This window comes from Mesorhizobium loti CJ3sym, from assembly GCF_000472785.1.
Lineage (GTDB): Bacteria > Pseudomonadota > Alphaproteobacteria > Rhizobiales > Rhizobiaceae > Mesorhizobium > Mesorhizobium loti_E.
On record NZ_AXAL01000009.1, the window covers coordinates 168,188 to 222,809 of the forward strand.

General features: G+C 63.1%; 62 protein-coding genes (2 of these 62 cut by a window edge). 45 read left to right on the forward strand and 17 right to left on the reverse strand.

All coding sequences use genetic code 11. From position 1 onward, the window contains the following. Positions 1–170 carry the 3' portion of a ceramidase domain-containing protein gene (locus A3A9_RS0114240; RefSeq protein WP_027059374.1) on the forward strand. Its footprint begins 517 nt before the window's first position, so only the last 170 of its 687 coding nucleotides appear in the window; the start codon falls outside the window, past its left edge; it ends in the stop codon at positions 168–170. 41 nt (positions 171–211) lie between these two features. On the opposite strand, the gene acnA is transcribed toward A3A9_RS0114240, so the two are convergent. Continuing rightward, entirely contained in the window at positions 212–2,902 is a 2,691-nt protein-coding gene (gene acnA / locus A3A9_RS0114245) for an aconitate hydratase AcnA (protein ID WP_027059375.1), read from the reverse strand. A 285-nt stretch (positions 2,903–3,187) separates the two neighbouring features. Between acnA and ccmA the strand changes: the two genes are divergently transcribed. The 4 genes from ccmA (at position 3,188) to A3A9_RS0114265 (ending at position 5,514) form a co-directional block, all read left to right on the forward strand. Beyond that, positions 3,188–3,787, forward strand: coding sequence for a heme ABC exporter ATP-binding protein CcmA (ccmA, locus tag A3A9_RS0114250; RefSeq protein ID WP_027059376.1), 600 nt, complete (start codon positions 3,188–3,190; stop codon positions 3,785–3,787). A 193-nt stretch (positions 3,788–3,980) separates the two neighbouring features. After that, positions 3,981–4,646, forward strand: coding sequence for a heme exporter protein CcmB (ccmB, locus tag A3A9_RS0114255; protein ID WP_027059377.1), 666 nt, complete (start codon positions 3,981–3,983; stop codon positions 4,644–4,646). Between the two features lie 125 nt (positions 4,647–4,771). Next, positions 4,772–4,939, forward strand: coding sequence for a heme exporter protein CcmD (gene ccmD, locus A3A9_RS0114260; protein ID WP_027059378.1), 168 nt, complete (start codon positions 4,772–4,774; stop codon positions 4,937–4,939). Further along, complete coding sequence (locus A3A9_RS0114265) at positions 4,936–5,514, forward strand: DsbE family thiol:disulfide interchange protein (RefSeq protein WP_027059379.1); 579 nt, start codon at positions 4,936–4,938, stop codon at positions 5,512–5,514. The genes ccmD and A3A9_RS0114265 overlap by 4 nt, the downstream gene beginning before the upstream one ends. A 195-nt stretch (positions 5,515–5,709) precedes the next feature. Here A3A9_RS0114265 and A3A9_RS45195 read toward each other — a convergent pair whose 3' ends face one another. Further along, positions 5,710–5,874 (reverse strand): hypothetical protein, encoded by a 165-nt coding sequence (locus tag A3A9_RS45195; RefSeq protein ID WP_082222078.1) that lies wholly within the window; start codon positions 5,872–5,874, stop codon positions 5,710–5,712. Positions 5,875–6,172: 298 nt separating this feature from the next. Between A3A9_RS45195 and A3A9_RS0114275 the strand changes: the two genes are divergently transcribed. Both A3A9_RS0114275 and A3A9_RS0114280 read left to right on the forward strand, forming a co-directional pair. Continuing rightward, a complete protein-coding gene (locus A3A9_RS0114275; RefSeq protein WP_027059380.1) occupies positions 6,173–7,093 on the forward strand; it encodes an SMP-30/gluconolactonase/LRE family protein in 921 nt (306 codons plus the stop codon). A 203-nt stretch (positions 7,094–7,296) separates the two neighbouring features. Next, the gene (locus A3A9_RS0114280; protein ID WP_010912352.1) at positions 7,297–7,503 is read left to right on the forward strand and encodes a tautomerase family protein; all 207 of its coding nucleotides are present in this window, start codon (positions 7,297–7,299) and stop codon (positions 7,501–7,503) included. A gap of 69 nt (positions 7,504–7,572) precedes the next feature. Here the strand turns inward: A3A9_RS0114280 and A3A9_RS0114285 are convergent, their stop codons facing one another. The 9 genes from A3A9_RS0114285 to A3A9_RS0114325 all read right to left on the reverse strand — a co-directional run bounded on the left by A3A9_RS0114285 (position 7,573) and on the right by A3A9_RS0114325 (position 15,746). Then, positions 7,573–8,103 (reverse strand): NADPH-dependent FMN reductase, encoded by a 531-nt coding sequence (locus tag A3A9_RS0114285; protein ID WP_027059381.1) that lies wholly within the window; start codon positions 8,101–8,103, stop codon positions 7,573–7,575. A 39-nt stretch (positions 8,104–8,142) separates the two neighbouring features. Beyond that, positions 8,143–8,763 carry a pyridoxamine 5'-phosphate oxidase family protein gene (locus tag A3A9_RS0114290; RefSeq protein ID WP_027059382.1) on the reverse strand — a complete coding sequence of 207 codons (621 nt, stop codon included), beginning with the start codon at positions 8,761–8,763 and terminating at the stop codon, positions 8,143–8,145. 68 nt (positions 8,764–8,831) lie between these two features. Beyond that, a complete protein-coding gene (locus A3A9_RS0114295; RefSeq protein ID WP_027059383.1) occupies positions 8,832–9,506 on the reverse strand; it encodes a septation protein A in 675 nt (224 codons plus the stop codon). Between the two features lie 44 nt (positions 9,507–9,550). Further along, positions 9,551–11,383, reverse strand: a complete 1,833-nt coding sequence (gene ftsY / locus A3A9_RS0114300; RefSeq protein WP_027059384.1) for a signal recognition particle-docking protein FtsY — start codon at positions 11,381–11,383, stop codon at positions 9,551–9,553. A gap of 12 nt (positions 11,384–11,395) precedes the next feature. Beyond that, positions 11,396–12,733: a tRNA (N(6)-L-threonylcarbamoyladenosine(37)-C(2))-methylthiotransferase MtaB gene (mtaB, locus tag A3A9_RS0114305; RefSeq protein ID WP_027059385.1), complete on the reverse strand. Its 1,338-nt coding sequence runs from the start codon at positions 12,731–12,733 to the stop codon at positions 11,396–11,398. Further along, positions 12,733–13,617 (reverse strand): diaminopimelate epimerase, encoded by an 885-nt coding sequence (dapF, locus tag A3A9_RS0114310; RefSeq protein WP_027059386.1) that lies wholly within the window; start codon positions 13,615–13,617, stop codon positions 12,733–12,735. Before dapF ends, mtaB begins: the two co-directional genes overlap by 1 nt. A gap of 218 nt (positions 13,618–13,835) precedes the next feature. Beyond that, a complete protein-coding gene (locus A3A9_RS42570; protein ID WP_027059387.1) occupies positions 13,836–13,997 on the reverse strand; it encodes a DUF1328 family protein in 162 nt (53 codons plus the stop codon). A 93-nt stretch (positions 13,998–14,090) separates the two neighbouring features. Next, positions 14,091–14,660, reverse strand: a complete 570-nt coding sequence (locus A3A9_RS0114320) for a hypothetical protein (RefSeq protein WP_027059388.1) — start codon at positions 14,658–14,660, stop codon at positions 14,091–14,093. A gap of 66 nt (positions 14,661–14,726) precedes the next feature. After that, on the reverse strand, positions 14,727–15,746 hold the full coding sequence (locus A3A9_RS0114325; RefSeq protein ID WP_027059389.1) for an MBL fold metallo-hydrolase: 1,020 nt from the start codon (positions 15,744–15,746) through the stop codon (positions 14,727–14,729). A gap of 280 nt (positions 15,747–16,026) precedes the next feature. On the opposite strand from A3A9_RS0114325, the gene A3A9_RS0114330 reads away from it, so the two are divergent. The 15 genes from A3A9_RS0114330 to A3A9_RS44810 all read left to right on the forward strand — a co-directional run bounded on the left by A3A9_RS0114330 (position 16,027) and on the right by A3A9_RS44810 (position 30,395). Beyond that, complete coding sequence (locus A3A9_RS0114330; protein ID WP_027059390.1) at positions 16,027–16,566, forward strand: protease inhibitor Inh/omp19 family protein; 540 nt, start codon at positions 16,027–16,029, stop codon at positions 16,564–16,566. Positions 16,567–16,595: 29 nt separating this feature from the next. Continuing rightward, the gene (gene zapE, locus A3A9_RS0114335) at positions 16,596–17,792 is read left to right on the forward strand and encodes a cell division protein ZapE (protein ID WP_027059391.1); all 1,197 of its coding nucleotides are present in this window, start codon (positions 16,596–16,598) and stop codon (positions 17,790–17,792) included. Between the two features lie 360 nt (positions 17,793–18,152). Beyond that, positions 18,153–19,121: a malate dehydrogenase gene (mdh, locus tag A3A9_RS0114340; RefSeq protein WP_027059392.1), complete on the forward strand. Its 969-nt coding sequence runs from the start codon at positions 18,153–18,155 to the stop codon at positions 19,119–19,121. Positions 19,122–19,151: 30 nt separating this feature from the next. Next, on the forward strand, positions 19,152–20,345 hold the full coding sequence (sucC, locus tag A3A9_RS0114345) for an ADP-forming succinate--CoA ligase subunit beta (RefSeq protein ID WP_027059393.1): 1,194 nt from the start codon (positions 19,152–19,154) through the stop codon (positions 20,343–20,345). Between the two features lie 4 nt (positions 20,346–20,349). Next, on the forward strand, positions 20,350–20,721 hold the full coding sequence (locus A3A9_RS0114350; RefSeq protein ID WP_027059394.1) for a cupin domain-containing protein: 372 nt from the start codon (positions 20,350–20,352) through the stop codon (positions 20,719–20,721). A 3-nt stretch (positions 20,722–20,724) separates the two neighbouring features. Next, positions 20,725–21,222 (forward strand): DUF1579 family protein, encoded by a 498-nt coding sequence (locus tag A3A9_RS0114355; RefSeq protein WP_027059395.1) that lies wholly within the window; start codon positions 20,725–20,727, stop codon positions 21,220–21,222. A gap of 83 nt (positions 21,223–21,305) precedes the next feature. Then, the gene (locus A3A9_RS43975) at positions 21,306–21,611 is read left to right on the forward strand and encodes a hypothetical protein (protein WP_023784120.1); all 306 of its coding nucleotides are present in this window, start codon (positions 21,306–21,308) and stop codon (positions 21,609–21,611) included. Next, positions 21,538–21,954, forward strand: coding sequence for a PIN domain-containing protein (locus A3A9_RS38800; RefSeq protein ID WP_033838548.1), 417 nt, complete (start codon positions 21,538–21,540; stop codon positions 21,952–21,954). Before A3A9_RS43975 ends, A3A9_RS38800 begins: the two co-directional genes overlap by 74 nt. A gap of 27 nt (positions 21,955–21,981) precedes the next feature. Continuing rightward, positions 21,982–22,884, forward strand: coding sequence for a succinate--CoA ligase subunit alpha (gene sucD, locus A3A9_RS0114365; protein WP_027059396.1), 903 nt, complete (start codon positions 21,982–21,984; stop codon positions 22,882–22,884). A gap of 122 nt (positions 22,885–23,006) precedes the next feature. Next, the gene (locus A3A9_RS0114370) at positions 23,007–25,994 is read left to right on the forward strand and encodes a 2-oxoglutarate dehydrogenase E1 component (RefSeq protein ID WP_027059397.1); all 2,988 of its coding nucleotides are present in this window, start codon (positions 23,007–23,009) and stop codon (positions 25,992–25,994) included. A 30-nt stretch (positions 25,995–26,024) separates the two neighbouring features. After that, entirely contained in the window at positions 26,025–27,311 is a 1,287-nt protein-coding gene (gene odhB / locus A3A9_RS0114375) for a 2-oxoglutarate dehydrogenase complex dihydrolipoyllysine-residue succinyltransferase (RefSeq protein WP_027059398.1), read from the forward strand. A gap of 39 nt (positions 27,312–27,350) precedes the next feature. After that, on the forward strand, positions 27,351–27,854 hold the full coding sequence (locus A3A9_RS0114380; protein ID WP_161634495.1) for a hypothetical protein: 504 nt from the start codon (positions 27,351–27,353) through the stop codon (positions 27,852–27,854). Continuing rightward, a complete protein-coding gene (locus tag A3A9_RS0114385; RefSeq protein WP_027059400.1) occupies positions 27,851–28,606 on the forward strand; it encodes an SDR family oxidoreductase in 756 nt (251 codons plus the stop codon). Before A3A9_RS0114380 ends, A3A9_RS0114385 begins: the two co-directional genes overlap by 4 nt. 23 nt (positions 28,607–28,629) lie before the next feature. Then, the gene (gene lpdA / locus A3A9_RS0114390) at positions 28,630–30,036 is read left to right on the forward strand and encodes a dihydrolipoyl dehydrogenase (RefSeq protein WP_027059401.1); all 1,407 of its coding nucleotides are present in this window, start codon (positions 28,630–28,632) and stop codon (positions 30,034–30,036) included. A gap of 47 nt (positions 30,037–30,083) precedes the next feature. Beyond that, positions 30,084–30,395: a hypothetical protein gene (locus A3A9_RS44810; RefSeq protein WP_027059402.1), complete on the forward strand. Its 312-nt coding sequence runs from the start codon at positions 30,084–30,086 to the stop codon at positions 30,393–30,395. Between the two features lie 199 nt (positions 30,396–30,594). Here the strand turns inward: A3A9_RS44810 and A3A9_RS0114400 are convergent, their stop codons facing one another. Together A3A9_RS0114400 and A3A9_RS0114405 are read right to left on the reverse strand one after the other, a co-directional pair. Next, positions 30,595–31,662, reverse strand: coding sequence for a TraB/GumN family protein (locus A3A9_RS0114400; protein WP_027059403.1), 1,068 nt, complete (start codon positions 31,660–31,662; stop codon positions 30,595–30,597). Between the two features lie 61 nt (positions 31,663–31,723). Beyond that, positions 31,724–32,662 carry a tyrosine recombinase XerC gene (locus A3A9_RS0114405; protein WP_027059404.1) on the reverse strand — a complete coding sequence of 313 codons (939 nt, stop codon included), beginning with the start codon at positions 32,660–32,662 and terminating at the stop codon, positions 31,724–31,726. A gap of 122 nt (positions 32,663–32,784) precedes the next feature. Between A3A9_RS0114405 and rimM the strand changes: the two genes are divergently transcribed. Together rimM and trmD are read left to right on the forward strand one after the other, a co-directional pair. Then, complete coding sequence (rimM, locus tag A3A9_RS0114410; protein ID WP_027059405.1) at positions 32,785–33,384, forward strand: ribosome maturation factor RimM; 600 nt, start codon at positions 32,785–32,787, stop codon at positions 33,382–33,384. Beyond that, a complete protein-coding gene (gene trmD, locus A3A9_RS0114415) occupies positions 33,381–34,079 on the forward strand; it encodes a tRNA (guanosine(37)-N1)-methyltransferase TrmD (RefSeq protein ID WP_027059406.1) in 699 nt (232 codons plus the stop codon). The genes rimM and trmD overlap by 4 nt, the downstream gene beginning before the upstream one ends. On the opposite strand, the gene A3A9_RS0114420 is transcribed toward trmD, so the two are convergent. Further along, positions 34,061–34,813, reverse strand: a complete 753-nt coding sequence (locus A3A9_RS0114420; RefSeq protein ID WP_027059407.1) for a sulfite exporter TauE/SafE family protein — start codon at positions 34,811–34,813, stop codon at positions 34,061–34,063. The genes trmD and A3A9_RS0114420 overlap by 19 nt on opposite strands. 313 nt (positions 34,814–35,126) lie before the next feature. Here A3A9_RS0114420 and rplS point away from each other — a divergent pair, with 313 nt between their 5' ends. The 9 genes from rplS (at position 35,127) to A3A9_RS0114475 (ending at position 43,801) form a co-directional block, all read left to right on the forward strand. Beyond that, a complete protein-coding gene (rplS, locus tag A3A9_RS0114430) occupies positions 35,127–35,678 on the forward strand; it encodes a 50S ribosomal protein L19 (RefSeq protein ID WP_027031900.1) in 552 nt (183 codons plus the stop codon). A 154-nt stretch (positions 35,679–35,832) separates the two neighbouring features. After that, positions 35,833–36,246 carry an organic hydroperoxide resistance protein gene (locus tag A3A9_RS0114435; RefSeq protein WP_027059409.1) on the forward strand — a complete coding sequence of 138 codons (414 nt, stop codon included), beginning with the start codon at positions 35,833–35,835 and terminating at the stop codon, positions 36,244–36,246. Beyond that, entirely contained in the window at positions 36,243–36,740 is a 498-nt protein-coding gene (locus A3A9_RS0114440; protein WP_027059410.1) for a MarR family winged helix-turn-helix transcriptional regulator, read from the forward strand. Before A3A9_RS0114435 ends, A3A9_RS0114440 begins: the two co-directional genes overlap by 4 nt. 236 nt (positions 36,741–36,976) lie before the next feature. Next, positions 36,977–37,777: a transporter substrate-binding domain-containing protein gene (locus tag A3A9_RS0114445; protein WP_027059411.1), complete on the forward strand. Its 801-nt coding sequence runs from the start codon at positions 36,977–36,979 to the stop codon at positions 37,775–37,777. A gap of 56 nt (positions 37,778–37,833) precedes the next feature. Then, on the forward strand, positions 37,834–38,640 hold the full coding sequence (locus A3A9_RS0114450) for an amino acid ABC transporter permease (protein ID WP_027059412.1): 807 nt from the start codon (positions 37,834–37,836) through the stop codon (positions 38,638–38,640). A 54-nt stretch (positions 38,641–38,694) separates the two neighbouring features. Beyond that, entirely contained in the window at positions 38,695–39,330 is a 636-nt protein-coding gene (locus A3A9_RS0114455) for a class I SAM-dependent DNA methyltransferase (RefSeq protein WP_027059413.1), read from the forward strand. A gap of 416 nt (positions 39,331–39,746) precedes the next feature. Then, positions 39,747–41,156: a 3-isopropylmalate dehydratase large subunit gene (gene leuC, locus A3A9_RS0114465; RefSeq protein WP_027059414.1), complete on the forward strand. Its 1,410-nt coding sequence runs from the start codon at positions 39,747–39,749 to the stop codon at positions 41,154–41,156. Between the two features lie 162 nt (positions 41,157–41,318). Beyond that, on the forward strand, positions 41,319–42,515 hold the full coding sequence (locus A3A9_RS0114470) for a GGDEF domain-containing protein (RefSeq protein ID WP_027059415.1): 1,197 nt from the start codon (positions 41,319–41,321) through the stop codon (positions 42,513–42,515). A 71-nt stretch (positions 42,516–42,586) separates the two neighbouring features. Then, entirely contained in the window at positions 42,587–43,801 is a 1,215-nt protein-coding gene (locus A3A9_RS0114475) for a GGDEF domain-containing protein (RefSeq protein ID WP_027059416.1), read from the forward strand. Here A3A9_RS0114475 and A3A9_RS0114480 read toward each other — a convergent pair. Beyond that, positions 43,785–44,147 (reverse strand): hypothetical protein, encoded by a 363-nt coding sequence (locus tag A3A9_RS0114480; RefSeq protein ID WP_027059417.1) that lies wholly within the window; start codon positions 44,145–44,147, stop codon positions 43,785–43,787. The two genes, A3A9_RS0114475 and A3A9_RS0114480, sit on opposite strands and share 17 nt — an antisense overlap. 254 nt (positions 44,148–44,401) lie before the next feature. On the opposite strand from A3A9_RS0114480, the gene A3A9_RS0114485 reads away from it, so the two are divergent. The 9 genes from A3A9_RS0114485 (at position 44,402) to A3A9_RS0114525 (ending at position 52,515) form a co-directional block, all read left to right on the forward strand. After that, complete coding sequence (locus A3A9_RS0114485) at positions 44,402–44,842, forward strand: hypothetical protein (protein ID WP_027059418.1); 441 nt, start codon at positions 44,402–44,404, stop codon at positions 44,840–44,842. Positions 44,843–45,099: 257 nt separating this feature from the next. Next, positions 45,100–45,519 (forward strand): succinate dehydrogenase, cytochrome b556 subunit, encoded by a 420-nt coding sequence (gene sdhC, locus A3A9_RS0114490; protein ID WP_027059419.1) that lies wholly within the window; start codon positions 45,100–45,102, stop codon positions 45,517–45,519. 2 nt (positions 45,520–45,521) lie between these two features. Further along, positions 45,522–45,920, forward strand: a complete 399-nt coding sequence (gene sdhD / locus A3A9_RS0114495) for a succinate dehydrogenase, hydrophobic membrane anchor protein (protein WP_027059420.1) — start codon at positions 45,522–45,524, stop codon at positions 45,918–45,920. Position 45,921: 1 nt separating this feature from the next. Further along, positions 45,922–47,757, forward strand: a complete 1,836-nt coding sequence (sdhA, locus tag A3A9_RS0114500) for a succinate dehydrogenase flavoprotein subunit (RefSeq protein WP_027059421.1) — start codon at positions 45,922–45,924, stop codon at positions 47,755–47,757. A 1-nt stretch (position 47,758) separates the two neighbouring features. Continuing rightward, entirely contained in the window at positions 47,759–48,196 is a 438-nt protein-coding gene (locus A3A9_RS0114505; protein ID WP_027059422.1) for a DUF3052 family protein, read from the forward strand. Then, positions 48,196–48,975: a succinate dehydrogenase iron-sulfur subunit gene (locus A3A9_RS0114510; RefSeq protein ID WP_027059423.1), complete on the forward strand. Its 780-nt coding sequence runs from the start codon at positions 48,196–48,198 to the stop codon at positions 48,973–48,975. The genes A3A9_RS0114505 and A3A9_RS0114510 overlap by 1 nt, the downstream gene beginning before the upstream one ends. Positions 48,976–49,143: 168 nt before the next feature. Then, positions 49,144–49,878, forward strand: a complete 735-nt coding sequence (locus tag A3A9_RS41190; protein ID WP_245279036.1) for a nucleotidyltransferase domain-containing protein — start codon at positions 49,144–49,146, stop codon at positions 49,876–49,878. A gap of 282 nt (positions 49,879–50,160) precedes the next feature. Next, positions 50,161–51,744, forward strand: a complete 1,584-nt coding sequence (locus tag A3A9_RS0114520; protein ID WP_245279037.1) for a sulfatase-like hydrolase/transferase — start codon at positions 50,161–50,163, stop codon at positions 51,742–51,744. A 141-nt stretch (positions 51,745–51,885) separates the two neighbouring features. Then, positions 51,886–52,515 carry a YceH family protein gene (locus A3A9_RS0114525; RefSeq protein ID WP_027059425.1) on the forward strand — a complete coding sequence of 210 codons (630 nt, stop codon included), beginning with the start codon at positions 51,886–51,888 and terminating at the stop codon, positions 52,513–52,515. A 63-nt stretch (positions 52,516–52,578) separates the two neighbouring features. Here the strand turns inward: A3A9_RS0114525 and A3A9_RS0114530 are convergent, their stop codons facing one another. Next, positions 52,579–53,004, reverse strand: a complete 426-nt coding sequence (locus tag A3A9_RS0114530) for an OsmC family protein (protein WP_027059426.1) — start codon at positions 53,002–53,004, stop codon at positions 52,579–52,581. Between the two features lie 243 nt (positions 53,005–53,247). On the opposite strand from A3A9_RS0114530, the gene A3A9_RS0114535 reads away from it, so the two are divergent. The 3 genes from A3A9_RS0114535 to A3A9_RS0114545 all read left to right on the forward strand — a co-directional run bounded on the left by A3A9_RS0114535 (position 53,248) and on the right by A3A9_RS0114545 (position 54,524). Then, on the forward strand, positions 53,248–53,475 hold the full coding sequence (locus A3A9_RS0114535; RefSeq protein WP_027059427.1) for a hypothetical protein: 228 nt from the start codon (positions 53,248–53,250) through the stop codon (positions 53,473–53,475). Continuing rightward, on the forward strand, positions 53,472–53,828 hold the full coding sequence (locus tag A3A9_RS0114540) for a YciI family protein (protein WP_027059428.1): 357 nt from the start codon (positions 53,472–53,474) through the stop codon (positions 53,826–53,828). Before A3A9_RS0114535 ends, A3A9_RS0114540 begins: the two co-directional genes overlap by 4 nt. Positions 53,829–53,996: 168 nt before the next feature. Beyond that, positions 53,997–54,524 carry a hypothetical protein gene (locus A3A9_RS0114545; RefSeq protein ID WP_027059429.1) on the forward strand — a complete coding sequence of 176 codons (528 nt, stop codon included), beginning with the start codon at positions 53,997–53,999 and terminating at the stop codon, positions 54,522–54,524. 14 nt (positions 54,525–54,538) lie between these two features. Here the strand turns inward: A3A9_RS0114545 and A3A9_RS0114550 are convergent, their stop codons facing one another. After that, on the reverse strand, positions 54,539–54,622 hold the 3' end of the coding sequence (locus A3A9_RS0114550; RefSeq protein WP_027059430.1) for a ubiquinone biosynthesis hydroxylase. The gene runs 1,173 nt beyond the window's last position; the window shows 84 of its 1,257 coding nt (coding positions 1,174–1,257); the start codon falls outside the window, past its right edge; its stop codon occupies positions 54,539–54,541.

Sequence of the window (54,622 nt, forward strand, 5' to 3'; positions counted from 1 at the left end):
TCGTCGTGTCCGTCATCTGCCGCATGATCGACCCGATGGTCTGCGCCAGCTTTCCGCTCGGCACGCATTTCCTCTGGCACATCTTCAACGGGCTGATGCTGGGTGTGCTGCTGGCGGCGACGGCGCGGTATGGGGCGACGAAGGTTAGGGCAGTAGGCAGTAGGCAGTAGGTCCCCATTCCCTACCGCCTAAGCCCCATTCCCTTGCTGCCTCAGGCAGCCAGATCGCGCAGCACGTATTGCAAGATGCCGCCGTTCTTGAAGTAGTCGAGCTCGTCCAGCGTATCGATGCGGCAGATGATCGGCACGTTCTTCACCGTGCCGTCGCCATAGGTGATCTTGGCGGTCATCGTCTGGCGCGGCTTGATGGTGCTCAGGCCATCGATCTCGACCAGCTCATCGCCCTTGAGGTTGAGCGAGGCCCAGGAGGTGCCGTCCTCGAAGACGAAGGGGATGACGCCCATGCCGACCAGGTTCGAGCGATGGATGCGCTCGAAGGACTGGGCGATGACGGCGCGGACACCAAGCAGATTGGTGCCCTTGGCCGCCCAGTCGCGCGACGAGCCGTTGCCGTATTCGACACCGGCGAAGATGACCAGCGGCACGCCTTCCTTCTTGTACTCCATCGCCGCGTCGTAGATCGATTCCTCTTCCTTCGACGGATAATGGATGGTGTAGCCGCCCTCGCGGCCGTTCTCGCCCAGCATGTGGTTGCGGATGCGGATGTTGGCGAAGGTGCCGCGCATCATCACCTCATGGTTGCCGCGCCGCGTGCCGTACTGGTTGAAGTCGGCAACGCCGACGCCGTGGTCGGTGAGGTATTTGCCGGCCGGCGAAGCGGCCTTGATCGAACCCGCCGGCGAGATGTGGTCGGTGGTGATCTTGTCGCCGAACAGGCCGAGCACACGGGCGCCCTTGATGTCGCCGATCTTGCCGAAACCAGCAGTCATGCCGGCGAAATAGGGCGGGTTCTGCACATAGGTCGAGTTGTCGTCCCAGGCATAGGTCTGGCCTTCCGGCGCCTGCACCTTCTGCCAGTGCTCGTCACCCTTGAAGACGTCGGCATATTTGCGGGCGAACAGCTCGCGGGTGACGTTCTTCTCGATGAACTCCTGGATCTCGGCAGAGCTCGGCCAGATATCCCTGAGGTAGACCGGATTGCCGTTCTTGTCCTCGCCGAGCGGCTCGGTGGTGAGGTCCTTGGTGACGGTGCCGGCCAGCGCATGCGCCACCACCAGCGGCGGTGAGGCCAGGTAGTTCGCCTGAACATCGGGCGAGACGCGGCCTTCGAAGTTACGGTTGCCGGAAAGCACGGCAGCGGCGATCAGGCCCTTGTCGTTGATGGTCTTGGAGATCGGCGCCGGCAGCGGGCCGGAATTGCCGATGCAGGTGGTGCAGCCGAAGCCGACCAGGTTGAAGCCGATCTGGTCGAGCTCCTTCTGCAGGCCGGATTTCTCCAGATATTCGGCGACGACCTGGCTGCCGGGAGCGAGCGAGGTCTTTACCCATGGCTTCTGCTTGAGGCCAAGGCGGTTGGCGTTGCGGGCCAGCAGGCCGGCGCCGATCAGCACGCTCGGGTTCGAGGTGTTGGTGCACGACGTGATGGCTGCGATGACGACGTCGCCATGGCCGAGGTCATGGTCGGTGCCTTCGACGGCATAACGCTTGTGGATTTCAGCCGCCTTCTTGTACTCGGTCTCCATTGCCTTGGCGAAGCCGGCCGGAATGCCTTCGAGCGGAACGCGGCCTTCGGGGCGCTTGGGGCCGGCCATCGACGGCACGACGCTGCCAAGTTCGAGTTCGAGCAGGTCGGTGAAGACCGGGTCGGCGGAACCCGCCTCGCGCCACATGCCTTGCGCCTTGGAATAAGCCTCGACCAGCGCGATGCGGCTTTCCTCGCGGCCCGACATTGTCAGGTAGCGGATGGTCTCGCTGTCAACGGGGAAGAAGCCGCAGGTGGCGCCGTATTCGGGCGCCATGTTGCCGATGGTGGCACGGTCGGCCAACGTCATGTTGGAGAGGCCGGGGCCGAAGAACTCGACGAACTTGCCGACGACGCCCTTCTTGCGCAGCATCTGGGTAACGGTGAGCACGAGGTCGGTCGCCGTGATGCCTTCTTTAAGCTTGCCCGTCAGGCGGAAGCCGATGACTTCGGGCAAAAGCATGGAAACCGGCTGGCCGAGCATGGCCGCCTCGGCCTCGATGCCGCCGACGCCCCAGCCGAGCACGCCAAGACCGTTGATCATCGTGGTGTGCGAATCGGTGCCGACGCAGGTGTCGGGATAGGCGGTGGTTTCGCCGTCCTCGGTGTTGGTCCACACGACCTGACCGAGATATTCGAGGTTGACCTGGTGGCAGATGCCGGTGCCGGGCGGCACGACGCGGAAGTTGCGGAACGCCTGCTGGCCCCATTTCAGGAACTTGTAGCGCTCTTCGTTGCGCTCATATTCGAGCTCGACATTGCGGGCAAAGGCCATCGGCGTGCCGAACTCGTCGACAATGACGGAATGGTCGATGACGAGGTCGACGGGAACCAGCGGGTTGATCTTCTGCGGATCGCCGCCGAGCGAGGCCATGGCGTCACGCATGGCGGCGAGGTCGACCACGGCCGGAACGCCGGTGAAATCCTGCATCAGCACGCGGGCCGGGCGATAGGCGATCTCGACACCGGCGGTGCCCTTGTCGGTCAGCCAGCCGGCAACCGCCTGGATCGATTCCTTGGTGACGGAGCGGCCGTCCTCGTTGCGCAGCAGGTTCTCCAGCAGCACCTTCATCGAATAGGGCAGCTGGGAAATGCCGGTGAGGCCGCTCTTCTCGGCCTCGATGAGGTCGAAATAGGCATATTCGGTACCACCAGCGGTCAGTGTACGGCGGCAGTTGAAACTATCGAGGGATTTTGACACGTGCGATCCGTCCTTGTCTGTTCAGCCTGAAAGGGAACGGACGCCGATGGCATGCAATCACGCGCAAAGGTGCGGGTACGGCCATTTCCGCTGTCCGTTCCCAGCCAACCCGAGCCGTTCAAGGCGGCGCGTGCGCTGGTTCGGCGCTAATTCGCTTCCCGTGCCGACCGCTGGCACGGATGCACCGCATATAGAGAATTTTCTGGAATAGTTCTAGACAGTTGCGGAGCAAATTTGTGCGATGCGGCAGCGCTCGCGAAACATTGATTTCAGGGCAGGCGACGGATGCGGCTTATCGCCGAAAATCTGGGCGGCGAACGCGGCGGCGAGAGCGTGTTTTCCAGGGTTGGCTTTGACCTTGGGGAAGGCCAGGCACTGGTCGTAACCGGGCCGAACGGGTCGGGCAAATCAACCTTGCTGAGGATCATCGCCGGGCTGCTGCCGGTGGCGGAAGGCCGGTTGCTGCTCGAAGGCGGCGGCGAGGCGTTTCCCTCTGTTGCCTCAGCCTGTCATTACCTTGGCCACCAGAATGCGATGAAGCCGGCGCTGAGCGTGGTGGAAAATCTGCGCTTCTGGCGTGATTTCAATGGCAATGGAGATGTCGGCGTCGAGGAGGCGCTGGAGGAGGTCGGGCTCGGCGGGCTTGGCCATTTGCCATTCGGTTATCTCTCCACCGGGCAACGGCGCCGCGCGGCGATCGCGAAGCTGCTGGTCAACCATCGGCCTCTGTGGCTGCTCGATGAGCCGACGGCGGGGTTGGACAAGGTTTCGGAGGCGCGATTTGCGGGGTTGATGGAGAGGCATTGCGGCGATGGCGGGATGATTGTCGCGGCGACTCATCTGCCGCTTGGGATTGACGGGGCGGAGTTGAGGATGGGGATTTGATGTCGGCGCCAGACACCCCCCTCTGCCCTGCCGGGCATCTCCCCCTCAAGGGGGGAGATTGGATATCGCCTCGACCTTCGCCAATCTTCAGCGTTCGAGGGCTGGCGAGGCTTGTGAGCTGCCAATCTCCCCCCTTGAGGGGGAGATGGCCGGCAGGCCAGAGGGGGGTGCCTTGGCAATGGCATCTCACATCATGCTAGCCCTCTTCCTGCGCGACATCCGCCTCAACATTCGCGCCGGCGGCGGCGCGTTGACCGGCGTCATCTTCTTCCTTGCCGTGATCGCCACGATTCCGTTCGGCGTCGGTCCTGACCTCAAGCTGCTGGCCCGCATTGGTCCGGCGATCCTGTGGATCGGCGCGCTGCTGTCCTGCCTGCTCGGGCTCGATCGGCTGTTCCAGGCCGATCGCGAGGACGGTTCGCTCGATCTGCTGGTGCTCGGCAACGACCGCCACATGCTGGCCTTGACGGTGCTGGTGAAATGCCTGGCGCATTGGGCTGGCAGCGTGCTGCCGCTGGTCGTCGCTGCGCCCCTGCTCGGGCTGTTCATGAACATGGAGCCGCTCGCCATCGGCGCCACGGCGCTCACCCTTTTGGTAGGCACGCCGGCGATCACCTTCATCGGTGCCGCAGGTGCCGCGGTGGCGGTGGCGCTGCCGCGGGGCGGGCTGTTGATCTCGGTGCTGGTGCTGCCGCTGACCATACCGGTGCTGATCTTCGGCGTTTCGGCGAGCTATGGCGCGACGGCCAATCCCGAACCCTTCCTGCAGCCCTTCCTCATTCTTGCCGCGCTGACGCTGTTTCTTGCGGTGCTGGGGCCGGTCTCGGCGGCGCTGGCACTGCGGCATGGAACGGATTGATGGGACCGCACAAGCCTGGAGGCCGCGACGCGGCGTCCGATTGCGAAGCCGGTGGCGCAAAGCTATGGGAAGACCATGATCGAGCACGGTGAAGCAACAGCGGAAGGTTGTATGGGGTGCGTCGCATGAGCGCGCACGCCCTTTATGTCACCGCCGCCTATGGCATCACTACCGTGGTGCTGGCCGGGCTGATCGGCTGGATCCTGCTCGACCAGCGGGCGCGCAGGCGCGAGCTTGCCGAGCTCGAAGCGGCCGGCGTGCGGCGGCGTTCCGACAAGGCTGCCAAGCCATGAGCACGGAGACAGAAACACCGACACGCAGTCGCCGCCTGTTCGTGCTGTTGCCGCTATTGATCTTCCTCGGCCTTGCCGGCCTGTTCCTGTCGCAGCTGCTTTCCGGCCGTGATGTCTCGGAAGTGCCGTCGGCCCTGATCGGCCTGCCGGCGCCGCAGACCAATCTGCCGGCGCTGGAGGGGTCAAATCTGCCGGGGCTCGATTCCAGGGCGTTCGCCGGCAAGGTCACGCTGGTCAATGTGTTTGCGTCATGGTGCGCGCCGTGCCGGGAAGAGCACCCGGTGCTGCTGGCGCTGTCGCAGGACAAGCGGTTCGTGATGGCGGCGCTGAATTACAAGGACCAGCCGGAAAACGCCCGCCGGTTCCTCGGCGACCTCGGCAACCCGTTCCAGGCGATCGGCGTCGACGAAGCCGGTCGCACGGCGATCGACTGGGGCGTCTACGGCGTGCCGGAAACCTTCGTCATCGGCAAGGACGGCAAGATCGCCTATAAGTTTGTTGGGCCGCTGACGTCGGAGACGGCGCAGACGCTGCTGTTGCCGCAGATTGAAAAGGCATTGGCGGTGCCTGGTTAGGCGGTAGCGCCAGGCCCCCTCATCCGGCCACTACGCGGCCACCTTCTCCCCGTGGGGGAGAAGAGATGACGCCGGAGCTGACCCGCTCCTCTCTCCTCGGGGAGAGGTCGGATTGCCCGAATTGCGCTTGCAATTCGGTTTGGCAATCCGGGTGAGGGGGCAGTGCCCCGCGGTCCGGAAAACCGACTGGAAAGATCAGCCGTAGATCTGCTTGTGGACCTGGTACAGCATCTCGCTGCGGTCGGCGCGCATGTCGGCCAGATCGCGGCTGGAGAAGCTGTCGATTTCGGCGACGAGGCGGTTGTAGTGTTTGCGCTTGGCGATGCTGTTGCGAGCGCGGTTCATGAGATCGTTGAACATAGCAAGGGTTCCTTCTGTGCCGCATTCTGGCGGCCGGTTTCTTCCTCCCTTGGTCAATACGGAACATGACATAGGAATGGTGCATTGCAAAAAGAAGATGTTGCAATGCACCATTGCACTCAGCGCATAGCCGGTTAATCGAGTCCTAAGGTACGTCGTGGTTGAGCGGTCGCGATCCAGCCCTGGTCGCACGGCTGCTTCCTCGCCGGTTTGTCATACAAATTGGCAAGGCCCCGTCTTGCCAGATCGATCGCGGGCTGGCTTGATCCGGCGTCACGTGATGCCTGGAGGAAAATGCATGGCGGCCGCAGATTATTACGAAATTCTCGATCCGCGCTTTGCGCGCCTCTTCAACGGCAGCGCGCAGGTGGAGAAGCTGTTCACCGGATGCCGCTGGGCGGAAGGGCCGGCCTGGTTCGCCGCCGGCCGCTACGTCGTCTGGTCCGACATTCCCAACAACCGCATGCTGCGCTTCGATGAGACCGACGGCAGCGTCAGCGTGTTCCGGCAGCCATCGGGCAATTCAAACGGCAACACCGTCGATCGGCAGGGCCGGCTGGTCACCTGCGAACATTCGGGCCGCCGCGTCAGCCGCACCGAGCATGACGGCTCGGTCACCACCATCGCCGCCAAATGGAAGGGCAAGCGGCTGAACTCGCCCAACGACGCGGTGGTGAAATCCGATGGCTCAATCTGGTTCACTGACCCCAGCTACGGCATCGACACCGACTATGAGGGCGATAAGGCCGAGAGCGAGATCGGCGCCTGCCACGTCTACCGGGTCGATCCCGACACTGGCGATGTCGAGGCCGTCATCACCGACATGGTGAGACCCAACGGGCTTGCCTTCTCGCTCGATGAAAGCCTGCTCTATGTCGTCGACACCGGCCGCACGCATGGCGCGCAGAATCCGGCGCATATGCGGGTATTCAACGTCGGCACGCATGGCAAGAAGGTTTCCGGCGACAAGGTGTTCGCCGACTGCACGGCCGGCCTGTTCGATGGCTTCCGGCTCGATGCGGACGGGCGGATCTGGACCAGTGCCGCCGATGGCATCCATTGCTACGATCCGGATGGAACGCTGATCGGCAAGGTTAAGGTACCGGAGGTGACGGCGAACTGTGTGTTCGGCGGCAACAAGCTGAACTGCCTCTACATCGCCGGCACCACCTCGCTTTACATGGTCCGGCTGATGGTGAATGGGGCCAAGACTTTTTGAGTGAGACCGTTTGGAAATTCTACTCTGGCGGCCATCTGAAGGCGTTTTCTGCGCTTCCGCGTTCTACTGCACCGCAGTAGAACGGTGCTCACGGACCCAAATGTCCGCTGCGCTCCGGTTCTCGAAACCACCATCATATGACTCGCCAGAGCGAATTTCGAAACGGTCCCTCAGCGGCGTAGCTATTTGAAGGGGACAAAATCATGCCATTCGTCAACATCCGCATCGTCAAGGAAGTGATCGCCGCCGATCCGGCAGGCAAGAAGGCTGATATCGCCAAGAAAGTCACAGCCGCCATCATGGAAGCCACCGGGCTCGGCAATGACGATGTCTGGGTGGTTTTCGAGGAGGTCAACGCCCGCGACTGGTATGTCGGCAAGACCGATGTCGAGACGTTGCGGAAGGGGTAAGGCGGCTACAGCCGTAGTGCGAACGTTATGAAAGGCTGGCGGGACAGCCATCGCATAGTGGCCGCGGGCTCAACGCGTGCGGATGAAATCCGCGAAGGCAGCCAGCGCATTGCGCATCGCCAGTACGTTCGCCTCCTCCGCCAGAATGCCTTCCACCTCCACCGCCTTCTTCCCCAGCAGTGCAATTTCCAGCCCACCGTCATAAAGCGCGAACGACATCGTCCGCATGATCTCGGCCAAAGCGGCGCGGGCATAGAGTGAACGCGGCGAGGCGTGCACCGGCATGGCCGGCTTGCCGACGGCGGCGTCGCGCGACACCAGCCAGTCGAGCGCGTTCTTCAGCCCGCCCGGCACGCCATGGGCATATTCAGGACAGGAGACGATGATGCCGTCGGCGCTGGTGACGGCGTCGATCAGCGCGGACGCTTCGTGCGGCGTCCGCTCGCCCTCGTCATCGGGATTGAAGATCGGCAAGCGGCCGAGCCTGTCATAGACGGTGATGCGGCAGGCCGGCGGCGCGTTGCGCGCCAGGGCCGCGACTAGGGCCGAATTGGTGGAGGCGGCCCGCAGGCTGCCGGAGATGGCGAGGATGTTCAGCAAAGTATGGAGCCAGTTCGGACGAATCGCGTCCGCAAAAGCCTACCACATGGTCTGCTTGTATTCGTCGTCGAGCCAGCGATCGGTCGCCTCGGCCGAATCGGCAACCACCAGCTGGTCGCGCAGGATCTGGCCGAGCGTCGGCAGCGTGGCGCGGTCGTACCAGGTGTCAGGCTTCCACAGATCGGAGCGCATGAAGGCCTTGGCGCAATGCATGTAGGCGGCCTTGACGGCGACGACGACGACGCTTTGCGGCTCCTTGCCGTCGACGGCCAGGCGCTCGCGCAAGGTGGCGTCGACGGTGATGCGGGCATCGCCATTGACGCGCAGCGTCTCGTTCATGCCGGGGATGAGGAACAGCAGCCCGACCGAAGGATTGCGCAGGATGTTCTCCAGCGTGTCCAGCCGGTTGTTGCCGGGCCGGTCGGGGATGGCGATGGTCCGGTCGTCGAGAATGGCGGCGAAGCCGGGCTTGTCGCCCTTGGGCGTCACATCGGCATTGCCTTCGCCGTCGGAGGAGCCGATCAGCACGAACGGGCTCTTGCCGATGAAGGAGCGGCAATGGCCGTCGAGCGCCTTCAGTTCCTTGCGGATCGAGCCATCTGTCGGGCGCGGCGTCTTGTAGATCGTCCGCAACTCCTCACGCGTGGTGACGAATTCCATGGCTCTCCCCACTTTGTTTTGACGCAATTCCGGACGGAAAACCGCTTCACACTTTTCCTGGAATTGCTTTACTTCCCGGGCTTTTCTTCCCCGCTTGCCTTGTCGTCCAGCGAATGATGCAGGATCAGCGGCATCTGGCTGAAGGTGAACAGAAGCGTGATCGGCATGATGCCCCAGACCTTGAAGGTAACCCAGGCGTCTGTCGAAAAATTGCGCCACACGACCTCGTTGACGACGGCCAGGAAGATAAAGAACAGACCCCAGCGGAAGGTGAGTTTGCGCCAGCCTTCAGCGTCGAGCTTGAAGGCGGATTCGAAGACATAGCCAAGCAGCGACCTGCCGAAGAACAGGCCGCCGAGCAACACGCCGCCGAACAGCGTGTTGACGATGGTCGGCTTCATCTTGATGAAGATGTCGTCCTGCAGATAGAGCGTCAGCGCGCCGAAGATGAAGACGACGACGCCCGAGACCATCGGCATGATCGGCAAGGTGCGCGTCAGCAGCCAGGAGGCGATCAGCGCTATTGCCGTCGCCGCCATGAACAGGCCGGTGGCAACGAAGATCGGACCGCCGAATTGAGCCAGAACGGGGAATTTCTGCACCAGCCATTCGCCGCGCGCATTGGCGAAGAAGAAGACCAGCAGGGGTCCGAGCTCAAGCACCAGCTTGAGCACGGGATTGACGCCTTCCTTCTTCTCTTTCTGCGGGTCGGACGGATCGCGTTCGAGAATGGGTGGGTTCATGATCTTCCTTCTTACACACGATCCCGTTTCAAGGGATCATGCCGTTACGCCACGCCAGCGATCGCCCTGGCGAATTCGCTGGCTGAGAAAGGTTCGAGGTCGTCGACCTGTTCGCCGACGCCGATGAAATAGACCGGCAATTTGTGCTTTGCCGCGATTGCCACAAGAATACCGCCGCGCGCCGTGCCGTCCAGCTTGGTCATCACCAGGCCGTTGACACCGGCGATGTTGCGGAAGATCTCAACCTGGTTGAGCGCGTTCTGGCCGGTGGTGGCGTCGACCGTCTGCAGCACGGTGTGCGGCGCTTCCGGATCGAGCTTGCCCAGCACGCGCACGATCTTTTCCAGTTCGGCCATCAGCTCGGTCTTGTTCTGCAGGCGGCCGGCGGTGTCGATGATCAGCACGTCGGAGCCCGCTTCCTTGGCCTTCTCGAAGGCGTCATAGGCGAGGCCGGCGGCATCGGCGCCGATCTTGGAGGCGATGACAGGCGATTTCGTGCGCTCGCCCCAGATCTTCAATTGCTCGATCGCGGCGGCGCGGAACGTGTCGCCGGCGGCCAGCATCACCGACAGGCCGCCATCGGTGAGTTTTGCCGCCAGCTTGCCGATGGTCGTGGTCTTGCCGGTGCCGTTGACGCCGACCACCAGGATGACATGCGGCTTGTGCGAAAGATCGAGCTCCAGCGGCCGGGCGACAGGGGTCAGCACCTTTTCCACCTCGGCCGCCATGACGGTGCGCACGTCTGTGTCGGAGACGTCCTTGCCGTAGCGGCTGGCGGCCAGCGCGTCGGTGATACGAAGTGCTGTCTCCATGCCGAGATCGGCGCGGATCAGCACATCCTCCAGGTCCTGCAGCGTTTCCTCGTCCAGCTTGCGTTTGGTGAAGACGCCGGCAATGTTGCCGGTCAACTCGCGCGATGAACGGGCCAGCCCGTCCCGCATGCGCTGGAACCAGGAGCGCCGCGGCGCCGGTTCCGGTGCTTTTACTGGCTCGGCCTTCTGCTCGACCTTTTTGGTGACGGTCACCTTGCCGGCAGCGGTTTTCGGCTCTGGCAAGGGTTGTGGGGCCGGTGGCGCGATGGGCTGCGGCGCGACCGGCGCCGGCTGGCGAATGGGGGGGGCGATTTCCGCCGCCGGGGCTTCCGGCGCCACCTGCACGGTTGGCGCTTCCTCTTCGACGTCCGCAAGCGGAGCCGCCGCGTCACCGACAGCTTCCTTCTCCCCGTCCCTATACGCGGAGAAGGTGCCGGCAGGCTGATGAGGGGCAGCGCCAACCTCTGAAGTCGACTGCGCGGAAGGCGAGGCCGGTGGTGGCACCTCTATTGGCGCGGGTTGTTCGGCTGGAATCTCGGCAGGCGGGGCCGGAACTTCAATCGGTGTTGGCTCCGGCAACTTCTCTGGAGGTGGCGGCGCAACTTCCGGCTGGGCGGGTGCGGGCACCTCTTGCGGCAGCGGTTCGGGAGCAGGCTCCGGTGCTGCCGGGGGTGGCGGGATTTCCTCCGGCTGCTCGACAGGCGCTTCCGGCGCGGCCGGCTTCGGTTCCTCGACCGGCGCAGGCTCAGGCTGGATTTCCGGCTTGGACGGAACGATCGGCTCCGGCGCTGGCGGGATGGTCGGAGCCGGCTCAGGAGCCGGTTCCTCGACGGGCGCCGGTTCCGGTGGGCGAGCTGTCTCCGGTTCGGCCGGTGCAAGCGCGACCTTCGCCTCAGCCTCAGGCTCGTCGCGCTTCAAGAATTCCGGGACGACCTGCTCGGCCGCCGGCTTCAGCGCGTCGAGCTGGTCCCATTTGATCGGCGGCAGGGGCGCGGTCTCATCAATCCGCTCCTCGACAACCTCCTTCTTGCCGAACGAAAATATCTTCTTGAAAAAACCAGCCATGCTTTGCGTTTCTCAGGCGGCGCGTGCGGCAAGCGGCGCTGCGATTAGCCGGGCGCCATCGTGGCCAGTAATTGTCGCGTCAACGATCTCGCCCGGCACGCCAGTGCCGAGCGCTGCCAGCGTGAACCCTTCGGTGCGGCCAACGCCGTCGCGCTCGATCAGGATCGACTGGCGCGTTCCAGGCAGCGAGGCGAGATGGCGCCGATATGCGGCTTCGCCGGCGGCACGCAAGCGCGCTGCGCGCTGCTTGACCACTTCGCGGCGCAGCTGCGGCATGCGCGCGGCGGGCGTGCCTTCGCGCGGGCTGAATGGGAAGACGTGGAGATGGGTCAGCCCGCATTCCCCAACGATTTTTTCCGAATTCTCGAACATCGCGTCGGTTTCGGTCGGGAAGCCGGCGATGATGTCGGCGCCGAAGACAATATCCTTGCGCAATTTGCGCACATCCTCGCAGAAGCGGATCGACTGATCGCGCAGATGCCGGCGTTTCATGCGCTTCAGGATCATGTCGTCGCCGGACTGCAGCGACAGATGCAGATGCGGCATCAGCCTGGGCTCGGTGGCGATGGCGTCGAGCAGATCGTCATCGGCTTCGATCGAATCGATGGAGGACAGCCGCAGGCGCTTCACGTCGGGCACCTGCCTGAGGATGGTCTTCACCAGCCTGCCGAGTTTTGGCGCGCCGGGCAGATCGGCGCCAAAGCTGGTCATATCGACGCCGGTCAGCACGATCTCGGCATAGCCGTGGCCGGCCAGCCGCTTGACCTGCTCGACCACGGCGCCCATCGGCACCGAGCGGGAATTGCCGCGGCCATAGGGAATGATGCAGAAAGTGCAGCGGTGGTCGCAGCCATTCTGCACCTGGACGAAGGCGCGCGCCCGGCCCTCGATGGCGTCGACCATGTGGCCGGCCGTCTCGCGCACCGAAAAAATGTCGTTGACGCGTGCCTTCTCGGTGTCGTTGACGCCGAAATCCGGCAGCGCCCGATACGAATGGGCCTTCAGCTTCTCCTCATTGCCAAGCACGAGATCGACCTCGTCCATGGCGGCGAATTTTTCAGGCTCGGTCTGGGCAGCGCAGCCGGTGACGATGATGCGCGCCTGCGGGTTGTCGCGGCGTGCCTTGCGGATCGCCTGCCTGGCCTGGCGCACCGCCTCGCCGGTGACGGCGCAGGTGTTGAAGATCACGGCGCCGCCTTCCAGCGCGCCGAGACCAGCACTTTCGGCCTCGCGCCGCATCACTTCGGATTCATAGGTGTTCAGCCGGCAGCCGAACGTCACCACGTCAATGCGGCTGGGAGCCTCGGATAGGGAGCCCTCGAATTCGGGGCTCTTCGACAGAGCCGACATCAGGCCGCGCTTTCGGTGTCGCGGGCCCAGGCGCCGGTCGAGGGGTTGAAGCTGCCGGAAAATTCCCATTCGGCGGCGCCGGTCAGGATGACATGGTCGTCGTCGCGCCATTCGACATGCAGCGTGCCGCCGCCCGGCGTCAGCAGGTTGACGCCGCGGCCGGTCCGCCTGGTGCGGGCCGCTGCCACCACGGAGGCACAAGCGGCGGAGCCGCAGGCCTTGGTCAGGCCGGCGCCGCGTTCCCAGGTGCGGACGATCATGCTCTCGGGCGAAGTCACCTGGGCGATGGTGATGTTGGCGCGCTCGGGGAAGATCGGGTGGTTTTCGAGCAGGGGGCCGAAGCGTTCGAGCTCATAGGACCAGACGTCGCGGTCGACCCAGAAGATGGCGTGCGGATTGCCCATCGAGACGGCCGAGGGCGAATGCAGCACAGGCGCGTCGATCGGGCCGATCTGCAGCTCGATCCTGCTTGTGTCGTGGAACTCCTCTGCGAGTGGGATGTCCTGCCAGCCGAAGCGCGGCGTGCCCATGTCGACCGAGATCGTGCCGTCGGCATGTTCCCTGGCGTTGAGGATGCCGGCGCGGGTCTCGAAGGTGAAAGTCTTCTGGCCGCTCTCGGCGGCGAGCGCCTGGACGACGCAGCGCATGCCGTTGCCGCAGGCCTGCGCACTGGAGCCGTCCGAATTCAGGATGTCGACATAGTAAGCCGTACCCGCTGTGCGCGCATCATGGATCGCCATGATCTGGTCGAAGCGGGTCGCGGCATCGGCGTTCAGCGCAAGGGCGGCAACCGCCGTCACCTGATCGGCGCGGCCGCGCATGTCGGCAACGATGATCTCGTTGCCGATGCCGTTCATCTTGGCGAAGGGGGCGGTGCCTGCCATGGCTCTCGCAAATTCCTGTCCGTTTTGCCGCTATATGGCGGAAACGCAGAGGAATTACCAGTGCGGAGCAGCCCTAGAGACCGTTTCGAAATTCGCTCTGGCGAGTCATATGATGGTGGTTTCGAGAACCGGAGCGCAACGGACTTTCTGTCCGTAAGCACCGGAAGCGCAGAAAACGCCTTCAGATGGCCGCCAGAGTAGAGTTTCCAACCGGTCTCTTACGTCACCGCGAAGATGCCAAGCACGACCAGCAGGAAGATGACCAGCACGATACCGATGAGGACGCGCGCGCCGGTGGCGGCGGCGCCGGCCAGAGCCGGCATGCCGAGAAGGCTGGCGGCGGCGGCGACAATGAGCAGAATGATGATCCACTTGATCATGAAAACCTCGCAAATCGACTTTGTTTGCAGCGGCTTAGGAACGCCGCCCGCGCACTCTGGTTCCGTCGTTGCGAGGCTTGGGTCTCGAGGCGCCTATCCGGCGATCTCGAAATCGGTGGTGAAGGGGGCGGTCTTTTGCGAGTTCTCGTCATGCATGAGGAAATCCGCACGGTATTTGCCGGGCGGCACGCCATCCAGGGAGACGTTGAGCTTGAAGAACATTTCGCGGTTATGCGAGCGCGAGGCGAGCTGGATGCGGCCGAGCTTCTCGAAAGTGCCCAGCTTCTCACCAGCCGCGCTGAGCACGGTGAGGTCGACATAGAGCGCGATCTGGTTGTTGCCGAGCCCGTCCGAGCCATAGCCATAGCCGACGGGCTCCATGTAGAGCACGATCTCTTCGCCGGACTTGTAAACATGATTGGCGCGTTCGGTGTAGATGCCGAAGCCGCTGGCCGCGCTTATATGCCTGACGTTCATCACTTCGAGGGGCATTGCTTTCCAGAGCGCTTCCTCGGCGTCGCGAAATTTCGTCAGCGCGCCCACGCCGTCATTTGCTTGCAGTGCTTTCTCCGCCGCTGCTGCATTATCGGCGATCTCGCCGGCAAAAGCGGCGGTCGATGTCGAGATGATCAGCGCAACCAAGGCTGCCGCAAGAAACTTCATAGGCTTCCTCCCAAGGACGATCCATTAGCATCGTCTTCTAAAAAGACCGCCGGGTAAACTGCCCGTTTATCGCGATGTGCTGTTCGGCACGTCCCACACCTCGCCCGGACGCATGGCGCGAAAACGCTCCTGTTGCAGGCCCTCGGCGTCAAGCGCCTCGGCCAGTTTCCAGGCCGGTTCGTCGATCGGCTCGTCGGTGAGCTGGAAGGTGCCCCAATGGCAGCCGGCGGCGAAGGCGGCGTTGCACAGCTGCATGCCTTGCACGGCTTCTTCAGGGTTCTGGTGCTGCGAGGCCATGAACCAGCGCGGCTCATAGGCGCCGATCGGCAGGATGGCGAAGCGGAAGCCGCCATGTTTCCTGGCCATCAGCCGGTAGTTGATGCCATCATGGAAGCCGGTATCGCCGGCGAAATAGATTTTTCCGCCTGGCGTTTCGACGACGAAGCCGGCCCACAGTGCCATGCGCCGGTCGCGGGCGCCGCGCGCCGACCAGTGATGCGCCGGCTCGACATGGATGAAAACGCCGTTGCCGATCTCGACCCTTTCACCCCAATCATGCGCTGCCAGCCGCATGCCGGGAACCGCGCCACCAATGAGGACATCGTTGCCGAGCGGCGTGATCACTTGCGGGTCGTGACTGGCCTTCAGCTGCTTCAACGTTGCCAGGTCGAGATGGTCGTAGTGATTGTGGCTGACCAGCACGAGGTCGATCGGCGGCAGATCGGCAAAGACGATGCCCGGCGGATTGATGCGTTTGGGTCCGGCAAAGGAAAATGGCGAGGTGCGCTGCGACCAGACCGGATCGGTGAGGATGTTCAGGCCCGCCGTCTGGATCAGCAGCGTGGAATGGCCAACCATGGTCACGATCAGCCCGGAGCCTTCGACACGCTCGGCCGGCATTGCCTGCGGAAAAGGGCTTGGGCTGGTGGCCGGCCATTTCGAACGTTGGCCGCTGAACTGCCATTTCAGCAGATCGGTAAAGCGGCCGGGCAGCCGGCCGCCTGGATTGAAGAACAGGGTGCCATCGAAATGGTCGCTAGGCGGACCGCTGTAATAGCGGTTGGCGGCTTTCTTTCCTGCGGCCAAGCTCTGCGCTCCAGCGGTTTCGGCTCCTAGACATAAGTCCTGCGCAGGCCGGCGCAAGCTTTTGCAGGCCAACGACGTGGGAACCGGCCTTTCCCGTTAGGGATGGCGGGGACCGGGCGATGAGGGCGCCGGCTCAACCTGATTGCGATAAATTTGCAACAATTCTTGCTGCAAACCCTATTTTAACCATATCAGGTTGAAATTTCGCCACCTTCTCCATCTTGGTGGAGGTGAGATTGTGCGGACGGCGTCCCCCCAGCCGGATCCGACGGAGGTTGGAATGAATTTTTCGAAAAGCGGCCTGGTGGCCGTATCGCTGGCTGCGCTTGTTGCGAGCGGCTGCTCGACCTCGCGGTTTTCGTCGATGGACGACCAACAGCCGGCGCCGCTGCAGCCGGCCCCGGCGGGCCAGGTGAGCTCGAATCAGCTGCCGCCGCCGGCCTCACCGGGCACCACCGATCCGTCAAAGTTCCCGACCGCACCGGCAAACACGCAGGTGGCTTCCTTGCCGCCGGATGGCACGGCGCCCGCCGGTGCCTCGGATCTCAGCGCGGCAAGCGTCGCCGGCGTCTGGAACGCCAGCGTTTCCGGCCAGAGCTGCAAGATCGCGACGCCGCAGACCAAGTTCGGCGCCGGCTTCCGTGCCGGGCCGCTGCATTGCCCCGCACCGATCGACGGCATCAAGTCGTGGAACGTCGCCGGCAAGCAACTGACGCTTTATGACGAGAATGGCGGCTCGCTGGCGCGGCTCTATTCGTCGGGCGGCTCGAAATTCGATGGCCAGACTTCCAACGGCCAGCCGATTTCGCTTACAAGGTAGTCGATACTTCCTCGACAACGACGTGACCGATGCATCTGCGTGACGGCCTCCAGACCCATGCGACCGTCAGGCAGCGCTACGACCATCTGGTGGCAACCGGCGCGATCGAACGCGATCCGGCGCAGGAACGCATCGCAGCGGCACTCGACCGGCTGACAGCGGAAATCTCGGCAAAACGGCTGGCGCACAAATCCAGTGCGCTGGGCTGGCTGTTTGCCCGCAAGCGCGAGACGCGCGACATCGTCAAAGGCCTCTACATCCATGGCGGCGTCGGCCGCGGCAAAACCATGCTGATGGACATATTCTTCGAACTGCTGCCGGTGCGGCGCAAGCGCCGCGTCCATTTCAACGACTTCATGGCCGATGTGCAGGACCGCATCCAGAAGCACCGGCAGGCGCGCAAGGATGGCACGGTCAAGGAGGATGATCCGATCCCGCCGGTGGCCAAGGCGCTGGCCGAGCAGGCCTGGGTGCTGTGCTTCGACGAATTCTCGGTCACCGATATTGCCGACGCGATGATCCTGTCGAGGCTGTTTTCGGCGCTTTTTGCCAGCGGCGTGGTGCTGGTCGCCACCTCGAACGTGGCACCGGAAAATCTCTACAGCGACGGGCTGAACCGCCAGTTGTTCCTGCCATTCATCGGCATTCTGGAACGACACGCGCAGGTGCTGTCGCTCGACAGCGACAAGGATTACCGGCTGGAAAAGCTCGCCCGTACGCCGGTCTATGTCACGCCGGCCGATGCGGCGGCCGACCGGATGCTCGACGAGGCCTGGCGAACGATGACGCGCGGCGCGCCGACGGCCGCGACCTCGCTGGCACTCAAGGGCCGGCAAGTGACGGTGCCGGCTGCCGCCGGCGACGCGGCGCGTTTCTCCTTCGCCGACCTCTGCGAAAAACCGCTCGGCGCACGTGATTTCCTGGCCATTGCCGGGCGCTTTTTGACTGTCTTCATCGATCACATCCCCGTGCTGGGAGAAGGCAAGCGCAACGAGGCCAAGCGTTTCATCCTGTTGATCGACACGCTCTACGACCATCACGTCCGGCTGGTGGTGAGCGCCGAGGCGCCGCCGCCGCAGCTTTACGTCGCCAAGCGCGGCGTCGAGGTGTTCGAGTTCGAGCGCACGGCATCACGCCTGATCGAGATGCAGAGCCGCGACTGGCTGGAGGACTGGGCCGAGCGGCGGACGAAGGCGGCGACGGAAGCGTCGCAGGCGCAGGCTTAGAGACGAGAAAATTCGTGATCCTTCGCGCCCCCCTCTGTCCTGCCGACGGTTAAAACTCACATCCTCGCCACCCGCATCACAAGGGCGTCATCGGCTCTTCAAGCCTTCTGATCGCCACCCTAATTGTGTATTGTCAGCCAAGTCGGCTTACAAACTTTGACGTTTACGTAAACCCCAAACCATCTAACCGATTGAAAATGCTCATCCGAAAATAATCGTTTGAATTTATCGCGCACCGGGGCTATTGGGTGCGGCGAAATCTCGCGGTTTCCCCGCAGCATTCCGGCCTCTTGCTCGACGCCGTCATCAAGTCGCTAAAGACTTGAGGCACCGTCACACACAAAGGGAAAACATCCTCACATGGCACGCAACAAGATAGCGCTTATCGGCTCGGGCATGATCGGCGGCACGCTCGCTCACATGATCGGCCTCAAGGACCTCGGCGACGTGGTGCTGTTCGACATTGCCGAGGGCACGCCGCAGGGCAAAGGGCTCGATATCGCGCAGTCGTCGCCCGTCGATGGTTTCGACTCCCGGCTGACCGGCGTCAACGACTATGCCGGCATCGAGGGTGCCGACGTCTGCATCGTCACCGCCGGCGTGCCGCGCAAGGCGGGCATGAGCCGCGACGATCTGCTTGGCATCAACCTCAAGGTCATGGAGCAGGTCGGCGCCGGGTTGAAGAAGTATGCGCCAAAAGCCTTTGTCATCTGCATCACCAATCCGCTCGACGCCATGGTCTGGGCGCTGCAGAAGTTTTCCGGCCTGCCCAAGAGCCATGTCGTCGGCATGGCCGGCGTGCTCGACAGCGCGCGTTTCCGCTACTTCCTGGCCGAGGAATTCAAGGTCTCGGTCGAGGACGTCACCGCCTTCGTGCTCGGCGGCCACGGCGATTCCATGGTGCCGATGATCCGCTATTCGACGGTCTCGGGCATCCCGCTGCCCGACCTCATCAAGATGGGCTGGACCTCGAAGGAAAGGCTCGACCAGATCGTGCAGCGCACCCGCGATGGCGGCGCCGAGATCGTCGGCCTGCTCAAGACCGGCTCGGCGTTTTACGCACCGGCCGCCTCGGCGATCCAGATGGCCGAGGCCTATCTCAAGGACAAAAAGCGCGTGCTGCCATGCGCGGCGTTCCTCTCGGGCCAGTATGGCGTCAAGAACACCTATGTCGGCGTTCCCGTGGTGATCGGTGCCGGCGGCGTCGAGCGCATCATCGAGATCGACCTTAACAAGAGCGAGCAGAAGATGTTCGACAGTTCGGTGGCGGCGGTGCAGGGCCTGACCGAGGCCTGCGTTAAGATCGCGCCGCAGCTCGCTTCGAAGTAAACCCCTGCCGTTGATCTGGAGACAATCCGCATGAACATCCATGAATATCAAGGCAAGGCGCTGCTGAAGAGCTTTGGCGCGCCGGTGGCCGAAGGCGTGCCGGTGTTCAAGGCAAGCGAGGCGGAAGCCGCCGCCAAGGCGCTTCCAGGTCCGCTCTATGTGGTGAAGAGCCAGATCCATGCCGGCGGCCGCGGCAAGGGCAAATTCAAGGAGCTCGGCCCCGATGCCAAGGGCGGTGTGCGGCTGGCGAAGTCGGTGGCCGAAGTGGTCGCCAACGCCAACGAGATGCTAGGCCACACGCTGGTGACCAAGCAGACCGGCCCGGCCGGCAAGCAGGTCAACCGGCTCTATATCGAGGACGGCGCCGACATCGAGCGCGAACTCTATCTCTCCATCCTGGTCGACCGCACGGTCGGCCGCGTTGCCTTCGTCGTCTCGACAGAAGGCGGCATGGACATCGAGGCGGTCGCGCATGACACGCCGGAAAAGATCATCACCGTTGCCATTGACCCCGAAAAGGGTGTGACATCAGCCGACCTGAAGGCGCTCAACGGCGCGCTGAAGCTCGATGGCGATGCGGCCAAAGACGGCGATACGTTGTTCCCGATCCTCTACAAGGCCTTTGTCGAGAAGGACATGAGCCTGCTCGAAGTCAATCCGCTGATCGTCATGAAGAGCGGCCGGCTGCGCGTGCTCGACGCGAAAGTGTCGTTCGACAACAACGCGCTGTTTCGCCACCCGGACGTGCTCGAACTGCGCGACACCACGGAAGAGGACGAGAAGGAAATCGAGGCGTCGAAATACGACCTCGCCTATGTCGCGCTCGACGGCAATATCGGCTGCATGGTCAACGGCGCCGGCCTTGCCATGGCGACGATGGACATCATCAAGCTCTATGGCGCCGAGCCCGCCAACTTCCTCGACGTCGGCGGTGGCGCGTCCAAGGAAAAAGTGACGGCGGCGTTCAAGATCATCACCAAGGATCCGGCGGTCAAGGGCATCCTGATCAACATCTTCGGCGGCATCATGAAGTGCGACATCATCGCCGAGGGCGTGATCGCCGCGGTCAAGGAAGTCGGCCTCAAGGTTCCGCTGGTCGTGCGCCTCGAAGGCACCAATGCCGAGCTCGGCAAGAAGATCATCAACGACAGCGGCCTGAACGTTGTGTCGGCGGATGATCTCGACGACGCGGCCAAGAAGATCGTGGCGGCGGTGAAGGGCTGAACCTGTGCCTCCGCGCAAGATAAACCTGGTCGAGGCGGCGGATCAAAAGATCAGCAAGGTCTTCGATCCGCATATCGCCGGCGACGTGAACGATGCCCAAGCGAAGGTCGCCAAGTTCGGTGAGACCTTCGACTGGCATGCGCATGAGAATGAGGACGAAGCCTTTCTCGTGCTGCGCGGTCGCATCGCCATCGATTTCCGCGACGGCCCGGTCGAGCTTGGCGAGGGCGATTTCATGGTTGTGCCGCGTGGCGTCGAGCACCGGCCGCGCTCACTGACCGCGGAGCCGGTGGTGCTGATGTTCGAGCCGGCGACGACGCTCAACACCGGCAATGCCAAGAGCGACCTCACCGTCTCCGACCTGAAGCGGCTCTGACCGATGAACGCTGCATCCTTCTCCTCGCTCTCGGAAGGTCACCAGCGCCTGCAGGCGCTGGTCGGCGCGTGGCGCGGCGAGGAAGAGGTGGCGGACACACAATGGGCCGATGGCGGCGCGGCGACTTCGGAAGTGCTGGCGGAGCCACAGTTCGGCGGCCTGTTCGTGGTGCAGCGTTATCGCCAGCGCCGCGACGGCACGATTTCGTTCGGTTCGCATAACGTGTTCGGCTTCGATCAGCAAAACGATGTCGTCACCATGCACCAGTTCGATTCGATGGGCTTCGTGCCGGCCGGACCGTCAACGGGTAGCTGGACCGGTGGCCCACTGACGCTATTGCGTTCATCGCCACGCGGGGCCGCACGTGTGACCTACAATTTCGACGGCAGCGACAGCTATCGCATGCGGCTGGAATTCCAGCCACCCGGCAGCGGTACCTGGCAAGAGATGGTGAGCGGCCTTTACCGGCGCGTTCTACCTTCCGAGTTGAGGGAAGGCTGAGCAATGGAGATCGTGGCCAGGACGGTTGCAGAATTACACATAATCACACATATTGCTACTGTGTATTTATGTGGAGGCGCACGATGAAGAACGTCACCCTGGCCATGGACGAGGCTCTGCTTGAACAAGCGCGAGGCCTTGCCGAACGTCGCAAGACGACCCTCAACGCCCTCATTCGTTCCCTGCTTGCGCATGAGGTCGAACAGGAAGACCGGATTGCCTGGGCCAAGGCGGGAATGAAGCGGCTCATGGACGAGGCCGCGAAACGGAGCGACAGCGCAGACACCCCTTACAAGTGGGATCGAAGGGACGCCTATGCCGACCGGGAAGATCGATTGCTTTCTCGACACGAACGTCCTGATCTACGCGGCTTCGGAGAAGAATCGTGATCCGCGCCGCGCGCCAATCGCCGAAGACCTGGTATCGAGCACTGTCTTTGGCGTGTCGGGGCAGACTTTGGCCGAATTCACCGCAGTGGCGCGCGGGAAATCCTTGCTTGGCGATGATCTGCTCGACCAGTGGCTGGTCCTCCTCGGGACTTGCCCGTTGGTACCTGTCGATGAAAGCTACGTTCGCGCGGGACTGGACCTCGCGCGACGCTACGGAATTCACTACTACGACGCCGCGCTTCTCGCTGCGGCCGGGTATCTCGGCGCGCCGATTTTCTACACTGAAGATCTCAACCACAACCAGGTTTATGGCTCGGTCCGAGCCGTCAATCCTTTCTTGTAATCGCTGAATTCAGAGGCGTAATCACCCATGTCCATTCTCGTCGACAAGAACACCAAGGTGCTGGTGCAGGGCCTGACCGGCAAGACCGGCACGTTCCACACCGAACAGGCATTGGCCTATCACGGCACCAAGATGGTGGGAGGCATCCATCCCAAGAAGGGCGGCGAGACCTGGACCGGGTCGAAGGGCGAGAGCCTGCCGATCTTCGCCACCGTCGCCGAAGGCAAGGCAAAGACCGGCGCCAATGCGTCAGTGGTCTATGTGCCGCCGGCAGGTGCTGCTGAAGCCATCCTGGAAGCGATCGAAGCCGAAATTCCACTGATCATCTGCATCACCGAAGGCATTCCGGTGATGGACATGATCAAGGTCAAGGCGCGGCTCGACCGCTCTACCTCGCGGCTGATCGGGCCGAACTGCCCGGGCGTGCTCACTCCCAACGAATGCAAGATCGGCATCATGCCTGGCAGCATCTTCCGCAAGGGCTCGGTCGGCGTTGTTTCGCGCTCGGGAACACTTACCTATGAGGCAGTGTTCCAGACCACCAATGTCGGCCTCGGCCAGACCACCGCCGTCGGCATCGGCGGCGACCCCGTCAAAGGCACCGAGTTCATCGACGTGCTGGAGATGTTCCTCGCCGATGACGAGACCAAGTCGATCATCATGATCGGCGAGATCGGCGGTTCGGCCGAGGAAGACGCCGCGCAGTTCCTCAAGGACGAAGCCAAGCGTGGCCGCAAGAAGCCGATGGCCGGCTTCATCGCCGGGCGCACGGCTCCGGCCGGCCGCACCATGGGCCATGCGGGTGCTGTCATCTCCGGCGGCAAGGGCGGCGCGGAAGACAAGATCGCGGCCATGGAATCGGCCGGGATAAAGGTTTCGCCATCGCCGGCGCGGCTGGGCACGACGCTCGTCGAGGCGATCAAGGGTTAAAGTGAGTAGTGAATAGCGAATAGGGAAGAAAGAGTAACGACGCGGTTGGGAGAATCCCTACTCGCTATTGGCTACTCCCTATTCGCTCCAACAGGAGACGGAGCGCGGCTCCGCTAAGTGACATGGCAAGACAAGATCAGGCCAACGACCAATTTTCGCTCACCTCATTCCTGTACGGCGGCAACGCCGATTACATCGATGCGCTGTACGCCGCCTATGAGGACGATCCCGCCTCGGTCAATCCCGAATGGCAGGAGTTCTTTGCCGGGCTGAAGGACGATGCCGGCGATGTGCGAAAGAACGCCAAGGGCGCCTCATGGGCCAAGCCCTCCTGGCCGCTGCAGGCCAATGGCGAGCTGGTGTCGGCGCTCGACGGCAATTGGGGCCTGGTCGAGAAGACGGTTGAAAAGAAGGTCAAGGACAAGGCGGTCACCAACGGCGTCGTCCTGTCCGACGCCGACGTGCACCAGGCGACGCGCGATTCGGTTCGCGCCATCATGATGATCCGCGCCTACCGCATGCGCGGCCATCTGCACGCCAATCTCGATCCGCTGGGCATCGCCAAGCCGCTCGAGGATTATAACGAATTGTCGCCCGAGAATTACGGCTTCACCGGAGCCGACTATGACCGGCCGATCTTTCTCGACAATGTGCTTGGGCTCGAATTCGGCTCCATCCGGCAGATGCTGGAGATCCTGACCCGCACCTATTGCTCGACGCTCGGTGTCGAGTTCATGCACATCTCCGATCCCGAGGAGAAGGCCTGGATCCAGGCGCGCATCGAGGGCGCCGACAAGGAAATCTCTTTCACCGCCACCGGCAAGAAGGCGATCCTGCAGAAGCTGATCGAGGCCGAAGGCTTCGAGCAGTTCATCGACGTCAAGTACAAGGGCACCAAGCGTTTCGGCCTCGACGGCAGTGAAGCGCTGATCCCGGCGCTGGAGCAGATCGTCAAGCGCGGCGGCCAGCTCGGCATGAAGGAAATCGTGCTCGGCATGGCGCATCGTGGCCGGCTGAACGTGCTTTCCCAGGTGATGGCCAAGCCGCACCGCGCCATCTTCCACGAGTTCAAGGGTGGCTCGGCCGCCCCCGACGAGGTCGAAGGCTCAGGCGACGTCAAGTACCATCTCGGCGCCTCGTCGGACCGCGAGTTCGACGGCAACAAGGTGCATTTGTCGCTGACCGCCAACCCCTCGCATCTGGAAATCGTCGACCCCGTGGTGATGGGTAAGGCGCGGGCCAAGCAGGACTATCTGTTCGGCCGCGGCCGCGAGGAGATCGTGCCGCTGGAGGAGCGCGCCAAGGTGCTGCCGCTGCTGCTTCATGGCGACGCCGCCTTCGCCGGCCAGGGCGTGATCGCCGAAATCCTCGGCCTGTCCGGCCTGCGCGGCCACCGTGTCGCCGGCACGCTGCACTTCATCATCAACAACCAGATCGGCTTCACCACCAATCCGCGCTTTTCGCGCTCGTCGCCCTATCCGTCCGACGTCGCCAAGATGATCGAGGCGCCGATCTTCCACGTCAATGGCGACGATCCGGAAGCCGTGGTCCACGCCACCAAGGTGGCGATCGAATTCCGCATGAAGTTCCACAAGCCGGTGGTCGTGGACATGTTCTGCTACCGCCGCTTCGGCCACAATGAGGGCGACGAACCGGCCTTCACCCAGCCGCTCATGTATCGCAACATCCGCACCCACAAGACGACGGTGCAGATTTATGGCGAGCGGCTGATCGCCGAGGGCCACATCACACAGGCCGAGCTCGACAAGCTCAAGGCCGACTGGCGCGCGCATCTGGAATCCGAATGGGAAGTCGGCCAGCACTACAAGCCCAACAAGGCCGATTGGCTGGATGGCGCCTGGTCTGGCCTGCGCAGCGCCGACAACCAGGACGAGCAGCGTCGCGGCAAGACCGCCGTGCCGGTCAAGGTGCTGAAGGAAATCGGCAAGAAGCTGACCGAAGTGCCGAAGGGTTTCGAGGCGCACAAGACGATCATCCGCTTCCTCGACAACCGTCGCGAGGCCATCGACTCCGGCGAGGGCATTGACTGGTCGACGGCCGAGGCGCTGGCCTTCGGCGCCATCCTGCTCGACGGCAATCCGATCCGCCTGTCGGGACAGGATTCCGAGCGCGGCACCTTCTCGCAGCGCCATTCTGTGCTTTACGACCAGCGCGACGAAACCCGCTACATCCCGCTCAACAACCTTTCGGCGGCACAGGCCGGCTACGAAGTCATCAATTCGATGCTGTCGGAAGAAGCGGTGCTGGGCTTCGAATATGGCTACAGCCTTGCCGAGCCGAAGGCGCTGACGCTGTGGGAAGCCCAGTTTGGCGACTTCGCCAACGGCGCCCAGGTGGTGTTCGACCAGTTCATCTCCTCAGGCGAGCGCAAGTGGCTCAGAATGTCGGGCCTCGTCTGCCTGCTGCCGCATGGTTATGAAGGCCAGGGGCCCGAACATTCCTCGGCCCGGCTCGAGCGCTTCCTGCAGCTTTGCGCTGAAGACAACATGCAAGTGGCGAATTGCACAACGCCGGCTAACTACTTCCACATCCTGCGCCGGCAGCTGAAGCGCGACTTCCGCAAGCCGCTGATCCTAATGACGCCTAAGTCGCTGCTGCGCCACAAGCGGGCGGTGTCGACGCTGCCGGAAATGTCGGGCGAAAGCTCTTTCCACCGGCTGCTGTGGGATGACGCGCAACTGCTTTCCGGACAGGCGATCAAACTGGTCAAGGATTCCAAGATCCGCCGCGTCGTGCTGTGCTCGGGCAAGGTCTATTACGACCTCTACGAGGAGCGCGAGAAGCGTGGCATCAACGACATCTACTTGTTGCGGGTCGAACAGCTTTATCCGTTCCCGGCCAAGGCGCTGATCACCGAACTGTCGCGGTTCCGCAATGCCGAGATGGTGTGGTGCCAGGAGGAGCCCAAGAACATGGGCGCCTGGTCGTTCATCGACCCCTATCTCGAATGGGTGCTGGCGCATATCGACGCCAAGCATCAGCGCGTTCGCTACACCGGCCGGCCGGCGGCCGCGTCGCCGGCGACCGGGTTGATGTCCAAGCACCTTGCCCAGCTCGCCGCCTTGCTCGAAGACGCGCTCGGCGAATAACAGAACCCGACCAAAAAACGGACAGGCACAATGGCTACCGAAATCCGCGTCCCCACTCTCGGCGAATCCGTCACCGAGGCGACCGTCGGCAAATGGTTCAAGAAGGTTGGCGACGCCATTGCCGTCGACGAGCCTTTGGTCGAACTCGAAACCGACAAGGTGACGGTGGAGGTGCCTGCCGCCGCCGCCGGCACGCTGGGCGAAATCGCCGTCAAGGAAGGCGAGACTGTCGGTGTCGGCGCGCTGCTCGGATCGATCTCGGCCGGTGGCGCCGCTGGTCCGGCAACCAAGCCACAGGCGGTGTCGCAGGCATCGAGCCCCGACGCGGCGCACACGACCAAGCAGGCCGCGGCCGAGACCGCCAAGATCGCCGGTGATGCCGGCGCGGTCGAGCCGCGCAGCATGCCGCCGGCGCCCGCCGCCGCCAAACTGATCGCCGAGAACAATCTGTCGGTCGACCAGCTTTCCGGCTCGGGCAAGCGCGGCCAGGTGCTGAAGGGCGATGTGCTCGACGCCATCTCCAAGGGCGCGCCGTCGCAGCCGGCAGAGACGCCCAAGGCAGCGCCGGCACCAGCGGCGCCGATTGCCGTGCGTGCGCCTTCCTCGGGCGACGATGCCTCGCGCGAAGAGCGCGTGCGCATGACCAAGCTGCGCCAGACCATCGCGCGCCGGCTGAAGGAAGCGCAGTCGACCGCCGCCATGCTGACCACCTTTAATGAGGTCGACATGTCAGCGGTGATGGCGCTGAGGAGCAAATACAAGGATGTGTTCGAGAAGAAGCACGGCGTGAAGCTTGGCTTCATGGGCTTCTTCACCAAGGCGGTGACGCATGCCTTGAAGGAAATCCCTTCGGTCAATGCCGAGATCGACGGCACGGACATCATCTTCAAGAACTATGCCCATATCGGCGTCGCGGTTGGTACCGAGAAGGGCCTCGTCGTGCCGGTCGTGCGCGATGCCGACCAGATGTCGATTGCCGAGATCGAGAAGGATATCGGCCGGCTGGGCATCGCCGCGCGCGACGGCAAGCTGTCGGTCGCCGACATGCAGGGCGGTACGTTCACGATTTCCAATGGCGGCGTCTATGGCTCGCTGATGTCGACGCCAATCCTCAACGCCCCGCAGTCGGGCATTCTGGGCATGCACAAGATCCAGGACCGGCCCGTCGTGGTCGGCGGCCAGATCGTGATCCGGCCGATGATGTATCTGGCGCTCAGCTACGATCACCGCATCGTCGACGGCAAGGAAGCCGTGACCTTCCTGGTGCGCGTCAAGGAGAGCCTGGAGGATCCGGAACGGCTGGTGCTTGACCTCTGAGGCTGGTCGAATGGCTGCTCGCGGCAGGGTCGGCCAATGATGGCCCGTTTGCTTGGGGCCAAACCGGTTGTGCTGGTGGCCGGAATGGTGTTGGCCACCGCAAATGCCCATGCAGCCTGCCCGATCGAACTCGCCGTCTATGGCGACGCGCAAAGCGGCAGCGAGATCGATTTTACGCCGACCGGCACCTCGGCTGTCGTCACCAACTCTTTCCGCATGATCCTCGACAACAATGTCGTGCTGAACGGCATTGTGATGTGGAGTTCGGGTGAAGCGCGGCCGAACGGCTCCTTGATGTACAAATGCCCCGAGGGCGACGTCACCGGCGGCGAGCTTGCCGCCTGCACCTTGTGGAACGGCGTGATCTATACGTCGGATGACAAGGGCGCGATCGGGCTGTTGCCGGCGCAAGGCGTCGATGCTCCGAAAACACTGATCCTTCCCGATCTTGGGCCGTCATTGCGGCGTTCACTGGCCTATGGTGGCAGCGGTTTTTCGAAAGTGCCGTCGGATGTTTTCACGCTGAAGGGATGCCAGGAATGAGCGAAGCGCAGAAGGTGCTGCTGGTCACCGGCGGCAGCCGCGGCATCGGCGCCGCCGTATGCCGGCAGGGGTCAAAGGCGGGCTATCGCCTGGCAATCAACTATGCCTCGAACGAGGCGGCGGCCGACGCGTTGGTTCGCGAGATCAAGTCCGCCGGCGGCGACGCTTTCGCGGTCAAAGGCGATGTCGGCAGCGAGGCCGACATCCTGGCCATCTTCGAAGCGGTGGATCGTACCTATGGCCGGCTCGACGCCTTCGTCAACAATGCCGGCATCGTCGATGCCAAGGCCCGCGTCGACGAGATGAGCGCGGCACGGCTCGAACGCATGATGCGCATCAATGTCGTCGGGTCGATCCTCTGTGCCCGCGAAGCTGTCAAGCGCATGTCGACGCGTCACGGGGGTTCGGGCGGATCGATCGTCAACCTCTCTTCGGCAGCAGCGGTGCTGGGCGCGCCGGACAATTATGTCGACTATGCCGCCTCCAAGGGTGCCATCGACACGTTCACCGTCGGGCTCGCCCGCGAGGTGGCGACGGAAGGCATCCGGGTAAATGCGGTGCGGCCGGGCATCATCGACACCGACATCCATGCTTCGGGCGGGCAGCCGGACCGGGTGGCGCTGATCCAGGACTCGCTGCCGATGAAAAGAGCCGGCACCGCTGATGAAGTCGCCGGAGCGATTCTCTATCTTCTATCCGACGCCGCATCCTATACGACAGGTGCGATCCTGAATGTCAGCGGCGGCCGTTGAGCGCCAAGCAAAGGGAAACAAACATGGCTTATGACGTCGTTATCATCGGATCGGGACCGGGCGGCTATGTCTGCGCCATCAAGGCGGCACAACTTGGTTTGAAGGTCGCGGTGGTCGAGAAGAACGCGACCTTCGGCGGCACCTGCCTCAACATCGGCTGCATCCCGTCCAAGGCGCTGCTTTATGCCTCCGAAATGTTCGCTGAGGCCGGCCATTCCTTCGATACGCTCGGCGTCGAGATCGCCGCACCCAAGCTCAATTTGAAGAAGATGATGGCGCACAAGGACGCGACGGTGTCGTCCAACGTCAACGGCGTCGCATTCCTGTTCAAGAAGAACAAGATCGACTCCTTTCGCGGCACCGGCAAGGTGGCGGCGGCGGGCAAGGTCTCGGTCACCTCTGAAGACGGCAAGGTCGAGGAGATCGAAACCAAGAACATCGTCATTGCCACCGGGTCCGATGTCGCCGGCATTCCCGGCGTCAAGGTCGACATCGATGAGAAGGTGATTGTCTCGTCGACCGGCGCGCTCTCGCTGGAGAAGGTTCCCGGTCATCTGGTTGTGGTCGGCGGCGGCGTCATCGGGCTGGAGCTCGGCTCGGTGTGGGCGCGGCTCGGCGCCAAGGTCACCGTGGTCGAGTTCCTCGACACCATTTTGGGCGGCATGGACGGCGAGGTCTCCAAGCAGTTCCAGCGCCTGCTGTCCAAGCAGGGTTTTGAGTTCAAGCTCGGCGCCAAGGTCACCGGCGTCGCCAAGGCCAAGAAGGGCGCGACTGTCACCTTCGAGCCGGTCAAGGGCGGCGCGGCTGAGACCATCGAGGCGGATGCTGTGCTGATCTCGACAGGACGGCGCGCCTATTCCGACAGTCTCGGCCTGAAGGAGGCGGGCGTCGAGGTCGACGAGCGCGGCCGGGTCAAGACCGACGCCCATCTGCGGACCAATGTGCCCGGCATCTACGCGATCGGCGATGTCATCGCCGGACCGATGCTGGCTCACAAGGCCGAGGACGAGGGTGTGGCGGTCGCCGAAACCATTGCCGGCCAGGCCGGCCATGTGAATTACGATGTCATTCCGAGCGTCGTCTACACCAGCCCGGAAATCGCCTCTGTCGGCAAGACCGAGGAAGAGCTGAAGAAAGCCGGCATCGACTACAAGGTCGGCAAATTCCCGTTCAGCGCCAATGGCCGCGCTCGCGCCATGCTGCACACCGACGGCTTCGTCAAGATCCTCGCCGACAAGACGAGCGATCGCGTACTCGGCGTCCACATAGTCGGCTTCGGCGCCGGCGAGATGATCCACGAGGCTGCGGTACTGATGGAGTTCGGCGGCTCGTCGGAGGACCTCGCCCGCACCACCCACGCGCATCCGACGATGTCGGAAGCGGTCAAGGAAGCGGCGCTGGCGACGTTCTTTAAGCCGATCCATATTTGAAGGCAGAGCTTTGTCTTCGTCGGGTTAAGCCCGAGGATGAACGCCTGATGACACGCCTAAAACAAAACGGCCCGCCTTTCAGCGGGCCGTTCGTATTTGATGTCGAGCCGATCAGTTGGCCGGTGCAGGAGCCGGCGCGGGTGCCGGAGCTGGCGCCGGGGCAGGAGCCGGAGCTGGCGCCGGGGCAGGAGCCGGAGCCGGAGCTGGCGCAGGAGCCGGTGCTGGAGCCGGTGTGGCGGGCTTCATCGGTTCTGCCGGTGCGGGCGCTGGGGCCGGTGTGCTGGCCGCCGGCGGCTCTGCAGGTGCCGGATGTTGGCCGCTTCTGCCGAAAACGTAGTATGCGACTACAGCCAGGATAACCACGACCAGCGCAATCAGCCAGGGGCTACCGCCGCCGCCACTTGTTGGCCTGTCGTTCGATGGATTTGCCATAAAAGTTCCCTCCGTGGATGAAAATGATCAATCAACAACCATCAACGTGCAACCGTTGAATGGGTTTCACGCTAGGGAAGGAAAACGCCGAAAACGCGGCGTTTGAGCCCTTCCGCCGTCGCCGACTCAATTGACGGCGGTGACAGTATAGCCGGCTTTGCGAAAATCCTCGACCAGTCCCTGCGGGCCGGGAAGGTGCAGCGCGCCGACCGCCATGAAGGCATTGCCCCTGGCCAGGATCGGCTCGGCGTGATCGACCATCACCTTGTTGCGGCTGGTGATCATGGTTTCCTCGAAGGCGGCATAGCCCGCGGGGTCGTTCTGCTCTTCCGGCATGGCGGCGCGAAACAAAGGCCAGAACATGCCGGTGTCGCCGCGCTGGTAGAGCAGGATCATGGTCTCGTTAATGTCGTTGACCTTGTCGCCCAGCTTCAGCGTGTCGACCAGGCCCTTCATGTGGAAGGCGAGCGGCAGCGAGGCCATGGCGCGCAACTGGCTCTCGGCGGTTTCCAAACCCTCCACCGGCTTGCCGGCCGCCTTGGCGCCCTCGGCCAGCTTGACGTCGAGCACCGGCGCGCCGCCCGACTGGCGGGCGAGTTCGCAAGCCGGCAGCGCCATCATCGCCGACAGCATCCAGGGCTTCATCTTGGCAACGGTTGCCGGCGGAATGCCGCGCGCATCGAGCGCGGCATTCATGGCCGCCGCCTCGTCCGGCGTCAGCAAGGACGACAGCGTGGTGGAGTCGGTGAACATCATCAGGTCCGGCTCCTTCAGCATCGCCGCCATCATCTTCTGCTTGTCGAGAACATCGGTGGTTTCGATGATGAGGGTGCCGGCGGCGTCAAAAGCCTTCTGGGCTTCCGGCGTCAGCGTGGTGACGCGCGGATCGGTCATGTGCATGGTGCCGAACAGGTAGGATGGCTGTTCGCCGGATTTTTCCAGCTTCCATAGCAGGCCCTTGCCATTGAGCGTCGCGGCGGCTTCCGCCTCGATCTTGCTGTAGGTGGCAGGGCTGTTCTTCTGCAGGTCCGACAGCATGTCGGCACCGCTGCAGGTCGGGATTTCCGCATGCGCCCTGCCGGCCGCGAACAGCAGGACGGCGAGGAAGGACAGGACAAACAGCACGTTGAGCGCGATAAGCAGCTTCAGCGACAGGGAAGCCGCACGGTCGGCGATGGCAATGACGCGTTTCATAGGCGTTTTCTAACGGTGAAAAGCGGCAAAACGGTTAATTGGCGCAGCGAAATTGAAGGGTTTACGCCCTTGGATGGGCCGATTCGTAGATTTCGAGCAGCCTTGCGGTGTCGACGCCGGTATATATCTGCGTCGTCGACAGGCTGGCGTGACCCAAGAGTTCCTGGATGGTGCGCAGATCGCCGCCACGTCCGAGCAGATGCGTGGCGAAGGAGTGGCGCAGCGCGTGCGGCGTTGCGGTGTCGGGCAGGTTGAGGGCCGAGCGCAGTTTTGCCATGTCACGCTGGATGATGGCCGGGTTGAGCGGGCCGCCGCGGGCGCCGCGAAACAACAGGCCTTTCGGATCGAGATGATAGGGACAGAGCCTGCGGTATTCGGCGATGGCCCTCAGCGCCACCGGCAGCACCGGCACCAGCCGTGTCTTGCCGCCCTTGCCGGTGACGCGCAACACGGTGTCGCTCTCCGATGCGAGATCGGCGCCGGCCAAACCGAGCGCTTCCGAGATGCGCAGGCCGGAGCCATAGAGCAGCGTCAGCACGGCAGCGTTGCGGGCGGCGATCCAGGGCTCTTCCGCCAATTGGCCTTCGACGGAGACGACATGCTTGGCGTCGCTTGCCGTCAGCGGTTTGGGCAGGGATTTGGGCTGGCGTGGCGCGCGAAGTGCTGCGGCACCCGCCGCATTGGCGAGCCCGCGCCGTTCAAGAAAACGCAGCAGCGAGCGGATGCCGGCGAGACCCCTGCCAAGCGTGCGCGCACCGGCGCCGGCATTGCGGCGGGCGGCGAGAAAGCCGCGCAGGTCGGCGGGGCGCAGATTGGCGATATCCGAAATGCCGGGCGAGCCGCCGCAATGGCCGGTGAGGAAATGCAGGAATTGGCGTGTGTCGCGCTCATAGGCCTCGACCGTTGCGGGCGACAGCCGACGCTCGCGCGCCAGCATCTTCAGCCAGCTTTCGCGCGCCGCCTGCAGATCGGGTTTCGCCGGGATGAGGAATTCCTGCATGGCGGCATTTTCTTGTATCCGGGTTAGGAAGCGGTGAAGAGCCCGTCGTTGAAATGACAACGGGCAATCATTGAAATGGCGCCGGGCTGGGGTTAGAGCAGGGCCAAAGGATATCGAGCCCCATGAGCAAGCCGCAAAACCCCGTCCAGATGGCCGTGATCGGCGCCGCCCATGGCATCAAGGGCGAATTGAGGGTGAAAACCTTCACCGGAGAGCCGATGGCGCTGGCCGATTATGGGCCGCTCTATGCCAGGGATGGCCGTGCCTTCCAGATAACAGACATCCGCCCCGCCAACACGGTCGTTGTGGTGCGCTTCAAGGGTGTTGCCGACCGCAACGCCGCCGAAGCGCTCGCCGGCACCGAACTGTTCGTCGACCGGTCGATGCTGCCCGACGATGGCGAGGAGGATGAATTCTATCATGCAGACCTGATCGGACTGGAAATCCGCGACGAGACGAGCACTGCCATCGGCAAGGTGGTCGCGGTGCACAATTTCGGCGGCGGCGACATTCTCGATGTGACGCTCGCCGGCCGCAAGGGCGTGCTGATCCCGTTCACGCAGGCCGCAGTGCCGCAGGTGTCGATCGCAGAGGGTTTCATCCGCGTCGACCCGGCGGCTGCCGGGCTTGTCGAGGAGGAGGATGGCGATGCACCGCGCGACGAAGATTTCGACCCGAAGGGCAGGCCGCGCGGACCACGCGACGCCGGGGGCAACCGGTGACGTTCAAGGCTTGCGTGCTGACGCTCTATCCCGAGATGTTTCCGGGCGCACTCGGTGTGTCGCTGGCGGGCCGCGCGCTTGAGGCGGGCACATGGTCGCTGGAAGCAATCCAGATCCGCGATTTCGCCACCGACAAGCACCGCACCGTCGACGACACGCCGGCCGGCGGCGGCGCCGGCATGGTGATGCGCGCCGATGTGCTGGCCAGGGCGATCGACCACGCTTCGCCGCCGGGCGATTCACGGCCGCGCCTGCTGATGAGCCCGCGCGGCAAACCGCTGAGCCAGGCCCGCGTGCGTGAACTGGCCGCCGGGCCGGGCGCCGTCATCCTGTGCGGTCGCTTCGAGGGCGTCGATCAGCGGGTGATCGACGCGCGAGGATTGGAGGAAGTCTCGATCGGCGATTTTATTCTCTCGGGCGGCGAGCCGGCAGCGCTGGTGTTGCTCGACGCGGTGGTGCGGCTGCTGCCCGGCGTCATGGGCAATGCCGTGTCGGGCGAGGAAGAGAGCTTTGAGAACGGCCTGCTCGAACATCCGCACTACACGCGGCCGCAGGAATTCGAGGGCCGGGAGATTCCCGACGTGCTGATCTCGGGCAATCACAAGAAGATCGCGGCATGGCGGCGGGCGGAGTCGGAGGCGCTGACGAAAGAGCGGCGGCCGGATCTGCTCGGGGCTCAGCCCTTGGTAAAGTAGTAAAAAGCCAGAAACAGGCCGACGGCGATGACGAAGCCGCGCACCACATTCTGCGGCACGCGCTTGGCGATCCACACACCGGCATAGCCGCCCAGCGCGCCGCCCGGGATCATGATGACCGCCTGCGGCCAGGCGACGACGCCGCCCGAGACGAAGACGATGATGGCGACAGCCGCGATGACCACGGCCAGCATGTTCTTCAGCGCGTTCAGCCGGTGGTAGTCGCCGGCCTGCGTCAGGCCGAGCGTCGCCAGCATCATCACGCCCATGCCGGCGCCGAAGAAGCCGCCATAGATGGCGGTGACGAACTGTGCCAGCGAACCGGCCAACGAGCCGATAGCCACGTCCTGTCCGGGCCTTGGCACTGGCTTCAGCCACGGCCCGGCGGCAAACAGGGCGGTTGCGGCCAGCAACAGCCATGGCACCAGGACGCGGAAGGACGGATTGTCGAGTGCCAGCAGGATGAGCGCGCCTGCCAATGCGCCTATCGCCGAGATCAGGCAGAGCAGTACGGCGCCGCGCCAGAAATGCCTGATATCGGCCCAGTAGGCGAGCGTCGAGGTGATGTAACCTGGAAATTGCGTGACCGAGGAGGTGGCGTTGGCGACGATGGGTGGCACGCCGACCAATGTCATGGCGCCGAAGGTGATGAAGGTGCCGCCGCCAGCGACCGCGTTGGCGGCGCCTGACAGGAAGCCCGCCAGGAAAAGCAGAATGGCGTCGAAGACAGACATGGAATGCCGCCGCAGAAAACTGTGCTATTGCAGGCTTAGGGAGCCCTGACCACGGGCGCAACCCTGCACCGGAAGGTTGCGATGATGCCATGCCGGCAAAAAAGACTCAGGGTCGGGCGTGACAAAGCGTTGAAATAGCTGTATGTGCCCGCCCGTACCGGCCAGAAGAATCTGCCCGGACCCGTCAACAATGACGGTGTAGTCGCCCCTGCCCGATGTCTTCTCGACTAACGGCATAACCGAGCGGTCATTGGAACTGCAAGGCGAGCGCAGGGCGCTCTGACTGTCGAAGAACAAGAAGTGGACTATTGAGATGGATATCATCCGTCAGCTCGAAGCCGAACAGGCCGCCAAGATCGAAGCCAAGCGCAAGCTTCCCGAATTCCAGCCCGGCGACACCGTGCGCGTCCAGGTCCGCGTGACCGAAGGCACCCGCACCCGCGTCCAGGCCTATGAGGGCGTCGTCATCGCCCGCGCCGGTTCCGGCTTCCAGGAAAATTTCACCGTCCGCAAGATCTCCTACGGCGAAGGCGTCGAGCGCGTGTTCCCGGTCTATTCGCCGATGGTCGAGGGCGTCGAGATCGTGCGTCGCGGCAAGGTGCGTCGCGCCAAGCTCTATTATTTGCGCGACCGTCGCGGCAAGTCGGCCCGTATTTCGGAAAACACCGGCGTGCGCGCCCGCAAGCTCAACGATGAGGAGCGCGATGCGCTGAACGCCGAGAAGGCCCGCATCGAGGCTGAGAAGGTCGCTGCTGTCCAGGCGCTGGCCGCCGAGACGGCCGCCAAGGAAGCCGCCGAGAAGAAGGCCGCCGCCGAGGCCGAAGCAGCTGCCAAGGCTGCTGCCGAAGCAACTCCCGCCGAATAAGATTTCGGAAATTCCATTCAAAAAGGCGGCTTCGGTCGCCTTTTTCGTTTCACCAGACTGTGAACGCTTTCAGCCCCGGAAACAGGATCCAGGTGTTGACCGCATATTATCTTGTGTACTAAATAATCGTGCACAAGATAATTGGAGATTTGATATGGCACTCTACACGACACAGGCTCACGTCACCGGCGGCCGCGCCGGCCATGGCGAGACCAGCGACGGCCTGCTCAACGTCGATCTGGCGATGCCCAAGGAACTCGGCGGGCCGGGTGGCGCCACCAATCCCGAGCAGCTTTTCGCCATCGGCTATGCCGCCTGCTTCGAAAGCGCTGTCCGCTTCATCGCGCGCAAACAGAAGCTGCCGCTTACAGACGCCGGGGTAACCTCCACCGTCAGCCTGCTTCCCAATGGCGAGGGCTTCAAGCTCGCCGTCGCGCTCGCGGTGGAAACGAAAGGCCTTGATCAGGCAGCCGCCGACGCGCTTGTATCGGCGGCGCATCAGGTTTGCCCCTATTCCAACGCCATCAAGGGCAATATCGACGTGGCGCTTTCGGTAAAGGCGGCATGACGGCAAAAGTCGAAACGAAAGCCAAGGATGTCCCGGCGGAGGCCGCCGGGACTTTTGCCATGCCGCGGCTCGATCAGCAGTTGTGTTTCGCGCTTTATTCGGCGAGCGGGTTGATGACCAAGGTTTACCGCCCGCTGCTCGAGCCGCTTGGCCTGACCTATCCGCAATATCTCGTGATGCTGGCGCTGTGGGAGCGCGCGCCGAGCACGATCGGAGCGCTTGGCGAAGCGCTGGGCCTGGATTCCGCGACACTGACGCCGTTGCTCAAGCGGATGGAGGCGGGCGGCCTCATTACCCGCCGGCGCGACGCCGCCGATGAGCGCCGGGTACTGGTCGAGCCGACGGCCAAAGGGCAGGCCATGCGCGCCCATATCAAGGACGTATCCGCAGGTCTTGCCTGCGCCATGCCGCTCGAAGCTGAAGAGCTGAAGTCGCTGCACCGCACCTTGACCGGGTTCGTCGCGAAGTTGCGTAACGCTGCGTCAACATCCTGATCCGTCGTTTGACGGTTTCCCTGGTGTCCGGGAGAGGCCTAGCTTTGCCGTAGCGGGATCACGGAATGAATGCCGGCCCCGAGGGGTTCTAAAACCCCGCCGGCCGAAGGCATTGGAATCTGCTTTCGCCTGACGTAGAGCATCGGACCGGCTTGCAAGGCGTCTGCGGACAGCTAAAGTCGGGCCGAATTTTCTTGTAAGCCCATCTGGGCGCTTTCAATTTTCGGGAGTGTGTCATGACCAAAACGAAACTGCTGCTGGCCGGCCTGCTTGCTCTTGTCCTGGCGCCCGTCGCCGCCTGGTCAGCCGATGCGCTGCCCGATCTCGGCGGCAAGAAGGTGGTGGTGGTGACCGAGAACGCCTATCCGCCGTTGCAGTTTATCGATGCCAAGTCGGGCAAACAGATCGGCTGGGAATATGATGCGATGAACGAGATCGCCAAGCGGCTCAATTTCAAGGTCGAGTACCAGAACACTTCCTGGGACGCGATGATCCAGGCGGTTTCCGACAACCAGTACAATATCGGCATGACCGGCATCACCATCAAGGACGACCGCAAGCAGAAGGTCGACTTCTCCGATCCCTATATGCGCTCGGAGCAGTTCATGCTGGTGCGCGGCGACGAAAGCCGCTTCACCGACGCCAAGACCTTCGGCGCCTTCAAGGACGGGCTGATCGGCGCCCAGGCCGGCACGACGCCGTTCTACACCGCCGTCTACAGCGTGCTCGACGGCAATGAGCAGAACCCGCGCATCAAGCTGTTCGAGACCTTCGGCGCCACGGTGCAGGCGCTGAAATCGGGCGATGTCGATGTCGTGCTCACCGACGGCACCGCCGGCAAGGGCTACGTCGACGCTTCCGCGGGCAAGCTAAAGCTGATCGGCGGGCCGCTCGGCACCGAGGACTTCGGCTTCATCTTCCCGAAAGGATCCGACCTGGTGAAGCCGGTCAACGCGGCGATCGCGGCGCTGAAGGCGGACGGCACGCTCGATGCGCTGAACAAGAAGTGGTTTCTTGATTACAAGATGGGGCAGTGAGCCATCTTGGTGGGGGTCTCGGGTGATAGCGCGCTGACATTGGCGCGATCCTTTTGATGGGGGCACCCTCCACCAAACCCGACTTCCCCTGGTGGCTTGCCGTCGCCATCCTTCTCGCATTGGCGGCGGCGCTGTTCATCGCTACCAGCGACCTTTACGCCCAGGTCTTCGCCACCGTCGCCAAGGGCATCTGGACCACCATCTTCGTCACCCTGATTGCTTTCGCACTGGCCTCGATCATCGGTCTCGGGATCGCCTTGATGGGCCTGTCAGCTTCACCCTGGCTGCGGCAGGTTGCCCGCTTCTATGTCGAGATCATTCGCGGCGTGCCGATCCTGGTGCTGTTGTTCTGGATCGCCTTTGCCGGCGCGCCGGCCTTCGTCGCGGCCTGGAATGCGCTGACCGCGCCGTTGCAAAGTGCCGGCCTGTTCAGCGAGCTTTTGGTGCGCGACGTGTCGCTTTTGTGGCGCGCCATCATGGCGCTGACCATCGGCTACTCCGCCTTCATCTCCGAGGTCTTTCGCGCCGGCATCCAGTCGGTCGAGAAGGGCCAGATCGAAGCGGCCAAGGCGCTGGGCCTGAGCCGCGCGCAACGCTTCCGGCTCGTCGTGTTTCCGCAGGCGATCCGCACCATCCTGCCGCCGCTCGGCAATGATTTCGTCGCTTTGGTCAAGGATTCTTCGCTGGTCTCCGTGCTCGGCGTTGCCGACATCACCCAGATGGGCAAGGTCTATGCCGCCGGCTCGTTCCGCTTCTTCGAGACCTATTCGATAACGGCCTATATCTATCTCATCTTGACCGTCAGCCTGTCGCTGGCGCTGAGGGCGCTGGAACGGCGCTTGCGCCGCCAGCACGAGGAATAGTTTTTCGACGGAGACAAGGTTACCATCCCCGACATATTTCGTTGGGGAGGCCTCATGATCGTCGACAACGCCAATGCGGCGCTGGATTCCGTCTATACAGCCGGCTCGCCGGAAGCGCTTGAGGAGGCTTATGCCGCCTGGGCCGCGACCTATGACAGCGAGACAGCCTCGCTCGGCTATCTCCTCCCGTTCCTCATCACCGCCTGGGTAGCGCGCCATGTTCCGGTCGGCGAAGGGCCATTGCTCGACGCCGGCTGCGGCACCGGCCTGTCGGGACCGTCGCTGAAGGCGCTGGGCTACGGCGACATCGCCGGGTTGGACCTCTCGGACGACATGCTCAAGATCGCCGGCAGCCGGAACGCCCATAGCGAGCTGAAGCAGGCGATGCTGGGCGGGCCGTTGCCATGGCCGGACGATCATTTCCGCGCCTTCTTCTCGACCGGCGTGTTCACCATCAGCCACGCGCCGGCGTCCGGCCTGCACGAACTGGTGCGCATCACTGGAAAGGGCGGCCATGCCATATTCACCGTACGCGACCAGGTGTTTGAAAGCGGCGGCTTCCAGGGTGTTTTCGATGAGCTGGAGCAGGCGGGCAAATGGCGGCTGATCGAGCAAAGTCCTTGGTTCCGCTGCTATGCCATCGCCGAGCCGGATGCGCTGGTGAAGACGTTTGTGTTTGAGGTGATGTGAGTGGAGCCATCTTTCCTTCTCCCCCTTGTGGGAGAAGGTGGCCTCGCGAAGGGAGGTCGGATGAGGGGTGATCCAGCTTGGCATGGACGGCGATCCGTCACCTACCCCTCAACCGTCTCGGCGCTGCGCGCCGATCCACCTTCTCCCCCTGGGGGAGAAGGGAAGATCGCACCGCCACTACCGCAATTGCCGAAAAGCCAAAACATTGGTATGAGCCACGCCATGGAAGAGCTTTTTGGCGATCCGGCTTACAAGGGGTTCGTGCTGCAGGACAGAAAACGCCTGCCGTCGCGCTTTTCCGCGCGCGTCAGCGGTGCACTGAGCAGCCGATAGGCCGACCTGTCCAGGTCGTCTCGCCGGACCGAGCCTTACCGGCGTCTGCTTTTTCCCATTCTCATATCGACGGATTTACGCACATGAGCGCACCGCGCACCCTCTACGACAAGATATTCGACGACCATATCGTCGACCGCCAGGACGATGGCACCTGCCTGCTCTACATCGACCGCCACCTGGTCCATGAAGTGACCAGCCCGCAGGCCTTCGAAGGCCTGCGCATGAGCGGCCGCAAAGTCCGGCATCCTGAAAAGACGCTGGCCGTGGTCGATCACAATGTCTCGACCTCGCCCGAGCGCAAGTTCGGCATCAAGAACGAGGAAAGCCGCATCCAGGTCGAGGCGCTGGCCAAGAACGCTAGGGATTTCGGTGTCGAATACTATTCCGAGAACGATATCCGCCAGGGCATCGTCCACATCATCGGCCCGGAGCAGGGCTTTACCTTGCCCGGCATGACCATTGTCTGCGGCGACAGCCACACTTCGACGCATGGCGCATTCGGCGCGCTGGCACACGGCATCGGCACTTCGGAAGTCGAGCATGTGCTGGCGACGCAGACGCTGATCCAGCGCAAGGCCAAGAACATGCTGGTTCGTGTCGATGGCCAGTTGCCTGCAGGCGTCACCGCCAAGGACATCATCCTGGCCATCATCGGCGAGATCGGCACCGCCGGCGGCACCGGCTATGTCATCGAATATGCCGGCGAGGCGATCCGCGCGCTGTCGATGGAAGGCCGCATGACGATCTGCAACATGTCGATCGAAGGCGGTGCGCGCGCCGGCCTGATCGCCGCCGACGAGACGACCTTCGCCTATGTCAAGGACAAGCCCCGTGCGCCGAAGGGCGCGGCCTGGGATGCAGCACTCGAATACTGGAAGACGCTGCAGTCCGATGAGGGCGCGCATTTCGACAAGGTGATCGTGCTCGACGCGGCCAAGCTGCCGCCGATCGTCTCCTGGGGCTCCTCGCCCGAGGATGTCGTTTCGGTGCAGGGTGTCGTTCCCAATCCGGAAGAGATCACGGATGAAAACAAGCGCACCTCAAAGATCCGCGCGCTCGACTATATGGGCCTGACGCCGGGAACCAAGATCACGGACATCGCGCTCGACCGCGTCTTCATCGGCTCCTGCACCAATGGCCGCATCGAGGATCTGCGCGCCGTGGCCAAGGTGGTCGAGGGCAAGACGGTGAGTGCGCATGTGGATGCGATGATCGTGCCGGGCTCCGGCCTGGTCAAAGAGCAGGCGGAGGCCGAGGGCCTAGACAAGATCTTCATCGCCGCCGGTTTCGACTGGCGCGAGCCGGGCTGTTCGATGTGCCTGGCCATGAACGACGACCGGCTGAAGCCGCATGAACGCTGCGCCTCGACTTCGAACCGCAATTTCGAGGGCCGGCAAGGCTTCAAGGGCCGCACCCATCTGGTGTCGCCGGCGATGGCGGCGGCGGCGGCGATCGCCGGCCACTTCGTCGATATCCGCGACTGGAAATAGCTTCCGGTCTACACGGTTTATTGATTGCCGGACCCCGGACCGCATTGCGGTTCCGGGGTCTTTTTCATTGGTGCGGCTTGCATATCCGCTTGCGCTTAACCGCTTGTTTGGGCTTGAGCGCTAAGCTCTTCCCCGACGTCAGTGAGGGGAAGTCACCGTCCTTTGGACACAGGTCTGTTCATAGCGCTGCTTAATCCAACGATCGCGCTGGCACTCGGCGCGGCCTTCCTCGTGCTATGGACCTATCAGCGCCACCGCCCCTATCTCGCCGTGCTGGCACTCAGCTACGGTATTTCGGCACCCGGCTTTCTGTTCCAGTATTTCACCTTGCCGGTCGGCATGGCACTGTCCAAGCTGGTCTCCAACATCTGCTTCACCATTGCCGGCTGTTGCCTGTCGGGCGCTATTGTCGCCCGCTACGGCCGCAAGGTTCCCTATGTGGCGATCGCCATCCTGGGTGGAGGCGGGCTGGCGTCGCTGTGCTGGTTCCTGTTCGTCGCGCCGGATCTCACCTGGCGTATCCTGGCGATGAATTTTGCCTTCGGCGGCATCAGCCTTCTGGTCGCCGCCGAATTGCGGCCCGTGCGCAACAACGGCCCGACCGAGAACATCCTGTTCGTGCTGTCGCTGCTGTCGGGGGTGAACTTCTTCGTGCGCACCCTTGTCGTCGTTATCGCGCACGGGCCATTCACCAGCTATGACGGGTTCTACGGTTCGTCCTACTGGACAACAGCGCTGCTGTCGCATGCGCTGCTGTCATTGCTGATCGCACTTTGCCTGTTCAGCGCCGCGGCCCTCGACGTGATGAAGGCGCTGAAGGCCGAGACGCACACGGATCCGCTTTCGGGTCTTCTCAACCGCCGTGGTTTCGAGGAGCGCGCGGCCCTGCTCCTGCAACATTGCGCGGTGGCCAAGTTTCCGGTGGCGCTGGTGCTGGCCGACCTCGATCATTTCAAGGCGCTCAACGATGTGCACGGGCACGCCGCTGGCGATCGCGTGATCGCCGACTTCGCCGCCAAGCTTCGGTCTGCGACCGGTGCGCGGGGTGCTGCCGGGCGTATCGGCGGCGAGGAGTTCGCGGTGCTCCTGCCGTTGAGCGATCTCGGAGCAGCGCGATTGTTCGCAGAGGCGGTGCGCACGCTCTATTCGGCCGGCAGCGTCGACGGGCTTCCCGCCGGCACCAAGGTCACCGCCAGCTTTGGCGTGGCGGCCCGCAGCGGCGAGGAAGCGCTGGAGCCCTTGATGCGCCGTGCCGACGAGGCGCTTTACAAGGCCAAGAAGAACGGCCGCGACAGCGTGCGCCTTTCCTACGAACGGCCCGAAGCGGTGTTCGTGCCGGAGCTTCCAAAGACCGGCTGATCGTCTCCCAAGCCAGCGTTAACGTCTTTTTCGCCCGTCGGTGTTATCTGAGACACGGGTGCGAAAGAGAGATGAGCGGCGCCAACTTCATCCTGTTGATCAACCTGTCGGTTGCCGGCCTGCTGGCGGCATCCTTCATGGCGGTCGCGTTCCATGATGTCGGCCGCGCCCCGGCGCGCTGGTTTGCCTCTGGCTATGTCCTGGGCATGGCCTATTCGGCGATCGAATTCAGCATTCCCGCTTTCACCGATGCGCGGATCCCGGTGGTCACCGCCTTCGCGGTCTTCCTCGGCGCCACCATGGCCTTCAACGCCGGACTGGCCCGCAAATACGGCGTCGCGCCGCGATGGCCGCCGATGCTGTTCTTCCTGGTCGCCGCCACCATCGCCGTCTATTTCGTGCAGGACCTGCCGCGCCAGTCGCTGACCCGCATAGTGGCCTATCAGCTTCCCTATGCCGTCATGCAATTCGTCGGACTGGCCATCGTCTGGTCGTCGAGGCAAAGGCGTGGCCGGCTCGATCGCATCCTGATGGCCGTGCTGGCGGCCAGCGCTTTACAGTTCGCGTCAAAGCCGTTCATCGCCCATGCGCTTGGCGGTTGGGGTGCCAATCCGCAGGCCTATCTGCAAAGCAGCTACGCGCTGGTCTCGCAATCGCTCGGCACTGTCTTTGCGCTGGCGCTGGCGCTACTGATGCTGGCCATCCTGGTTCGTGAGGTGCTGGCTGAAGTGACGTCGAAGTCGGAGACGGATACGCTCTCGGGACTGCTCAACCGCGGTGCCTTCACGCGCCAGGCCGAGCTTGCGGTGATTGGCGCCATGCGGCAAGGCGTGCCGGTCGCGCTGGTCATCGCGGATCTCGATCATTTCAAGCGCATCAACGACAGTTTCGGCCATGCCTCCGGCGACCGGGTGATCGAGACCTTTGCCGGGTTCCTGCGCGAGGCGGCCGCCGGGCACCATGTCGCCGGCCGTATCGGCGGCGAGGAATTCGCCATCATCCTGCCGGGAACCAACCTGGCCGCTGCCCGGCTGTTCGCTGAAGGCACGCGTAGCGCATTCTGCGCCCTGCCCATCGACGGACTGCCGGCGGACATCAGCTGCACGGCGAGCTTCGGCGTCGCCGAACTTCATCCCGGTGAAACCATCGCCGATCTCATGCGGCGCGCGGACGAGGCGCTTTATCTGGCGAAGAATGCCGGGCGCGACTGCGTGGGCGCCTCAGCCGGGCCGGGAGGCGAGTGGCCGTCTAACGCGATCGCCATTAACTTCAGCGGCAAGGGCTGAGTTCGGGCATCTCACCGTCGGAAAGCCCGTACATGTAGCTGCGGCCCTTCACGAACACCGGTGGCCGGTAGCAATCGCTGTAGCCTGATATCTCGTCGGCTTCGTTCTCGTAGATCACCTTGGGCTGGCCGGCACTGGTGTAGTCGGACAGTTGCTTGGCCAGCTTGCCTTCGCCGACGATGATGCGCTTGTAGCCGGCGGCGCTGTCGATGACGAGATTGCCGAAGGAATCGGCGTAGACGCGATCCTGATGACGGGCACCGGCGAGTGCGGGTGCCGCCATGCCGGCGACCGCAGCCGCCAGGATGAGCGCCGCAAGGCGCGATCTGCCAGAGTTCGAACGCATGGCGTCCTCCATGAAAGTCACCGCGAATCAGAAATTAACCTTTTATTAACCTTTGTTAAGAGGCTGACGCGATGCGCGGCGATGTCTCGTCAAACATGGTTAATTTCCGACTGGAGGGAAAACCCGATGGCCATCATTCGGCCATGCTTGCCCGCTCCATCGCAGCCGGCGCCAGCGGATCCAAAAGGTGACGTCGGAGCAACCTTGATCTTGGCGCGGTATCGCGGCTAGTTTGCCGCACGGGAGGACAGCATATGGCGTTAGGCCGGACGGTTTGGGTGTCCGTTTTCCCGTTGATGATTGTCGTTGCTGCCTGTGTGCCGCAGGATGGCGCGCCGAAGGCGGCCAATCCCGCCTCGTCTGCTCCCGCTCAGCAGTCCAGCGCGACCGTGGCGGCCTCGGCATCGACGCCTCCAGCACCGGCAACCAAGACCACCACCGATCTCACCGCGCCGCGCTCCACTGTGGGTACAGCAACCTATGGATGCGGTAATGGCAGCGCGATCACCATTCAGAATCTCGGCTCGTCGCTGCGTGTGATCGAGCCGAATGGCGTGACCGAAGAGTTTTTGGCGTCGCCCGCCAACCAGTCCAGCCGCTACCAGGAGACCGCCACGCATAACGCAATCGTGATCGACGGGCGTGAGGCGCTGGTGATGAAGAGGGGCTCGACGCCGCAGACCTGCAAGCGATAGTGCGAATCTCAAACACAGCCGGGCTCTGGACCAGACATGCTGCACTGCAGCGATATCGAGTCGGCTTCGGCCCATCGGCCCCTAATCGATTGAAGCCCGAGCCTGCCTTTTTGTCAGACTAAATGACGTTTCCAAAACGATTTTCCGGCTTTGACGCGATGCAAAAAGAGCATTAGAAACCGGCTGTCCGAAGTCATACATGAAGGCGGCAAATGCCGCTTCCCCATAGCGGCTCCGAACATCGAACTGGGGGAGCCATGAGCAAATCACCAGCCACCCGCGAGCTTGCCAGACGTGAACGGCCGCTCTCGCCGCATCTGACGATCTACCGGCCGCCGATCACCATGACGATGTCGATCATCCATCGCATCACCGGCGGTGCGCTCTATTTCGGCACGCTGCTGGTTGCCGTGTGGCTGATGGCGGCGGCGACCTCGCAGGGCGCCTTCGATTGGGTCAACTGGGCGTTCGGCACCTGGCTCGGCCGGCTCATCCTGTTCGGCTACACCTGGGCGCTGATGCATCACATGCTCGGCGGCGTGCGCCACTTCATCTGGGACACCGGCGCCGGGCTCGAGAAGCACACGGCATCGAAGATCGCCTGGGCGACGCTCGCCGGGTCGGTTGTGCTGACGCTGGTGATCTGGGTCGCCGGCTACATGGCGCGGGGAGCCTGATCATGAGCGGCAACAAAAGCAACGATATGCGCACGCCGATGGCCAAGGTCCGCGGTCTCGGCTCGTCGCATGAGGGTACACAGCATTTCTGGCGCCAGCGGCTGACGGCGCTCGCCAACATTCCGCTGACACTGTTCTTCGTCGGGTTCCTGATTGCGCTTAATGGCGCCGGTTATGCGGAGGTGCGGGCAGCCCTTGCCAATCCGTTCGTGGCGCTGGTGATGATCCTTTTCCTGATCTCCGGGCTCTACCACATGCGGCTCGGCATGCAGGTGATCATCGAGGACTATGTGATCAGCGAAGGCCTGAAGCTGGCGACAATCGCGCTCAGCACATTTTTCACCATAGCGGTCGGCGTCGCCTCGATCTTCGCCCTGCTTAAACTTGCATTCGGAGGCTGAGTTGGCCAAGGACGCGAAATCAGCCAACACGGCGGGTTATACTTTTGTCGACCACAAATTCGACGTGGTGGTCGTCGGCGCCGGTGGTGCCGGCCTGCGCGCCACGCTCGGCATGGCCGAGCAGGGCCTGCGCACCGCCTGCATCACCAAGGTGTTCCCGACCCGCTCGCATACGGTGGCCGCGCAAGGCGGCATCGCCGCGTCGCTGTCCAATATGGGCCCGGATTCCTGGCAGTGGCACATGTACGACACCGTCAAGGGTTCGGACTGGCTGGGCGATGTCGACGCCATGGAATATCTGGTGCGCGAAGCGCCGGCCGCGGTCTATGAGCTCGAGCACTATGGCGTGCCGTTCTCGCGCACCGAAGAGGGCAAGATCTACCAGCGGCCGTTCGGCGGCCACATGATGAATTTTGGCGACGGCCCGCCGGTGCAGCGCACCTGTGCGGCCGCCGACCGCACCGGCCACGCCATCCTGCATACGCTCTATGGCCAGTCGCTGAAGAACAACGCGCAGTTCTTCATCGAGTATTTCGCGCTTGACCTGATCATGGAGCCGGACGGCACCTGCACCGGCGTCGTCGCCTGGAACCTCGATGACGGCACCATTCACCGCTTCTCTGCCAAGATGGTGGTGCTGGCGACCGGCGGCTATGGCCGCGCCTATTTCTCGGCCACCTCAGCCCACACCTGCACCGGTGACGGTGGCGGCATGGCAGCCAGAGCCGGCTTCCCGCTGCAGGACATGGAGTTCGTGCAGTTCCATCCGACCGGCATCTACGGCGCCGGTTGCCTGATCACCGAGGGCGCGCGCGGCGAGGGCGGCTATCTCGTCAATTCCGAGGGCGAGCGCTTCATGGAGCGCTATGCGCCGTCGGCCAAGGATCTAGCCTCGCGCGACGTCGTCTCGCGCTGCATGACGCTAGAGATCCGCGAAGGCCGCGGCGTCGGCAAGAAGAAGGATCATATATTCCTTCATCTCGACCATCTCGATCCGGCTGTGTTGCACGAGCGGCTGCCCGGCATTTCGGAATCGGCAAAAATCTTCGCCGGCGTCGACCTGACCAAGGAGCCGATCCCGGTGCTGCCGACGGTGCACTACAATATGGGCGGCGTGCCGACCAATTACTGGGGCGAGGTGCTCAGCCCGACGGCAGAGAACCCGGACCGGGTGTCGCCCGGTCTGATGGCGGTGGGCGAGGCGGGCTGCGCCTCGGTGCATGGCGCCAACCGGCTGGGTTCGAACTCGCTGATCGATCTTGTCGTGTTCGGCCGCGCCGCGGCGATCCGCGCCGGCCAGGTCATCGATCGCAAGTCGGCGATCCCTTCGCCCAACGAAGCCTCGGTCGAAAAGATCATGGATCGCTTCGACGGGCTGCGCCACGCCAATGGCTCGACACCGACAGCGGTGCTGCGCGAGAAGATGCAGAAGGCGATGCAGGAAGACGCCGCCGTGTTCCGCACCCAGGAATCGCTGGAAAACGGCTGCAAGCGCATTTCGGAAATCTGGAGCGAGCTCAAGGACATCAAGGTCTCCGACCGCTCGATGATCTGGAATTCCGACCTGGTCGAGACGCTGGAACTGGAGAACCTGATGGCCAACGCCATCACCACGGTCTACAGCGCCGAGGCCCGCAAGGAGAGCCGCGGAGCGCATGCGCGGGAAGATTTTGCGTCGCGCGACGACAAAGTCTGGCGCAAGCACACGCTGGCCAAGCTGAGCGAGGACGGCAAGGTAACGCTGAGCTACCGGCCGGTGCACACCGAGCCGCTGCTGGCCGAAAAGGACGGCGGCATCAGCCTCGCCAAGATCGCGCCCAAGGCCAGGGTGTATTGAGATGGCGCTGGCGGCCACGGGATATTCCGCCACGCCGCTTCCGGCCAAGCTTGGCCTGAAGGACGGAATGGTCGCGGCGTTCATTGCGCTGCCTGATGATCTCAGCGATCTCACGGAAGCCGTCGACTTCGCACAAGTCGATCGGTTGGGCGACTGGTCCGATATTTCGGGGACGACGCTCAAATACGATGCCGTCCATGCCTTCGCGATGCAGCGCGCCGAGATCGAGGATCGGCTGGGCGATGTGCAATCAGCGATCAAGCGCGACGGCATGGTTTGGGTGTCCTGGCCGAAAAAGGCATCGAAAGTGCCGACCGACGTCACCGAGGGTGTCGTCCGCACTGAAGCGCTGAAGCTCGACCTTGTCGACGTCAAGGTTGCCGCCGTCAATGAAATCTGGTCGGGGCTGAAGCTCGTCATCCGAAAGGACCTGAGGTAATGGTCGAACTGACGCTCCCCAAGAACTCGAAGATCCAGCAAGGCAAGACCTGGCCGAAGCCGGAAGGCGCCACCAATCTGCGGGAATACCGCATCTACCGCTGGTCGCCGGACGATGACGAGAACCCGCGCATCGACACCTATTTTGTCGACATGGACGATTGCGGGCCGATGGTGCTCGACGCGCTGCTGTGGATCAAGAACAAGATCGACGCGACGTTGACCTTGCGCCGCTCCTGCCGCGAAGGCATTTGCGGCTCCTGCGCCATGAACATCGACGGCTCCAACACGCTGGCCTGCACCAAGGGCTGCGACGACATTTTCGGCGCCGTGAAAGTCTATCCGCTGCCGCATATGCAGGTGGTCAAGGACCTGGTGCCCGACCTCACCAATTTCTATGCCCAGCACGCGTCGATCCAGCCATGGCTGAAGACGGTGTCGCCGGAGCCGGCCAAGGAGTGGCTGCAGAGCCATGAGGACCGCGAGAAGCTCGACGGGCTCTACGAGTGCATACTGTGCGCCTGTTGCTCGACCTCGTGCCCGAGCTATTGGTGGAACGGCGACCGCTATCTCGGTCCGGCAACCCTCTTGCAGGCCTATCGCTGGCTGATCGACAGCCGCGACGAAGCCAAGGGCGAGCGGCTCGACAATCTCGAAGACCCGTTCCGGCTCTACCGCTGCCACACCATCATGAACTGCGCGCAAACCTGCCCCAAGGGCCTCAACCCGGCCAAGGCGATCGCAGAAATCAAGAAGATGATGGTGGAGCGGCGAGTCTAACCGCGATCGGTTTTCCGTTTTGTGCGCCTTCGGCGACGCAGCTGCGGAGACCGAGAAGATGATGGTGGAGAGACGGGTTTAGCCATCGGATGGGATCATTGCCCGCTGACTTTTCGCCGGACGCCGTCGCGGCCCTCCGGGCGCCTGGATCTGGTGCGAAGCCAGGGCGTGAAGATCTTGGTTGCGATCGAGAGCGGCAGCCGCGCCTGGGGCTTTCCGTCGCCCGATAGCGACTATGACTGCCGCTTTGTCTACATCAGGCCGGTGTCGGATCACCTCGTGCTGCAACAGCCACGCGACGTGATCGAATTCCCGATCGAAGGCGAGATAGATGCCGGTGGCTGGGATCTGCGCAAGGCCCTGCTGCTGGCGCTCGGCGGCAATGCGGTTATCGTCGAATGGGCAAAATCGCCCATCGTCTATGAGGAGGTCGCGGGATTTCGCGCGCGTCTTCTCGACCTGCTGGCCGAGATCGTCGATCCGGGAAAGGTTTCGCACCACTATCTCGGCCTGGCGCGCTCGCATGTCGCCAAGATCGGTAGTTTTTCCGGAGAGGTGAAGCTGAAGAAGCTGTTCTATCTGATCCGCCCGCTGGTAGCGCTGGACTGGACGGAACAGCGCGGCTTTGCCAGCCTGCCGCCGATGAACCTTGGCGAATGCCTCGACCAGACGGACGTGCCGGCGCCGGCAGCAGAGGAAATCCGCCGCCTGATCGAGCAGAAAGGCCAGACGCGGGAGATGGGATCCGGTCTCATCCCGACCGCAATCGCGCGCTATCTCGAAGCGCGCTATGGCCACCATCAAATGAACCTTGCCGCCACCGTCAGGGATGACGCCCGCCAGGCGCGCAAACATGCCCTTGCAACCGCGTTCTACCGCCGGGAAGCTGAACAGCTTTCATGAGCGAAGATCTTCTCATCCCAGAGCGGATCGCCGTTTCCACGAAACTGTGAAACGCTCCAGTTGGGCCGCCGGCCACGCCCGATCACTTTTCAAACATGCGCCCATATTAGCGACAACGCAAGTAGCTGATTGACGGATGCGCGAGACGCGCAGTATTGTCTTAGTATAGTCTTAAGTGATGTTCGCTACTCACTTCCGTAATCGTCGTTCGAGTGCGAAGTGATGCGCGGCTTCATCGGGAATGGGTATTCAGTATCCGGGCTATTCATCAGCGCCACAACAGTGGGATCGCTCACCTGGCTTGTGTCGCTGATCTATTTTCAGGAGAAGGTGCTGCTTGCGGCTCTCGGCCTGGGGGCCTTGATCGCGCTTCTCTTGCTTGACGGCTTCCGGGACAAGAAGGCGGGTCAGCAAGAGAGCAGGTGGTTCAGGCTCTATTTCTCGCTCTTTCCCTGCCTTTTGTTCCTTGTCTATGTCTATCTCGAAAGTGTTTTTGGCTATTTCGACTGGGGTGCGATGTTCATGCATGCCGGCGCCGGGACGGTTACGCCCAGTGTCGTCTTTGAGTATCTGTGGAATACCGGAAGCACGATGCTGGTCATTGTGGTCGTCCTTTTCGGCCTTGGCGCCCTGAAGGCGCGCGGCACGTTGACCAGAGGATTGGATGTCGCCCTGATGGCGGTCTTCCTGGCGGCAAACCCGATGCTGACGCGTCCGATCTCGGCGGCGATCCACCCCAACCCGCTGCATGATTTCCTGTCCACGCAGTTCGTCGATATCACTCCGTTGAAAAGGCCGGAGGCTGGAACGGCGCCCGTGACCGCTGCGCCAAAGAACCTCATTCATATTTTCATCGAGAGCGCCGAGCGCACTTACATGGACAGGGCCGCGTTTGGCGACGTCATGGATCCGCTGCTCGAATTCGACAGGCGTGGCGTTTCGGCGACCAATATGGTGCAGCTTGCCTACACCAACAATTCCATCTCAGGGATGGTCGCCGCGAACTGTGGAACGCCGCTGCTGATAACGTTCTTCACAACCCGCCAGTATCTGGAGGAGAATGCGCAATTCCTGCCAGGCCTGACCTGCCTTGGCGATGTTTTGAGCGCGCGGGGGTATCAGCAGAACTTCGTTACGGGTTGGCCACTCAGCTTTACCGGCCAGGGGACATTCTATTCCACCCATGGCTACTCGTCGCTTTTCGGCGGGCCAGAAGTGGTGACCGCCATCAATGGGCGCGGCAACTCTTTTGGCGCCGACGACGCTGAAGTCCTGGATCTGAGCTTCGACATTTTGCGGCGCGCGCAGCGCGACGGCAAACCGTTCTCGTTGACGATCGCCGTCAGCGGCGGGCATGCGATGGATGGCTACCTCTCAGACAAATGCATCGGCAAGACGGGGCTTTCGCCGCAAGCTCCCAATATTCTCCATGCCGTGAAATGCACCAACATGCTGATTGCCGACTTCATCCACAAAGCCGAGGCCGAAGGTCTGATGGCGAACACCGTTCTGGCATTGCAAAGCGATCATCTCAGTGCGCCGAGCACGGTGACGGATAGCCTGAACAGACATGAACGACGCAACTTTTTCTCGCTGTCGGGGGATGGTATTCCGTCCAAGACGCATACCGGGCTTTCGGGCACGATCGACATATTTCCCACCATCCTCGACGCGCTGGATGCGCCGCTCCCCAATGGCCAGGCTGCCTTTGGCGTCTCGCTGCTCGGGGATCGACCGACGCTGGCCCAGCAACTTGGACAGAACCGGTTCGATGACGCGATCTATGCGGAGGATGTGCTCGTCAGGTCATTCTGGCAGCCGAAGCCGGAGCGAAAGGCCGCGGCGCCTGGGATTGATGCGCTCTAACTCTTTGTTTTGACGCAATTCCCATGGGAAAACGCTATGCGTTTTTCCCGGGAAAACCGTTTCACACTTTTCCTGGAATTGCTCTAGCAAGCTGTTCCATCCCGATTGAATCGGGATGGGAGCTTCGGCTATGAGAGATCCATGAGCGAAGACCTTACCATCCTTTCCCCCATCGAAGCGCGCGTGCTCGGCTGCTTGATCGAGAAGAAGGAGCTGACGCCGGACGTTTATCCGCTGACGCTCAACGCAGCACTTGCCGCCGCCAACCAGAAGACGGCGCGCGAGCCTGTCATGGCGCTGGAGCAGACAGAGGTGCACCGGGGGCTGAAGCTGCTCGAGCAGAAGGGGCTGGTGCGGCAGATGTTCGGCTCGCGCGTCGAGCGCTATGAACACCAGATGGCGCAGCGCTTCTCGCTGACCACGCCGCAGACCGCCTTGCTCGGCCTGCTCCTGCTGCGCGGACCGCAGACGGCGCATGAGCTGCTGGCGCGCGCCGAGCGCATGGCGCGGTTTGCGTCGATCGAGGATCTGCGCGCTGAACTCGACATGCTGATCGGCCGCCGGCCGCCGCTGATCCAGGAAATCCCGCGCGGGCCTGGCCAGCGCGAGGACCGCTACGTGCATCTCCTCGCCGGCCCGGTGGATGTCGCAGCGCTATCGGCGCAGCGCAGTGCGCCGGCCCTGCCTTACTCAGACCTGGAAGCGAGGTTGGAGGCTCTGGAGCAGGAAGTCGCCGCACTTCGCGCCCGGCTTGACGCGCTGGGCGCCTAGTTCTCTTTCCATGATACCCGGCGCGACCAGGCGCGCCGGATTTTCACGGGAAATGCAGCAGTCTCAGCCGAGCTTGACGTCGAGCGATACCTTGATGGCGCCGAGCGCCTTCGAGACCGGGCATTCGGCCTTGGCCTTTTCGGCCAATTCCTTGAACTTCGCCGCATCGATGCCGGGCACCTTGCCGACCAGCGTGATCGCGCTGCCGGTGATGCCGGTGCCGGGAACCAGCGTCACCACGGCCTTGGCGTCGAGTTCTGTGGCGGGCGTGCCGTTCTCGGCCAGGAAGTGCGACAGCTGCATGGCATAGCAGCCGGCATGCGCGGCCGCGATCAGCTCTTCGGGATTGGTGCCGGATTTGCCGCTTTCATCCTGGAAGCGCGCCTTGAACGAATAGGGAGCGGCCTTCAGAGCGCCGCTCTGGGTGTCGAGCGTGCCCTTGCCTTCTGTAAGATTGCCTTTCCAGACGGCGGTTGCGGTGCGGTCCATGAAGTCCTCCTTGGTTGTGGGTAAGCGTGGCGTCCGGTCAACTATAGCGCGGGCGTGTGCGAAGACCACTGCGCTGTTTGGACCACGGCACGATGCCGGCTCATTCGTTCCGGATGACTATTTGGGCGTTCCAGAAAAATAATCAGGCTTTCCGGAAAAAATGTTCGGGCAAAAATGTCGACTTTCGTCCGGCCCGGGCGTCCTGCGGGCGGCCAAGGGATTTGTGGCTGGATGGAGGTTCACATGGACAATCTGTTTTTCGCGCTGTGGAAGAGCCCGGGCTGCAGGCTTGAGCGACAGCAAGACTTCTGGCTGGACCCGCCGCCGCTCGGCTTCGGCAGGCTGCTGGCCGCTGTCGCCATCATCGGAGTCGCGGCATGCCTCCTCGACCATGCGGCGGTGATCGCGGGCCAAGCTGACACGCTCGTCGCCGCATCCTATGGTTTGTCACAGCAAGGGAGCTCGAAATGAAATATATGTGCCTGGTCTATGGTGAGGAAAAAGACCTTTACGCGCTCACCGCCGAGAGGGGGGCCAAGCTCGACGCCGATTCGCTGGCTTACGACAGGGTGTTGGATCAACAGGGCAAGCTGATCGTCGCCGAGGCGCTGCAGTCGGTGAAGACAGCCAAGACCGTGCGCCGGCGCCAGGGCAAGCGGCTGATCATCGATGGTCCCTTCGCCGAAACCAAGGAGCAGTTGCTCGGTTTCATCATGGTCGAGGCCGCCACTCTCGACGAAGCGCTGGACATTGCCGCCGGCATTCCGCTGGCCGAGATCGGCACCATCGAGGTTCGGGCGATCTACGACATACCAGAGTCATAGGCGGGCCGGGGTCATGAAGACCGCGTCATGATCGGCCAGGGGTGACGGGTCCCGGGACGCTCGGATTACACGAGCGGCCCGGGTTTTGTTCATCAGGCGCAACTCTTGCGTGTTGAAGCAACGCAAGTGTTCTTCTATCGTCAGGCGGATTTCTCGGGGGATTTCGACATGCCTTTCCTGATTGCGATCCTTGGCGTGCTGGGAGCAGCAGGTTTCTGGTGGTACCGGATGAAGGCCATGAACGATGCCGCGCGCGAGGTCGCCGATGTTGTCGGGCGCGTGCAAGGCAACATCCGCCGCAAGAAGCTGCGCAACCAGGCGGCCCTGTCGCCGCTGACGGCGATCGACGATCCGGTGGTGGCCGCCGCGACGCTGATTACATCGATCGTCTCCGAGAATGGGCCTGTTCTGCCGCAGCGCGAGGCCGTCATCCGCGCTGTCATTTCCGAGATCGCCGACAAGAAGAAGACCGACGAGGCGGTGATCTACGCCAAATGGGCGGCGGCACAGGTCGACGACACCACTGTCGTCATCGACAAGCTGGCGCCGTTCCTGCGCCAGCGTCTCGACGTCGCCGAGCGAAATGATCTACTGCAGATGGTCAATCGGGCTGCCCAGGGCGGCGAGAAGCGCCTTGAGATCGCCGATCAGCGCATGCTGCGGCTGCGGCAGAAGCTGGGTTTTGAGGTAAACTGAAATTGCCGGAGCGCTTAGATCGCCTCGCCCTTCAATAGACGCGGCGTACCCGCGGACAGCCCCGATGCCTGGCGGATGAAAAACGCCTTCAGGCGCGG

Bases quoted from the DNA above. Each gene is read 5' to 3' on its own strand.
- ccmA (WP_027059376.1), top strand. From the start codon at position 3,188: ATGCGGCTTATCGCCGAAAATCTGGGCGGCGAACGCGGCGGCGAGAGC.
- ccmB (WP_027059377.1), top strand. From the start codon at position 3,981: ATGCTAGCCCTCTTCCTGCGCGACATCCGCCTCAACATTCGCGCCGGC.
- ccmD (WP_027059378.1), top strand. From the start codon at position 4,772: ATGAGCGCGCACGCCCTTTATGTCACCGCCGCCTATGGCATCACTACC.
- A3A9_RS0114265 (WP_027059379.1), top strand. From the start codon at position 4,936: ATGAGCACGGAGACAGAAACACCGACACGCAGTCGCCGCCTGTTCGTG.
- A3A9_RS45195 (WP_082222078.1), bottom strand. From the start codon at position 5,874: ATGTTCAACGATCTCATGAACCGCGCTCGCAACAGCATCGCCAAGCGC.
- A3A9_RS0114275 (WP_027059380.1), top strand. From the start codon at position 6,173: ATGGCGGCCGCAGATTATTACGAAATTCTCGATCCGCGCTTTGCGCGC.
- A3A9_RS0114280 (WP_010912352.1), top strand. From the start codon at position 7,297: ATGCCATTCGTCAACATCCGCATCGTCAAGGAAGTGATCGCCGCCGAT.
- A3A9_RS0114290 (WP_027059382.1), bottom strand. From the start codon at position 8,763: ATGGAATTCGTCACCACGCGTGAGGAGTTGCGGACGATCTACAAGACG.
- A3A9_RS0114295 (WP_027059383.1), bottom strand. From the start codon at position 9,506: ATGAACCCACCCATTCTCGAACGCGATCCGTCCGACCCGCAGAAAGAG.
- ftsY (WP_027059384.1), bottom strand. From the start codon at position 11,383: ATGGCTGGTTTTTTCAAGAAGATATTTTCGTTCGGCAAGAAGGAGGTT.
- mtaB (WP_027059385.1), bottom strand. From the start codon at position 12,733: ATGTCGGCTCTGTCGAAGAGCCCCGAATTCGAGGGCTCCCTATCCGAG.
- dapF (WP_027059386.1), bottom strand. From the start codon at position 13,617: ATGGCAGGCACCGCCCCCTTCGCCAAGATGAACGGCATCGGCAACGAG.
- A3A9_RS42570 (WP_027059387.1), bottom strand. From the start codon at position 13,997: ATGATCAAGTGGATCATCATTCTGCTCATTGTCGCCGCCGCCGCCAGC.
- A3A9_RS0114320 (WP_027059388.1), bottom strand. From the start codon at position 14,660: ATGAAGTTTCTTGCGGCAGCCTTGGTTGCGCTGATCATCTCGACATCG.
- A3A9_RS0114330 (WP_027059390.1), top strand. From the start codon at position 16,027: ATGAATTTTTCGAAAAGCGGCCTGGTGGCCGTATCGCTGGCTGCGCTT.
- zapE (WP_027059391.1), top strand. From the start codon at position 16,596: ATGCATCTGCGTGACGGCCTCCAGACCCATGCGACCGTCAGGCAGCGC.
- mdh (WP_027059392.1), top strand. From the start codon at position 18,153: ATGGCACGCAACAAGATAGCGCTTATCGGCTCGGGCATGATCGGCGGC.
- sucC (WP_027059393.1), top strand. From the start codon at position 19,152: ATGAACATCCATGAATATCAAGGCAAGGCGCTGCTGAAGAGCTTTGGC.
- A3A9_RS0114355 (WP_027059395.1), top strand. From the start codon at position 20,725: ATGAACGCTGCATCCTTCTCCTCGCTCTCGGAAGGTCACCAGCGCCTG.
- A3A9_RS43975 (WP_023784120.1), top strand. From the start codon at position 21,306: ATGAAGAACGTCACCCTGGCCATGGACGAGGCTCTGCTTGAACAAGCG.
- A3A9_RS38800 (WP_033838548.1), top strand. From the start codon at position 21,538: ATGCCGACCGGGAAGATCGATTGCTTTCTCGACACGAACGTCCTGATC.
- sucD (WP_027059396.1), top strand. From the start codon at position 21,982: ATGTCCATTCTCGTCGACAAGAACACCAAGGTGCTGGTGCAGGGCCTG.
- A3A9_RS0114370 (WP_027059397.1), top strand. From the start codon at position 23,007: ATGGCAAGACAAGATCAGGCCAACGACCAATTTTCGCTCACCTCATTC.
- odhB (WP_027059398.1), top strand. From the start codon at position 26,025: ATGGCTACCGAAATCCGCGTCCCCACTCTCGGCGAATCCGTCACCGAG.
- A3A9_RS0114380 (WP_161634495.1), top strand. From the start codon at position 27,351: ATGGCCCGTTTGCTTGGGGCCAAACCGGTTGTGCTGGTGGCCGGAATG.
- A3A9_RS0114385 (WP_027059400.1), top strand. From the start codon at position 27,851: ATGAGCGAAGCGCAGAAGGTGCTGCTGGTCACCGGCGGCAGCCGCGGC.
- lpdA (WP_027059401.1), top strand. From the start codon at position 28,630: ATGGCTTATGACGTCGTTATCATCGGATCGGGACCGGGCGGCTATGTC.
- A3A9_RS44810 (WP_027059402.1), top strand. From the start codon at position 30,084: ATGACACGCCTAAAACAAAACGGCCCGCCTTTCAGCGGGCCGTTCGTA.
- A3A9_RS0114400 (WP_027059403.1), bottom strand. From the start codon at position 31,662: ATGAAACGCGTCATTGCCATCGCCGACCGTGCGGCTTCCCTGTCGCTG.
- A3A9_RS0114405 (WP_027059404.1), bottom strand. From the start codon at position 32,662: ATGCAGGAATTCCTCATCCCGGCGAAACCCGATCTGCAGGCGGCGCGC.
- rimM (WP_027059405.1), top strand. From the start codon at position 32,785: ATGAGCAAGCCGCAAAACCCCGTCCAGATGGCCGTGATCGGCGCCGCC.
- A3A9_RS0114420 (WP_027059407.1), bottom strand. From the start codon at position 34,813: ATGTCTGTCTTCGACGCCATTCTGCTTTTCCTGGCGGGCTTCCTGTCA.
- rplS (WP_027031900.1), top strand. From the start codon at position 35,127: ATGGATATCATCCGTCAGCTCGAAGCCGAACAGGCCGCCAAGATCGAA.
- A3A9_RS0114435 (WP_027059409.1), top strand. From the start codon at position 35,833: ATGGCACTCTACACGACACAGGCTCACGTCACCGGCGGCCGCGCCGGC.
- A3A9_RS0114440 (WP_027059410.1), top strand. From the start codon at position 36,243: ATGACGGCAAAAGTCGAAACGAAAGCCAAGGATGTCCCGGCGGAGGCC.
- A3A9_RS0114445 (WP_027059411.1), top strand. From the start codon at position 36,977: ATGACCAAAACGAAACTGCTGCTGGCCGGCCTGCTTGCTCTTGTCCTG.
- A3A9_RS0114450 (WP_027059412.1), top strand. From the start codon at position 37,834: ATGGGGGCACCCTCCACCAAACCCGACTTCCCCTGGTGGCTTGCCGTC.
- A3A9_RS0114455 (WP_027059413.1), top strand. From the start codon at position 38,695: ATGATCGTCGACAACGCCAATGCGGCGCTGGATTCCGTCTATACAGCC.
- leuC (WP_027059414.1), top strand. From the start codon at position 39,747: ATGAGCGCACCGCGCACCCTCTACGACAAGATATTCGACGACCATATC.
- A3A9_RS0114475 (WP_027059416.1), top strand. From the start codon at position 42,587: ATGAGCGGCGCCAACTTCATCCTGTTGATCAACCTGTCGGTTGCCGGC.
- A3A9_RS0114480 (WP_027059417.1), bottom strand. From the start codon at position 44,147: ATGCGTTCGAACTCTGGCAGATCGCGCCTTGCGGCGCTCATCCTGGCG.
- A3A9_RS0114485 (WP_027059418.1), top strand. From the start codon at position 44,402: ATGGCGTTAGGCCGGACGGTTTGGGTGTCCGTTTTCCCGTTGATGATT.
- sdhC (WP_027059419.1), top strand. From the start codon at position 45,100: ATGAGCAAATCACCAGCCACCCGCGAGCTTGCCAGACGTGAACGGCCG.
- sdhD (WP_027059420.1), top strand. From the start codon at position 45,522: ATGAGCGGCAACAAAAGCAACGATATGCGCACGCCGATGGCCAAGGTC.
- A3A9_RS0114505 (WP_027059422.1), top strand. From the start codon at position 47,759: ATGGCGCTGGCGGCCACGGGATATTCCGCCACGCCGCTTCCGGCCAAG.
- A3A9_RS0114510 (WP_027059423.1), top strand. From the start codon at position 48,196: ATGGTCGAACTGACGCTCCCCAAGAACTCGAAGATCCAGCAAGGCAAG.
- A3A9_RS0114525 (WP_027059425.1), top strand. From the start codon at position 51,886: ATGAGCGAAGACCTTACCATCCTTTCCCCCATCGAAGCGCGCGTGCTC.
- A3A9_RS0114530 (WP_027059426.1), bottom strand. From the start codon at position 53,004: ATGGACCGCACCGCAACCGCCGTCTGGAAAGGCAATCTTACAGAAGGC.
- A3A9_RS0114535 (WP_027059427.1), top strand. From the start codon at position 53,248: ATGGACAATCTGTTTTTCGCGCTGTGGAAGAGCCCGGGCTGCAGGCTT.
- A3A9_RS0114540 (WP_027059428.1), top strand. From the start codon at position 53,472: ATGAAATATATGTGCCTGGTCTATGGTGAGGAAAAAGACCTTTACGCG.
- A3A9_RS0114545 (WP_027059429.1), top strand. From the start codon at position 53,997: ATGCCTTTCCTGATTGCGATCCTTGGCGTGCTGGGAGCAGCAGGTTTC.